Origin of the sequence: Pseudalkalibacillus sp. R45 (assembly GCF_052246725.1) — a bacterium.
Taxonomy (GTDB): domain Bacteria; phylum Bacillota; class Bacilli; order Bacillales; family Fictibacillaceae; genus Pseudalkalibacillus.
Window position 1 is genome coordinate 1 of the sequence record NZ_JBQQCL010000026.1, and the last position, 40,731, is coordinate 40,731.

45 protein-coding genes, 1 pseudogene and 1 riboswitch are annotated in these 40,731 nt (G+C 42.2%); of the genes and pseudogenes, 27 read left to right on the forward strand and 19 right to left on the reverse strand.

Annotated features, from left to right (window positions below):
- Positions 1-188 precede the first annotated feature (188 nt).
- Positions 189-392 carry a hypothetical protein gene (locus ACTWQL_RS22930; protein ID WP_443144691.1) on the reverse strand — a complete coding sequence of 68 codons (204 nt, stop codon included), beginning with the start codon at positions 390-392 and terminating at the stop codon, positions 189-191.
- 174 nt (positions 393-566) lie between these two features.
- Between ACTWQL_RS22930 and ACTWQL_RS22935 the strand changes: the two genes are divergently transcribed.
- The 3 genes from ACTWQL_RS22935 (at position 567) to ACTWQL_RS22945 (ending at position 4,313) form a co-directional block, all read left to right on the forward strand.
- The gene (locus ACTWQL_RS22935) at positions 567-1,937 is read left to right on the forward strand and encodes a sigma-54 interaction domain-containing protein (RefSeq protein ID WP_443144692.1); all 1,371 of its coding nucleotides are present in this window, start codon (positions 567-569) and stop codon (positions 1,935-1,937) included.
- 258 nt (positions 1,938-2,195) lie between these two features.
- Positions 2,196-3,515, forward strand: a complete 1,320-nt coding sequence (locus ACTWQL_RS22940; protein WP_443144693.1) for a GntP family permease — start codon at positions 2,196-2,198, stop codon at positions 3,513-3,515.
- Positions 3,516-3,536: 21 nt separating this feature from the next.
- Positions 3,537-4,313, forward strand: coding sequence for a 3-hydroxybutyrate dehydrogenase (locus tag ACTWQL_RS22945; protein ID WP_443144694.1), 777 nt, complete (start codon positions 3,537-3,539; stop codon positions 4,311-4,313).
- A gap of 174 nt (positions 4,314-4,487) precedes the next feature.
- Here ACTWQL_RS22945 and ACTWQL_RS22950 read toward each other — a convergent pair whose 3' ends face one another.
- Positions 4,488-4,751 (reverse strand): DUF2524 family protein, encoded by a 264-nt coding sequence (locus tag ACTWQL_RS22950; protein ID WP_443144695.1) that lies wholly within the window; start codon positions 4,749-4,751, stop codon positions 4,488-4,490.
- A 173-nt stretch (positions 4,752-4,924) separates the two neighbouring features.
- Between ACTWQL_RS22950 and ACTWQL_RS22955 the strand changes: the two are divergent.
- From ACTWQL_RS22955 to ACTWQL_RS22965, 3 genes and pseudogenes are all read left to right on the forward strand, one after another.
- A pseudogene (locus ACTWQL_RS22955) lies at positions 4,925-5,020 on the forward strand (YjcZ family sporulation protein); the annotation flags it as partial.
- Between the two features lie 258 nt (positions 5,021-5,278).
- A complete protein-coding gene (locus ACTWQL_RS22960; RefSeq protein WP_443144696.1) occupies positions 5,279-6,046 on the forward strand; it encodes an SIR2 family NAD-dependent protein deacylase in 768 nt (255 codons plus the stop codon).
- The gene (locus ACTWQL_RS22965) at positions 6,012-6,269 is read left to right on the forward strand and encodes a DUF2164 domain-containing protein (RefSeq protein WP_443144697.1); all 258 of its coding nucleotides are present in this window, start codon (positions 6,012-6,014) and stop codon (positions 6,267-6,269) included. Before ACTWQL_RS22960 ends, ACTWQL_RS22965 begins: the two co-directional genes overlap by 35 nt.
- A 174-nt stretch (positions 6,270-6,443) precedes the next feature.
- Here the strand turns inward: ACTWQL_RS22965 and ACTWQL_RS22970 are convergent, their stop codons facing one another.
- Both ACTWQL_RS22970 and ACTWQL_RS22975 read right to left on the reverse strand, forming a co-directional pair.
- Positions 6,444-6,812, reverse strand: a complete 369-nt coding sequence (locus tag ACTWQL_RS22970) for a hypothetical protein (RefSeq protein ID WP_443144698.1) — start codon at positions 6,810-6,812, stop codon at positions 6,444-6,446.
- 92 nt (positions 6,813-6,904) lie between these two features.
- Complete coding sequence (locus ACTWQL_RS22975) at positions 6,905-7,705, reverse strand: metal-dependent hydrolase (protein WP_443144699.1); 801 nt, start codon at positions 7,703-7,705, stop codon at positions 6,905-6,907.
- Positions 7,706-7,971: 266 nt separating this feature from the next.
- On the opposite strand from ACTWQL_RS22975, the gene ACTWQL_RS22980 reads away from it, so the two are divergent.
- Entirely contained in the window at positions 7,972-8,124 is a 153-nt protein-coding gene (locus ACTWQL_RS22980) for a hypothetical protein (RefSeq protein WP_443144700.1), read from the forward strand.
- Positions 8,125-8,134: 10 nt separating this feature from the next.
- Positions 8,135-8,524: a gamma-glutamylcyclotransferase family protein gene (locus ACTWQL_RS22985; protein ID WP_443144701.1), complete on the forward strand. Its 390-nt coding sequence runs from the start codon at positions 8,135-8,137 to the stop codon at positions 8,522-8,524.
- 133 nt (positions 8,525-8,657) lie between these two features.
- On the opposite strand, the gene ACTWQL_RS22990 is transcribed toward ACTWQL_RS22985, so the two are convergent.
- The gene (locus tag ACTWQL_RS22990; RefSeq protein WP_443144702.1) at positions 8,658-9,161 is read right to left on the reverse strand and encodes a GNAT family N-acetyltransferase; all 504 of its coding nucleotides are present in this window, start codon (positions 9,159-9,161) and stop codon (positions 8,658-8,660) included.
- A gap of 187 nt (positions 9,162-9,348) precedes the next feature.
- A complete protein-coding gene (locus tag ACTWQL_RS22995) occupies positions 9,349-9,774 on the reverse strand; it encodes a ferritin-like domain-containing protein (protein WP_443144703.1) in 426 nt (141 codons plus the stop codon).
- A gap of 151 nt (positions 9,775-9,925) precedes the next feature.
- Here ACTWQL_RS22995 and ACTWQL_RS23000 point away from each other — a divergent pair, with 151 nt between their 5' ends.
- The 7 genes from ACTWQL_RS23000 (at position 9,926) to ACTWQL_RS23030 (ending at position 13,981) form a co-directional block, all read left to right on the forward strand.
- Positions 9,926-10,180, forward strand: coding sequence for a hypothetical protein (locus tag ACTWQL_RS23000; RefSeq protein ID WP_443144704.1), 255 nt, complete (start codon positions 9,926-9,928; stop codon positions 10,178-10,180).
- 374 nt (positions 10,181-10,554) lie between these two features.
- A complete protein-coding gene (locus tag ACTWQL_RS23005) occupies positions 10,555-11,100 on the forward strand; it encodes a cysteine hydrolase family protein (protein WP_443144705.1) in 546 nt (181 codons plus the stop codon).
- Between the two features lie 78 nt (positions 11,101-11,178).
- Positions 11,179-12,114 carry an RNA polymerase sigma factor gene (locus ACTWQL_RS23010; RefSeq protein ID WP_443144706.1) on the forward strand — a complete coding sequence of 312 codons (936 nt, stop codon included), beginning with the start codon at positions 11,179-11,181 and terminating at the stop codon, positions 12,112-12,114.
- Between the two features lie 17 nt (positions 12,115-12,131).
- Positions 12,132-12,524 carry a VOC family protein gene (locus ACTWQL_RS23015; protein WP_443144707.1) on the forward strand — a complete coding sequence of 131 codons (393 nt, stop codon included), beginning with the start codon at positions 12,132-12,134 and terminating at the stop codon, positions 12,522-12,524.
- A complete protein-coding gene (locus ACTWQL_RS23020; protein ID WP_443144708.1) occupies positions 12,511-12,921 on the forward strand; it encodes a VOC family protein in 411 nt (136 codons plus the stop codon). Before ACTWQL_RS23015 ends, ACTWQL_RS23020 begins: the two co-directional genes overlap by 14 nt.
- Positions 12,922-12,977: 56 nt before the next feature.
- Positions 12,978-13,424, forward strand: a complete 447-nt coding sequence (locus ACTWQL_RS23025) for a hypothetical protein (RefSeq protein WP_443144709.1) — start codon at positions 12,978-12,980, stop codon at positions 13,422-13,424.
- Positions 13,425-13,441: 17 nt separating this feature from the next.
- Positions 13,442-13,981, forward strand: a complete 540-nt coding sequence (locus ACTWQL_RS23030) for a GNAT family N-acetyltransferase (RefSeq protein WP_443144710.1) — start codon at positions 13,442-13,444, stop codon at positions 13,979-13,981.
- 168 nt (positions 13,982-14,149) lie between these two features.
- On the opposite strand, the gene ACTWQL_RS23035 is transcribed toward ACTWQL_RS23030, so the two are convergent.
- From ACTWQL_RS23035 to ACTWQL_RS23045, 3 genes are all read right to left on the reverse strand, one after another.
- Positions 14,150-15,085 carry a TIGR03943 family putative permease subunit gene (locus ACTWQL_RS23035; protein WP_443144711.1) on the reverse strand — a complete coding sequence of 312 codons (936 nt, stop codon included), beginning with the start codon at positions 15,083-15,085 and terminating at the stop codon, positions 14,150-14,152.
- A gap of 12 nt (positions 15,086-15,097) precedes the next feature.
- Positions 15,098-16,024 carry a permease gene (locus ACTWQL_RS23040; protein WP_443144712.1) on the reverse strand — a complete coding sequence of 309 codons (927 nt, stop codon included), beginning with the start codon at positions 16,022-16,024 and terminating at the stop codon, positions 15,098-15,100.
- Positions 16,025-16,126: 102 nt separating this feature from the next.
- Positions 16,127-17,182, reverse strand: a complete 1,056-nt coding sequence (locus ACTWQL_RS23045; RefSeq protein WP_443144713.1) for a metal ABC transporter solute-binding protein, Zn/Mn family — start codon at positions 17,180-17,182, stop codon at positions 16,127-16,129.
- Positions 17,183-17,528: 346 nt separating this feature from the next.
- Here ACTWQL_RS23045 and ACTWQL_RS23050 point away from each other — a divergent pair, with 346 nt between their 5' ends.
- From ACTWQL_RS23050 to ACTWQL_RS23090, 9 genes are all read left to right on the forward strand, one after another.
- Complete coding sequence (locus tag ACTWQL_RS23050; RefSeq protein WP_443144714.1) at positions 17,529-18,014, forward strand: DinB family protein; 486 nt, start codon at positions 17,529-17,531, stop codon at positions 18,012-18,014.
- 100 nt (positions 18,015-18,114) lie between these two features.
- A riboswitch (guanidine-I (ykkC/yxkD leader) is annotated at positions 18,115-18,209 on the forward strand.
- Between the two features lie 198 nt (positions 18,210-18,407).
- Positions 18,408-18,725 carry a quaternary ammonium compound efflux SMR transporter SugE gene (gene sugE / locus ACTWQL_RS23055; protein WP_443144715.1) on the forward strand — a complete coding sequence of 106 codons (318 nt, stop codon included), beginning with the start codon at positions 18,408-18,410 and terminating at the stop codon, positions 18,723-18,725.
- A gap of 296 nt (positions 18,726-19,021) precedes the next feature.
- Complete coding sequence (locus tag ACTWQL_RS23060) at positions 19,022-19,780, forward strand: IclR family transcriptional regulator (RefSeq protein WP_443144716.1); 759 nt, start codon at positions 19,022-19,024, stop codon at positions 19,778-19,780.
- 18 nt (positions 19,781-19,798) lie between these two features.
- Entirely contained in the window at positions 19,799-20,518 is a 720-nt protein-coding gene (gene pxpB, locus ACTWQL_RS23065; protein ID WP_443144717.1) for a 5-oxoprolinase subunit PxpB, read from the forward strand.
- A complete protein-coding gene (locus ACTWQL_RS23070) occupies positions 20,515-21,525 on the forward strand; it encodes a biotin-dependent carboxyltransferase family protein (protein WP_443144718.1) in 1,011 nt (336 codons plus the stop codon). Before pxpB ends, ACTWQL_RS23070 begins: the two co-directional genes overlap by 4 nt.
- Entirely contained in the window at positions 21,522-22,292 is a 771-nt protein-coding gene (locus ACTWQL_RS23075; protein ID WP_443144719.1) for a LamB/YcsF family protein, read from the forward strand. Before ACTWQL_RS23070 ends, ACTWQL_RS23075 begins: the two co-directional genes overlap by 4 nt.
- 10 nt (positions 22,293-22,302) lie before the next feature.
- Positions 22,303-23,487, forward strand: coding sequence for an NRAMP family divalent metal transporter (locus tag ACTWQL_RS23080; RefSeq protein ID WP_443144720.1), 1,185 nt, complete (start codon positions 22,303-22,305; stop codon positions 23,485-23,487).
- Positions 23,488-23,510: 23 nt separating this feature from the next.
- On the forward strand, positions 23,511-24,302 hold the full coding sequence (locus ACTWQL_RS23085) for a putative hydro-lyase (RefSeq protein WP_443144721.1): 792 nt from the start codon (positions 23,511-23,513) through the stop codon (positions 24,300-24,302).
- Complete coding sequence (locus tag ACTWQL_RS23090; RefSeq protein WP_443144722.1) at positions 24,303-25,604, forward strand: purine/pyrimidine permease; 1,302 nt, start codon at positions 24,303-24,305, stop codon at positions 25,602-25,604.
- Positions 25,605-25,659: 55 nt separating this feature from the next.
- On the opposite strand, the gene modB is transcribed toward ACTWQL_RS23090, so the two are convergent.
- The 3 genes from modB to ACTWQL_RS23105 all read right to left on the reverse strand — a co-directional run bounded on the left by modB (position 25,660) and on the right by ACTWQL_RS23105 (position 28,920).
- Positions 25,660-26,328, reverse strand: coding sequence for a molybdate ABC transporter permease subunit (gene modB, locus ACTWQL_RS23095; protein WP_443144723.1), 669 nt, complete (start codon positions 26,326-26,328; stop codon positions 25,660-25,662).
- Between the two features lie 10 nt (positions 26,329-26,338).
- Positions 26,339-27,205, reverse strand: coding sequence for a molybdate ABC transporter substrate-binding protein (gene modA, locus ACTWQL_RS23100; protein ID WP_443144724.1), 867 nt, complete (start codon positions 27,203-27,205; stop codon positions 26,339-26,341).
- 182 nt (positions 27,206-27,387) lie between these two features.
- Positions 27,388-28,920 carry a carboxypeptidase M32 gene (locus ACTWQL_RS23105; protein ID WP_443144725.1) on the reverse strand — a complete coding sequence of 511 codons (1,533 nt, stop codon included), beginning with the start codon at positions 28,918-28,920 and terminating at the stop codon, positions 27,388-27,390.
- Between the two features lie 369 nt (positions 28,921-29,289).
- Between ACTWQL_RS23105 and ACTWQL_RS23110 the strand changes: the two genes are divergently transcribed.
- Positions 29,290-29,475: a hypothetical protein gene (locus ACTWQL_RS23110; RefSeq protein ID WP_443144726.1), complete on the forward strand. Its 186-nt coding sequence runs from the start codon at positions 29,290-29,292 to the stop codon at positions 29,473-29,475.
- A 66-nt stretch (positions 29,476-29,541) separates the two neighbouring features.
- On the opposite strand, the gene ACTWQL_RS23115 is transcribed toward ACTWQL_RS23110, so the two are convergent.
- From ACTWQL_RS23115 to ACTWQL_RS23125, 3 genes are all read right to left on the reverse strand, one after another.
- Positions 29,542-29,808, reverse strand: coding sequence for a small, acid-soluble spore protein, alpha/beta type (locus tag ACTWQL_RS23115; RefSeq protein WP_443144727.1), 267 nt, complete (start codon positions 29,806-29,808; stop codon positions 29,542-29,544).
- 264 nt (positions 29,809-30,072) lie between these two features.
- Positions 30,073-30,945, reverse strand: coding sequence for a phosphotransferase family protein (locus ACTWQL_RS23120; protein WP_443144728.1), 873 nt, complete (start codon positions 30,943-30,945; stop codon positions 30,073-30,075).
- 79 nt (positions 30,946-31,024) lie between these two features.
- Positions 31,025-32,542: a glycine betaine uptake BCCT transporter gene (locus tag ACTWQL_RS23125; RefSeq protein ID WP_443144735.1), complete on the reverse strand. Its 1,518-nt coding sequence runs from the start codon at positions 32,540-32,542 to the stop codon at positions 31,025-31,027.
- 386 nt (positions 32,543-32,928) lie between these two features.
- Between ACTWQL_RS23125 and ACTWQL_RS23130 the strand changes: the two genes are divergently transcribed.
- The gene (locus ACTWQL_RS23130) at positions 32,929-33,138 is read left to right on the forward strand and encodes a hypothetical protein (RefSeq protein ID WP_443144729.1); all 210 of its coding nucleotides are present in this window, start codon (positions 32,929-32,931) and stop codon (positions 33,136-33,138) included.
- Positions 33,139-33,784: 646 nt separating this feature from the next.
- Here ACTWQL_RS23130 and ACTWQL_RS23135 read toward each other — a convergent pair.
- Positions 33,785-35,404, reverse strand: a complete 1,620-nt coding sequence (locus ACTWQL_RS23135) for an MDR family MFS transporter (RefSeq protein ID WP_443144730.1) — start codon at positions 35,402-35,404, stop codon at positions 33,785-33,787.
- Between the two features lie 598 nt (positions 35,405-36,002).
- Positions 36,003-36,179, reverse strand: a complete 177-nt coding sequence (locus tag ACTWQL_RS23140) for a hypothetical protein (protein WP_443144731.1) — start codon at positions 36,177-36,179, stop codon at positions 36,003-36,005.
- Between the two features lie 414 nt (positions 36,180-36,593).
- Here ACTWQL_RS23140 and ACTWQL_RS23145 point away from each other — a divergent pair, with 414 nt between their 5' ends.
- The gene (locus tag ACTWQL_RS23145) at positions 36,594-37,517 is read left to right on the forward strand and encodes a DUF6454 family protein (RefSeq protein ID WP_443144732.1); all 924 of its coding nucleotides are present in this window, start codon (positions 36,594-36,596) and stop codon (positions 37,515-37,517) included.
- Here the strand turns inward: ACTWQL_RS23145 and ACTWQL_RS23150 are convergent.
- Positions 37,408-37,755, reverse strand: a complete 348-nt coding sequence (locus tag ACTWQL_RS23150; protein ID WP_443144733.1) for a hypothetical protein — start codon at positions 37,753-37,755, stop codon at positions 37,408-37,410. The genes ACTWQL_RS23145 and ACTWQL_RS23150 overlap by 110 nt on opposite strands.
- 273 nt (positions 37,756-38,028) lie before the next feature.
- Positions 38,029-40,221, reverse strand: a complete 2,193-nt coding sequence (locus ACTWQL_RS23155) for a PAS domain S-box protein (protein ID WP_443144734.1) — start codon at positions 40,219-40,221, stop codon at positions 38,029-38,031.
- Positions 40,222-40,731: the final 510 nt, after the last annotated feature.

Below are 40,731 nucleotides of genomic sequence, written 5' to 3' on the forward strand. Positions count from 1 at the left end.
AGCATCCTGGAGCGGAAATCAACGACTTTTAAAGAAAACTTGGCGAGACCAAGCCTTTTGTAGGTCGAGCCTTAGTTACCCTTATACTGAAGAAAGTATTTTATACTTTCTTTAAGTGCAAGAGCAACAATGTTTACGAAAACCAGCCTAAAATAAAAAAGAGCTGATGTCATCAGCCCTTGTGGTTGTTACCGAAATGGAACGAAAGGATATCCAATGTATTGGATGTTAAGTGTCCCATCTTCATAGCTTACAGGTCCAATAATGTTTCCAACAATCGTAATTGGATTCGAATTTGAATTTGAACGATGATCATTAAAGAGCGGGTTTTGAAGAATAATGATCAATAGAAGGTAAAGAAGCAATAAAATAAGTAAGATGCGATCCAACACAGCAATTCCCCCAGAATAGATACTCATATAGTATATGTCTAGTGAAAGCGACAGTTTCATAAAGAATCATGACAACATAGAATTCTAAGGTGTTAGGATCGTCTGAATACTCTTATAATTTTATTGCGGAATATGGTACAGTAAGGAGTAGAAAAAAGGAGAGGGCGGAAAACGTTGCTGCAGACAGATTTCAGTTTCAAAGATAAAAGCATTCTTGAAGCCATTATCGATAATGCGTTTGAATGGGTGGTCGTCGTCGATACGGAAGGTAAAGTACGGTTCATGAATAAAAACTATTGTGAATTCCTCGAGGTTGATCCGAAGAAAGTCATTGGCATGCACGTGACAGAAGTGATCGAAAACACGAGAATGCATATCGTCGCGCAGACTGGAAAGGCGGAAATCGCTGACCTCCAATACATCAAAGGGAACTACATGATCGCTAACCGGATTCCGATCTTTCATGAGAATGAAGTTGTAGCTGCTCTTGGTACGGTCATATTCCGAGATACTGAACAATGGAAGAAGATGAACAGCCATGTGAAAAGTCTGTTTTCAGAACTCGAATTTTACCGTAAAGAATGGAGTGCTAATAATGGTGCAAAGTATTCCCTGAATGATCTTGTTGGCGTTTCGGATTCGATTAAAGAGTTGAAAAATCAGGTAAAGAAGATTTCAAGCGGGGATATTTCCGTTTTGATCCGCGGAGAAAGTGGAACGGGCAAAGAATTGTTGGCTCATAGTATCCACCAATTGAGTGAAAGGAGTACGGCTCCCTTCGTAAAAGTGAATTGCGCGGCAATACCGGACAACCTCCTCGAATCCGAGCTTTTCGGATACGTGGAAGGGGCATTTACAGGGGCGAAAAAAGGCGGTAAAGTCGGAAAGTTCATCCTGGCAAATGAGGGCACGTTGTTTTTGGATGAAATCGGGGACATGCCATTACGGATGCAGGCAAAGTTATTACGCGTCTTACAGGAGAAAGAAATTGAGCCGATCGGTGCCAATGAAACTGAGAAGGTCAATGTCCGTGTCCTTGCAGCAACGAATCGTCCACTTGAAAAAATGGTCCAGGAAAAGCTGTTCCGGGAAGACCTATTCTATCGGATCAACGGTTTCCAGCTTCACATCCCTGCTTTACGTGAACGAAAGGATGATATTAAACCTTTGGTGGAACATTTTCTAGAAAAGGTAACGAGACGAACAGGAAAACGGATCCAAAGCATAGATGAAGAGGTCAACAAAATTTTGTTCTGCCATAATTGGCCCGGTAATATACGTGAGCTTGAAAATGTGATCGAAGCAGCTGTCCACTTGACGTATGATGAAACAATCGATAAAACCTCCCTCCCCGAATATCTAAATGAAAATGATAGTCTCAAAATCGGAAGTAAATCATTGAAGGAGCTGGTTGAAGAGACGGAGATCAGTGCAATTAAAAAAGCGCTATCCCAAAATGCCGGCAATAAGCTTGCAGCAGCTAAAACTCTCGGTATCGGAAAATCCAGTTTCTACGAAAAGCTAAAAAGATATGATATGATCTGAAACTCATTCCAGAATTCCGGAATCCTTCCGGTTTTCTGGAATTTTTAATGAGAGTGGGGTTATGGTTGTTTTACTTTCATTATTTTCCGACTTTTCGGAAAAATGAAACCGTAAATGTTTGTGAAACCTTGATATACCGATATTTCTTACTTGGCATGGAACTTGCATTTTTAGTGATTGGATTGGAAAGTGCTTTCACAATAAAAGATAAATTTGAAAGCGATTCCAATAAATCGAAGAGTTAAGGGAGGATATAGGATGTTAAGCATGATCGGTTTAATCGGTGGTCTTATTTTATTAATCGTCTTAACGATGAGGGGCATGAATTTGCTCGTCGTTGCACCACTTTGTGCATTGTTTACGGCAGTCTTAAGTGGTCTGCCGCTCTTTCCACAGCTTGCAGAGGAGGGGGGATCGAATCTCGTCGGGGACTATATGGCTGGATTCTCAAGCTTCGTTACTGCCTGGTTCCTTATGTTCTTACTAGGTGCAATCTTTGGGAAAGTCATGAAAGATAGTGGTGCTGCAGACAGTGTTTCGAAGTGGATTGTTGAAAAACTCGGAATGAAACAGGCAGTACTTGCAATTGTTCTAGCATGTGCCGTTTTGACATATGGCGGGGTAAGCTTATTCGTTGTGGCTTTCTCAGTTTATCCGATGGCACTCAGCTTATTTAAACAAGCGGATCTTCCGCGTCGCTTCATTCCAGCGGCACTTGCGTTCGGTTCAGTAACCTTTACGATGACATCTGCTGGTTCCCCAGAAATCCAAAACTGGATTCCAATTGAATATTTAGGAACATCACCGTATGCGGGTTGGGAAGTCAGTGCGCTTGTCGCAGTCTTCATGGCGGTGTTTGGTTACTGGTGGTTGAAGAGAATGCTTACAAAAGCAGTCGCGAATGGCGAACGTTTTGAAGCACGGGAAGACGATCCTGATGTGGTAGAAAAAGAGCTTCCTCATCCACTCACAGGTCTCATCCCGTTGGTTGTCGTATTGATCATCTCCTTCATTTTTCATGATTCCTTACAACAATCTGCGTTGATTGTGGCGTTATTAGGTGGCGTGATTTCAGCTTACTTTTTGAACAGAAAGTATTTCACAGATTTTTGGGAAGCTGTTTCAGCAGGTACATTAGGAGCCTTGATTGCAATTGGGAACACAGCCGCGGTGGTTGGATTCGGTGGGGTTGCAAAAGCTGTTCCTGCTTTTGATATGGCAGTCAGTGCGATGACGAACATTCCTGGAAGTCCATTGATCGGCGGAGCGATTGCTGTCAGTGTGATTGCAGGAATGACCGGGTCCGCTTCAGGTGGTCAAGCGATTGCATTACCGATTTTAGCTCCACATTATATGGACATGGGTGTCAACGCGGAAGCCTTGCACCGTACTGTAGCGATCTCCTCTGGTGCTCTTGATTCACTTCCGCATAACGGTTATGTCGTCACGACTGTGCGGGCGATTTGCGGAGAATCTCATAGTGCAGCATATGGAGCTGTAGGAGCATTGACGGTCATCGTGCCGTTAATAGGATTGGCACTAGCGGTTATCCTATTCTCACTAGGAGTCGGAATCTAATCTGAAAAAGGAGGAGCATTCGTGGTTAGTGACAAAGTTGTGTATATCACTGGAGCAGCGAGTGGAATCGGCTATGAACTTGCCCTCTCATTCGCCGAACAGGGCGCAAAAGTTGCCCTGGTCGACTTAAATGAAGATGGTGTAAAAGAAGCTGCCCAGAAACTGAACGATGAAGGACATCAAGCACTTGGGTTAAGATGTGATGTCACAATGGAAGATGAAGTGAAACAGTCGATTGATAAAACGGTCGCACATTTCGGCAGTATTGATATTTTAATCAATAATGCAGGATTGCAGCATGTCGCTTCTGTTGAAGAATTTCCGACAGAGAAATTCGAATTGCTGACACGCGTTATGCTTGTCGCGCCTTTTATAGCGACGAAACATGCCCTTCCAATTATGAAAAAACAGGGTTTCGGCAGGATTCTGAACATGTCCTCAATCAACGGACTTGTCGGATTCGCAGGTAAAGCTGCATACAATAGCGCAAAACATGGCGTAATCGGATTGACGAAAGTGACAGCTTTGGAAGCAGCGGAACATGGGGTTACGGTGAATGCGATCTGTCCAGGGTACATCGATACACCGCTCGTGCAGAATCAGCTCGAGGATCTTGCGGAAAATCGAGGGGTTTCAAAAGAGCAGGTGATGGAGGATGTCATTTATCCGCTAGTCCCACAGAAACGTTTGTTATCGGTAAAAGAAGTCGCCGATTACACCTTGTTCCTGGCAAGTGAAAAAGCAAAAGGCATCACAGGTCAAGCCGTTGTTATCGACGGAGGATATACAGCACAATAAGATTGAAGAGGAGGAAAAACTTCGAGAATTGCACGCAATTCTTTCTATATTTCACTTCGATTACGGAGTGTTCTTTTCCGGATATCAAAAAGAAACCTCTATCTGATGAGCATAAAAACATGTGAAGGGAATAAATAGGACTGTCCGTAGAATCAGCTGGACAGTCCCATTTTTTCAATCATTGATGATCATATCACTTTGCAAATCCAAAATCCGGGCCATGACACGTTGAATTTCTTCACGTTGTTGCGGTGTGGCACTATGTGATACCTTTTGCAAATCAAGATAAGCTTCTTCAAGCTGTTGTTGTGCGCCAGAGTAGATCGCAGCGTCAACCTGTGGTTCTTGGTGGTTATATAATTCATTCTGTTTTGAGGCATACTCGATCACTTGCTCTGCGCGTGTGAGAAATGTCCTTAAAGATTCATGTTCTGTCATTTTGGGCTTCCTCCTCTAGAAAGTTGTACATATAGTGTGTTATAGCATGCCGAATAATATGTGTACGTGTTCTAGACATTCGCATAATTTTACAGACCTCCATATTTGTCCCTATCATGTGTGTTTTTTTCAACATAATGTAGTAGTGACTAGATAAAAAGGAGGCTGAAAACATGAGCGATGGAAAAAGAAAAGGCGGTAAAGGTTTCACTTTAATCGTTGTTTTGTTCATCCTACTAATTATTGTAGGAGCTTCATATGGCGGCGGTGGCGGATATGGCTACGGCGGCTGTGGTTGTGACGGATATGGATATGGCGGCGGATACGGCTGGTAATTTGTCATTCAAAAGCAGTGGAGGGCTTTGTCCACCATTTTCATATTGACTAGGAAAAAGGGTCGGCCAATTATGGTCAACCCTTTTCGTGTATAAAAAGAGGCAAATCAGCCGAAGCTCAGCTTAATTCACCCCACGCCCATCATGGTGCTATAATAGAACCATCTCCAAGGCATATGGGAGGACCAAGACATGGATTTACATAAAATTACGCTTGTTGCTGATTGGTTGCAGGCATCGGAAAGTACGGTGATTCTCACAGGAGCCGGCATGTCAACGGAAAGCGGGATTCCAGATTTCCGTTCCAGAGAAGGCTGGTGGAAGAAAATCAATCCTATGACCGTCTCTACTGTTGATGCACTTGAAAATGAGTACGAGCTGTTCCATGGCTTTTATAGCTTAAGGTTGACAGACTTGAAAACCTATCATCCCCATAAAGGACATCATTTTTTAGCTGAATGGGAGAATCAAGGCTTTGTAAAAGGAATCGTCACCCAAAATGTCGATGGCTTTCATCAGGAAGCTGGCAACAAAAGCGTTCATGAACTTCATGGGTCGTTACGTTCGATTTTTTGTTCGGATTGCGGTCAAGCTTCTGATGAAGGGGCTTTTTTGAATCAGGATACTTGTTCAGAGTGTGGGGGGCATCATTTACGGCCAGATATCATCTTGTTTGGTGAAATACTTCCTCAAGAAGTGTGGGGGAAAGCGATCCGGCTCATTGAGGAATCAGACCTGTTGATCGTCATCGGTTCGAGTTTGCAGGTTTCACCAGCGAATGAATTGCCTTTTTTGACGAATGGCAAAAAAGTGATCATCAATAATGAAGCAACGCTGTTGAGTGAACAATTTGACTTGCAGCTCGAAGGAAAAGCGGGTGACATTCTCGAAGCTATTGATGAGAAACGGAAGGGTGGAGAGATTCATGATGACATTGAAAATACCAAAAGAAGAACGTGAACAGCTAGTCCGGAATATCCAGGGGTATTTCATCGATGAGCGAGGAGAAGAAATCGGGGATTTGGCAGCAGGTCTCATGCTGGATTTCTTTTTGAAAGAAGCGGGTCCCTATGTTTACAATCAAGGCGTACGTGATGCGAAAAAGCTTCTTCAAGACAAAATGATGAATATAGAAGAAGATATGGACGCCCTTCAGCGCCCAATCGAGTTGTTTAAGCGTTAATTGATGCTCTGTTAATCTTCATTGTTGATTTTAACGAAATTTGCGACACTCCTGCGGGAACAGTGAGCCAGGGGGAGACCGCGCAGCGAACGTGAAAGTGAGCGAGGAAGCTCCCGGTTCGCCCGGGGAAAGGGGATAAATTTGTAGAAAATCAACAGCATTATTTAACAAAGCCTAATCTAAAAAATCAATTGAATAGACCATGCCATTATCAAGCATATTTTCGTATGGAATCATGAAATTTAAAAAGCCGATCACTTTAATGGTGCGGTCTTTTTCATGTATGTAGGTTTCTGCTGTCATGAAGAAAAGACCTTCTGTATGTATGGCTGAGCCTGTTTTATCTACCTGGTTAATGTTTGATCGGATCGCCCCTACTGAATTTACTTCTGATGAAAACGAGATACATTTCTCAGTATCACATTTCAAGATGTTATTGTCTGAAAGCCACTCCTGATAGTCATCTGCCGTTGGACAGCTGATCAGTAAAAGAGCTGCTACACGGGCGAATGCGAATAACGACACTTTGAATTTCCTATTCATTTGTCCCCCCCCTGAAACCCCAATATCTTCCTTTTAGTATACGGTACAATCAGGCATTGGAAAAGCTGATCCTGCCTAGGACCAGCTTACCTTCATTTATGGGAAACTTTTTGCTCGGAAAATTCCCGTTCTTCCCCAAAATTCAGCAGAATGACTTCTGTCTTTTTGTAATCTCGTAATAGTTCGAATAATTCTTGATCCTTTTCCATCATGGTTTCGATCACCGGGAAGTTTTGTAACATGTTTTCGAGAACTTCTGGTCTAGGAGAGGTTTCTTTGGTTGGAAAGTGATGATTCGGGATGACATACTTTACGTTGAGGAGATTTTTTGTGACATAAGCAGCTTCTCTAGGTCCCATGACGAATTGTCCTGAAGATGAAAGGATAGCCAGATCAGGTTGGTAGACCTCCTGAATCAGTTTCATATCCATCGTCATGGTTGTGTCACCAGAATGGTAGAGTGTAACGTCATTCATGAAATCGTAAACATATCCCGCAGGCTGTCCAGCATATAGTGGAGTATTCTCCGTTTCCTTAAAGGAAGATGTGTGCAGTGCCTGGACCATGCTTACTTTCACATCATCAAACTCGACTGACCCGCCATAATTCAGGAGATGCACATTTTGATAACCACTTTGAAGTAGAATCAGCCCCATTTCATACTGACAAACAATCAGAACATCGGGATTGGCATCAACCAATTCTTTCAGGCCTGCCGTGTGATCAAAGTGTCCGTGTGTAAGGTACACCGTATCGATTGTTTTAAGAAATTCAGGTTTTGTGTACGCTTCCGGACACCCGGGGTTCCCACTAAAAAAAGGATCGATCAAATGTTTTTTGCCTGAATGACTAGTAAGCAAGTAAGAAGCGTGACCAAGACGCATCATTTTCATACACATTCCTCCTCAAAAATAGTTTTCAATATAAACTTTCTGCGTGTTCAAGGGTAATCCTTCCATAAATGTAATTAAAGTGTAAATGGTTAGGTGATTACCCGTTGACAGCACACTGCTCTCGTTCTATAATTGCAGAAAATTTCATATAAAACATGATAAAGAATGAGAGGACAAATCATCCTGGCATCGGTCAGACAGCAGGAATAGACAATAAGAAATGAAGGGTCATAGGTAGGTGGGGACAGCTTTAAGGAGGAATTTCGATGGTAAAAAGAAACTCTGAAACTCCAAGACATAGCCGTGACCAGGAAGTAATCCGTGCCATGACAGATAAGGAAATTGAAGCTTTTCACAGAAAAACGTATGAGAAATTTATGCGATATACGAGAGGTCGAAATCGAATCCGCAGAAAATAGAGGTAGACGTATGAATACAGAGAGAGGACATTTGGTGTTTGTTTATGGAACACTCCGGAAAAATGAATGTAATGCTTATGTGTTGGGAAATGCAAAGTGTTTATCGGAACATGCCTGGGTTCTGGGGACACTGTTTGACACGGGCTACGGTTATCCGGCAATGACTCTTGTGGACTCCGGTAACGTTTTCGGAGAGATATACGAAGTCGATGCAGACGGTCTCAAAAAACTGGATCACCTTGAAGGATATAAAGGTCCAGGCAATGAAAACCTTTATGAACGAAAAATTTACCCGGTCATGACGGAAAATGGACCAATAGACGTGGTCATTTACACGGTCGATCATAACCCTTCTCTCTGTAAAAAAGTGATCGAATGCGGCGATTGGCTTAAACGCTAGAATCAATCAACCATCCGGAAGCGGGTGGTTTTTTATTTGGACAAAATAGCAGAATTACTGGTCAAAACTCAGCATGATCCGGACAAACTCGATTTTCCAAAAACTCTCGCACCACACATAGTGATGGATTCGTTCAATATGAATTGATGGCGTACACATCAATGGAACGGTCCCATTTATGAATTTGGGTATCTTTCCGCATCCCGATTCTTTTCGCAACAGCGGCTGATGGTCTGTTTTCTGGAGCAATCAGCGAAACGAGTTTAGGGTATTTGCATTTTTCGAATCCATAGTCAAGACAAGCCTTAGCGGATTCCGTTGCATAACCGTTGCCCCAATGTTCCCTGATGAACAAATAACCGATTTCCATCAAGACTTCATCATTGATTTTCTGGGGGACGATACCGCATTGACCTACAAATTCCCCAGTTTCCAGCGATTCCACCGCCCATAAGCCAACATTATAGGCATTGTAGTTATTGTGAGTCCATTCGATCCACTCTTCAGCTTGCTGCTCCGTTTTCGTAGATGGATAGTGCTTCATCGCAATCGGATCTGAAAATATCTTCATCAAATTTGAAACATCGCTATTTTTTATAGGACGTAACCTCAAACGTTCAGTCCGCAATTCAAACACGATTTGACCCCCCTGTGAAACCTTAATTCATCTAGTCACTAGTTTATTATCACCACCAGTATACTATACGTGCTAGGCACCATTTGAAACCTCAACAGCCCCAAGACTTCCGTGAGCGTGCCAGGCACCATCTCAGAGTCCTTGGGGCTGTAGGGTTGAATTTTTGTACCTGGTACCGATCCATTGATCATCCTCTTAGCGTGAGGAAGGAGAGGAACCAGACGGCGTGGTTTTGCTCATCAGCTGAAGCACGTTTGAAAACGTGTCTGATGTATGGCGTGCGAGCTTTATCAGCGATGTCCAGGTAGAAATCTGTAGTCTCTTGCTCATCGACAAAGGAAGCACGGACACCTTTTCTGTAATCATCAGGGCATTCTTCCGTAATTTCAGGTTTGGGTTGCTGACCTGTCAAGCTGACATAAATTTGCGAGAACGTTTGGAAGTGGTTGATTTCATCTTGCCGGATTTCAAGGATTTGTTCTCTTTCAGCTTTAGTTGGCGCATTCTTAGCTAATTTCTCATAACATTGGATCGCACTATACTCTCCATTGATCGCCTTACGTAAATCTTCAATCAGACTTGTTGACTCCATTGGTTGTCGATACATCTGCATTTCAAGCATACACCTCCGAATTTTCTTCGGTATCATATGCCCAGAAAAAAACAATTGTGACAACCGACTATTCAAGTTAAAAAACACTCATGTTCCCTACACTTTTCCCATAAGTTAGATTATGCAAAAGTACTAGCTGGGAGGGAACGCATTGAAGAGTGAAGAAGCACGATTACGCGATATTCAAGCTATGGCCTTTCATGTGATGGACGATATTCATTTGAACAAAACACAAAGGAACGAAAAAGACCTGAAAAACGCTGTGGATCATTTGTCCAGGGCGGTTGGAATGTTTGCAGACCCCAGTAAATGTGTCTCACTGGATTATGTAGAAGAAAAAGTAGAGAAAGCCTATCAACTCATTGTAAAGAAAAAACGCGTCCAAAAGACGCTTAAAGTAAAATGAAACACTGCACGATTAAAAGAGAGCTCTGGTGACTGACCCAGAGCTCTTTCTCATTTGCCACTAATATGGAACTATCAAATACTCATTAGATTATACTTTTGCGGACAGGTGGCCGCTAATAATGGGACAGTTTTCTCGACTTTAAGATATTCGAAAAAAATATGGACCAGCTCAACGGGAGCCAGTCCATTTCAAAGGGGAGGTAGGATAATTTGTCAGGGGGAACCTGAAGCTTTTTTAAAGTTCAAAGGAACCTCCTACTTATATAGACGCATGACTTGAAAATAAGTTGCAGGAATTTTCAACTTAATTAGCGAAATATGTAAATGAATCAAAATACGAACAAAAGTTCTGTTGAATGAAGGAGGAAAAAAATGAACGAAGCGTTGCTTGTCATTGATGTCCAAAATGCTGTCATGGAGAATGCTTACCAAAAAGAAGAGGTGATCAACCGAATATCAAGTTTGATCCGGAATGCTCGGCCAATTGATGTACCCGTCATATACGTTCAACATGAATACCCTGCCGGACCGATGAAACGCGGGGAACCTGGCTGGGAGTTACATTCTTTATTGGAAAAGCCTTTAGAAACGGAAACCATCATAAATAAAACGCTGCCGAATTCGTTTGCAGATACGAACCTTAAAGGAGTCCTTGATAAGTTAGGAACTGAACACCTTTATATTTGTGGGGCACAAACGGATTATTGCGTAGATTCCTCTTGTCGGGGGGCTTTCGATGCACGTTACGATGTCACGTTGATAACGGATGCCCATACGACAATGGATAATGACCATTTGACAGCAAAACAAATCATCGATCATACCCACAATACGTTAGGGAACTTCTGGAGCCCTGATTCAACCATATCACTACAAAATAGTGAGGACGTTTTTTGGATGAAAGAGAAAATAAAATAAAAAATTACAAAAAGCACGTAAGGTTTTCTCGGTCTATTACGTTATATAAGTGAGGAGGGAAAAGGAGGTCATTTATATATGATAACGGATACGATGAAAAACATTGTGGAGGATACCAGATCCCTACATAGTCAATTTGAAAAAGAAATCGAACCTTTCAAGCAGGACTTATGGAATTATTGCCGCTATGTCACAGGTTCACCATGGGAAGGAGAAGATCTGTTCCAGGAAACGTTGTTAAAGGCTTTTGCAATGCTGCCACAAATCTGGCAGCCGCTCAATACAAAAGCGTACCTTTTTCGAATTGCAACCAATCGCTGGATTGATGAATGCAGAAAACGGAAACGAGCTGTTGAAGTTGACCCTGGTAAAAGTGAGCCGGACCTAGAAGCTTCGCAGGCTTTCAATATACGGGAGGCATTAGAGGTACTTGTCTATCATCTTACGCCGAAACAAGTGACAACGTTGCTGTTGATGGATGTATTCCAATTCAAGGCTGCAGAAATTGCGAATATGGTCCACTCGACAGAAGGGGCAGTCTACGGAATCGTACACCGAGCCAGGAAAAAGCTGCAAACGATCGGCGCATACGAAAAAGTGCACGATACACAAGATGAAACATCGCGACACTCGGAAGTCGTCGATGAGTATTTGGATGCATTCAATAGGCGGGATGTAGAGAAAATGCTCCATTTGACGAGTGACACCATCCATATGGAGGTTTCACCAGGTTTTCAAGAATTCTCGAAAGGCGATGTCGAAAAAGGATCCATGCAAGCAGGGATCATGGGGAAGAAGGCTTATCGGAAAAACTTGTGGGGAAAAGAAGTCCTCATTGTCCTTGCGGAAACAAAGCAGGGCCATCAATTGCATGATGTACAATTTCAAGATGTAGCGGATGGAAAAATCGTCCGCCACAAAAGTTATTTCTTCTGTCGTGAATTATTGACTACTATTGCAAATACACTCGAGATCCCACTTCAACGAAACAAGCCCCCAGTCAATTGGGAATGATTTTTAGGAGGGAAAAGATGAAAATTACAAAAAGCCCGATCAATCGTGTAGGAGCTACCTTTGTTCATGTGAAGGATTTGAAGAAAACTGCTGGATGGTATGCTGAATTACTCGGTAAAGAAACACCTCAAGTGGACCCGGATAGCCCTGTCCATTATGTCGATTTAGGGAACGGCGGCTTTTTACTCGATGATGATCGGAACAATGAACCTGGCACTGAAGCGAATCTCATGCTTCACACCGATGATATCGATGAAGCTTATGCCTTTGTAAAAGAAAAGGGAGGAAGCATCGTCCGGGAGATTGAGAGATTCCCTGATGTATCTTTTTTCAATTTCAAAGATCCAGATGGAAATGTCCTTATGATCTGTGAGGAGCATCAACAAGGGGTGAATAATGCATCAAATTGAAAGTGTACCTTGTACACATCTACCTGTGACTGATCTGGATAAAGCGGTCAATTTTTGGATCGAGCATTTCGGCTGTGTTTTTGGTGATGAATATCAGCGCGAAACGAAGACCGCCTCATTGAGAGTGGAAAATGGTCATTGGTTATTTCTGTATGAAACCGATGATATGCCTCGAAAGGCAACATGGAAGAATGGGGTGTTGCGAAATTCGGATGATGCTCAGATTTTCGCAGCTACATTGAAAGTGAATGACCCTCAACTCCTGTATAAAAGTCTGAAGGAACATGGCGTACAGGTTGGTGAATTCCGGGAAGTGTGGACCGGGCATGCATTTGATTGCTTTGACCCTGATGGAAATAAATTCAACATTTGGGGCGGGGAATGGAAAGAGGATTAATCTTAAGGGAATTGTCACAACGGCAATTCCCTTTTTCTCTTAAAATGTGGTAGTATTTGATAAGAAAATACATAGAAAGCAGGGATGATGAAATTAATAAGAAATTAATCCTCATTTTTTCCAGTGCGTTTGTCTCCGGCATCATTCTTATTTTACTAATCTCGTATTTGATTGTTACACCAGAAGAAACGGCCAAAAATTTTATAGATGATCTAGAAGCAGGCAATGTAAACGATGAATCCATACTGGATAAAAAATCCGAATTGGAAGAATTCATGCAATTCGGGGAGAAAAAGGATCTCGATAACACAAGGATGGTCATTAAATCCGCTGAAAATGTGGACCAGGCCTATGAGGTTGAAGCACAATTCCAAGCCTATGAATATAAAGACGAAGGTACTGAAGTCATAGAATCGTATGATGGAAGCTTAGTGATCCGTATGAAGAAGGTCGGTTTCCGTGAATGGGATATCCTTGATGTCACAATCAATCCGTTCGAGTAAAGACTAGGGGGCAGCAGATGTTTATTTTTCCAATTGATGAAGATCTATCTCTAAAACTATTAGAAAAAAGGGACATACCTGAATTATTCACCCTTGTTGATCAATCACGGGACTATTTGAGAGAATGGCTGCCATGGGTGGACGGCATGGAAAAGGAAGAAGACTATGAGCCTGTCATCGAGATGTGGCTGAAACAATTTGCTGCAGAGGATGGTTTCCAGGTTGGCATCGTTTATAAGGAGAACCTGGTGGGAATGATCGGTTATCATCAAATTGACCGCAGAAACCTGAAAACATCCATTGGGTACTGGCTGGCTGAAGGACATCAAGGGATAGGCATCATGACAAAAGCGACGAAAGCCCTTGTTGATCATGCCTTCAACACACTCCATCTGAACCGCGTCGAGATTCAATGCGGATTGAAGAATACAAAGAGTCAAGCGATCCCCGAGCGGTTAGGTTTTGTAAAAGAAGGCGTATTGAGAGATGCAGAATATCTTTATGATCATTTTCATGACTGTGTGTTATACAGCATGCTGAAACGGGATTATAAATAAACAAGGCTGTTTTCTAAAAGTTTGTTGATTCTTTCGATTGATGGAAGCCTGTAAGTGGTTGAAATATACGTGACTCCAGCGGGATCAGCTGCCAAGCAGGACCCAGTCATAAAGAAAGAGCGTTATCACTCTGTAGTTGAGAGAATGATAGCGCTCTTTTCATATTCATCAGTTAAAAATTCCAATGTCTTGATAAACATAAGGAGTTTCAGGTCTTTCAATCCGTTCAACATCAGTCACTTGTATCAAAGGAATGGTAGACTCGTTGTAGTTCCTTTTTGAAATTGATCCTGTCACTCTAACCCATTGATCATCTTCAATCGTATGCAGTTCAGTACCTTTTGCCATTGTGCCGATTACAGATGTATCTGCTGAACAACAAGTCATCATAAACCGGGCCACTACGAGCTCATCCTTGTTCATATCACTCTCTCGATAAACAAAGCCTTCGATTTCGATTGTTTTACCCTGGAACTCATTTATAAATATGCTGAGAGTATCCACCAGGGTTGCATAGTTATCATCAGTTACGATGATTTTATCTTTATTTTTATATTCATCCGCAATATCAGCATAATACTCATCGTACTCATATATTCCATCATCGTTCGTAGGAGTGGATGACGTTTCGGAAACTTCATCCTCCAACTCTTCCATGTATCCTTCTGGATCCTCAAGGAATTTGTCCGCATTAGGGGTGGAACTTTCAGTGTTTGCCTGTGGGGCTTGTTGGTCTTTAGGCTTTACACTGCCATTTAGGGAAACCCCTTTTTTCTGGGCCATCGAACTATCCAAAACTTTTTCAGGGAATACGAATCCAGTCATGAGTGGTAAGATGAATAACGAATAGGCGATGAAACGCATGAATGGATGCTTTGTTTCTTGATGATCATGACCACAGAGGCAATGCTCTTCGGAATCCTCTGAACGGAACAATTGGATGATCCCTAGCACGAAAAACGTCACTGTTGCAAAATACATGAACTTCATCATTTGTGGAGCGATATAATACTGAATTTGACCGGTATAGATAAGTGCGCTCATCAAAAATGCAAAGCCAAATAGAATGATAGACCGCAGATTGACATAAAATTGTTTGTTCACGGTATCCACCCCCTACAAGAATAATAGTTGAAACAAAAGAATTGAAATAAACACGGTTACGGTAATGACCGCCATAAGAGTGAGGACGAATTTCTTCTTGAAATAAGCGAGAAGCATCAACGTGTTTTTAATGTCAAGCATCGGACCATAAACCAGGAATGCGACAATGGAAGCTGTGCTGAAAGTTGATTGGAATGAAACAGCAACAAATGAGTCTGCCTCTGAACAGAGCGATACAAGGTACGCAAATGCCATCATGATCAAACTTGAGGACCAGGCTTCTGTTCCAATCGATGCGATGAACTCACGACTGACGAAGGCTTGGAACGCACTAGCGAGCAAAGCACCAAATAATAAAAATTTACCAGTATCAAAAAATTCATCAGACATATGGTACATCGTGAGCTTCCATTTGGAGACATTCTCATGAACATGGGAATGCGTATGAGCATGAGTTTCAGCCTTTTTAAGCATATCTTTATTCTTGAAAATCGTATAAACGATTCCCCCGATGATGATTGCTAAAATAAATCCTAGTCCCATACGTGCATAAACGACAGTCATATCTGATCGGAAGGCATAAAAGGTTGATAAGAAGACGACGGGATTCAAAATTGGAGCGGCAACAAGGAAGACGACACCGATATGTAAAGGCATCCCTTTCTTGATCAGCCTTCTGACAACAGGGATGATGGCACATTCACACACAGGAAAAAGTGCAGCCATCACAGTTGCCGGTACCAACGCAATATATCCTTTTTTTGGAGTGAAACGCTTGATCGTTTCCTCAGACACGAACGATTGGATAAGTGCAGAAACGAAGACACCTAAAAGCAGGAACGGGAAAGCTTCAAGAACGATGCTTAAAAAGATCGTATTTAAGTCTATCAGATTACCAGGGATCTCCAAAAGTACGGCCGAGTTCTTGATTTCCTCCATAAAAAAGAAGCCGAAAAGGAAAAGAAAGAATAATAGAAAGATCAATATGTTGTCGCGGGTAGATTGTTGAAACATGAATCAGTCACATCACTTTATTGAATTTTAGTTCTTCAGGGCTTTTTCCAACGTCTTGATATTCCGTTCCATCAAAGAGAAATAATCTTCATTGGTTTCAATGTCTTCTTCAGTTAATACGGAAAGGTTGTGAAGATAAAGAATGTCTAAGTCCAGCTGGTTTTTTATTGCATATGCAGGCTTCGTATTTACGTTCTGCTCAAACAGGATGTATCGGATATCATGCGCTTTGGATTCTTCCAATAATTTTTTGGTTTGCTTTTGAGTTGGTTCGTTCGTCGGTGATAACCCTGATACACTCAGCTGCTCGATTCCATATCTGCTTTCCCAGTAACCGTAAGCTGAATGGGAAACGAGGATTTCTTTCTTATCAGCAGCTTCAATGGTCTTCTGAAATGATTGATCCAATTCAATCAGATCTGCCTGCAATTCATCAAAATTTTTCTCAAATTCTTCTCTTTCCTCTGGTTTCAACTCGATAAGCTGGTTCTTGATGTTTTCCGCAAGCTTGATGGCTAATATTGGATCGAGCCAGACATGGTGATCGATATCCCCATGCTCATGATCATCCTCTTTATTTTCTTCCCCTTCTGGGTGTTCTCTTTCTGATTCACTATGTTCATGCTCTGAATTTTCATTGCTTTCATGACTTGCGCGATCGGCTTCTTTTTGGTGATCCTCGTTATGTTCATTTTCATGGTCGTGATCTTCATGGCTGAAAGCTTGGAGATCCATGCCGTTGGTTGCTTCAAGGATTTTTACGTCATCATTTTTCAACGTTTTCACTGCCGAATCAGCAAATCCTTCTAAGCCAGCGCCATTATAAATAAAGAGATCACTTTCAGCTAGCGTAATCATCGTTTTCGGGGTAGGTTCAAATGTATGGGCATCAACACCTGGAGGCAATACACTTTCGACTTGTACATGCTTCCCACCGATCCTTTCAGTAAAATCTTTTAATGGAAATAATGTGGTCATTACTTGTAATTTTTCTTCCCCTGCTCCATCTTGTGATGTCTGTGCATTTTGACCACAGGCAGTCAATATAAGAAAAGTGAATAATACTGGGATGATTTTCTTCATTTCATTTACCTCCTGATAAATATACAAAAACCATTATATCGTAATGGTTACGATTTGCAAACCGTAATTATTACGATTTATTAAAAAAATATTAGCTCTGTTAAATAACCTGGTGGTTTTTGACTAAGCAAAATTTGCGACACTCCTGCGGGAAAAGCGAGCCAGGCGAGAGCCCGTAACGAGGAACGCGTGAGGAGGCTCACGGATCGCCCGCGGAAAGGGAGTGAATTTCGCCAAGATCAACAAAGAACTAAAAGAGCCAAAAATTATTAAAATATAAATTCGACTATTAAAACATATGATTTTAGGGAATAGGTTATATAACAACAAATGATGGAGGAGAATTATGACTAAAACAGAGATTATCCAGAGGTATGTACGATTCAATCAGTGGGTACAAAGTCTTGATTCTCTGAGTGATGATGAATGGTTGAGCCCGATCAAGTCTGGGAAATGGTCGATTGCAGAAATTATTGCTCATCTTACTTATTGGGACAGATACTTCTTAAAAGAAAGATACCCAAAAATAAAAGCAGGGGCAAGATTGCCGAGGTCCATGGATGTCGACGTCATGAATCAAAGAGCTTCCCTGTATGCAAAGAATGGTGTATCCAAAAAGGAAATCATCAAAGAATTTCTGGAAACAAGGGACTTGATGATCAAAGCGATCAATGCACGGACAGAGGAAGAACTCGATGCTACCTTCTATGATCGGGGATACCCGGAAACCTTGAGAAAATGCCTGATCAGTTTCTGTGAGCATGATCGCCACCACAAGCATCAAATTGAAGATTCCCTGCAAAAAACACCCGAAGTAGAAGAGATGAATTGAGAGGAACTCCGGCTGACTGTAGCTGGGGTTTTTTGCATTTCGAATGATCCAGTTTGACAGAGTTTCTTGGTTTTGCCATAATGGAATGAATTTCAAAGCAAACATTGGTTTCTAGGGTTCCGCATCACAATGGTCTGGTCCGAGAGAAACCGCACAAGCGATTTGTGTACACGGAGGGAGAAAAGCCCGGGAGGATATCATTTGGATATTTTCTCGGTTTTTTTATTGGGTTTGATCTTCAGTTTCACTGCCGAAAAAGCGAGAAAGGCAAGAACAAGCAGCCAAGTTTTGGATAAATAAGGTCTCCTGTGTCCGTTAACGGATAAGTGCAACTGTGAGATTCGTAGAAATAACTAATAAAACGTAATAAATCTTTAATAGGAGGAATATGAGATGGCATGGATTTATCTGCTTATTGCAGGGGTCTTTGAGGTGGTCTGGGCAATCGGGTTGAAGTATACAGAAGGTTTCAGCCGTTTGGCACCCTCTATCATAACAGTCATCGGTATGGTCATAAGCTTTTATTTTCTATCGATTGCGATCAAAGCACTGCCGATCGGTACCGCCTATGCCGTTTGGACAGGAATCGGGGCGCTCGGAACAGTTTTACTGGGGATCCTGCTTTTTAACGAGCCGAAAGATTTCATGAGAATTCTCTTTTTAGGGATGATTTTGGTTGGTATCATCGGCTTGAAATTCACATCTTCATAAGACAAGACACTTTTTAATGGTAATGATGATTTGTTTTTTATAATTTTTTTAGCAAATTAACGACTCGCGAAGTGAAATTCGCAGCAAGCAATATAAGAAGGAATCTTTGATTTTATATTTCGAGCGGACTGAGGGAAATAATCACCTTTCAGGTCGCTCTTTTTAGTTTCTAAGGGCAAACTATGGGAAATATATACATTGATGATTTCGACAATTCAGACTATAATGAGTGAAAACGTTATTTTCGGAACGGATATTCCGAATAACGGAACGTCAGGTGTTTTTTGGGGTGTAGAATGAAAGAAAAGAATACAACAGTCATCAAAGCGATGGAATTATTAAGCCTTTTTAAAGCCAACAAATCACTCTCTCTTGCACAATTGAGCAAACTTACCTCGATTCCGAAAACGACCGTCTATCGTATGGTTCTATCATTAGAGGAAACGGGATTCCTCAAAAAAAATCGATATGGTGAATATGAATTAGGTCTAGGTTTTCTCCAATATGGACAGCTAGTCAAAGAGCGCTTGGATATTCGCAAAGCTGCAATCCCGATCATGAGGCAGCTGAAGGACGAGCTTGGGGAAGCTGTCAATTTGATTGTCCGAGAACATCATGAAGCCATCTATATTGAAAAAATTGAGACTGATAAACCAGTGAGGGTTTTCACCGGAATCGGACGCAGTGCCCCGTTATATGCAGGTGCATGCCCGCGGGTTCTATTAGCTTTTTTGCCTGAAGAGGAAAGAGATCATTATATCGAGACGATAAAATTACAGTCTATTGCCTCAGGTACGATTACAGACAAAGAGGCGTTGAGGCAAGTGTTAGCCGAGACGAGGTCCAAAGGTTATACAGTGAGCCACTCTGAATTGCATGATGATTCCTCAGCGATTGCGGCACCGATTTACGGTCATGATGATCAGATTTTTGCTGGCTTAAGTATAGTGGGACCTGAAAATCGTTTTCGAAATCCTGACAAGATTACACATTTGACAGTGCGAGTGAAGCAAGCAGCATATGAAATCTCAAAATCGATCGGATGGAATGGCTGATCAGATGGAGGTGCTAATTTGAAGTATGAACTACATCCTCTAGGGGATTCGGCGGTCATTATAAATCTTGATGATAAAATTACTGAAGAAACCCATATACTTGTTCGGAATATCTCGATTTTCCTAGAGGAACAACCACTGCCTGGAATGGTTGAATTCGTTCCGGCTTTTACAAGTGTCACGGTCTTTTATGATCCACTCAATGTACTCCACGAAAGTAAAGAGCAAAAAACGAAATCTCCATATGAATTGATATGTCATGCAATTGAACAAGCATTGACTCGGATTGGCGCAGAAAACGAAGGCGAAACCAGGACTGTAGAAATACCAGTTTGTTATGGTCAAGAACTCGGTCCAGATTTGGAATTTGTCGCAAAACATAACAACCTCACCAAAGAGGAAGTCATAGACATCCACACGGAAGCAGATTATTTGGTGTATATGATAGGTTTCGCGCCAGGGTTCCCATATTTAGGAGGTATGTCTGAAAAAATTGCAGCACCTCGGAAGGAGTCACCTCGTTTAAAAATACCTGAGGGATCTGTCGGTATTGCAGGTTCTCAAACGGGAATCTATCCTATCGAAACTCCTGGTGGCTGGCAGTTGATCGGGCAAACACCGCTGAAACTGTTTGATATTAAACAAGACCCGCCGACATTATTACGGGCTGGGGATAAAATACGTTTTCATCCAATCTCATCAGAGGAATTCGAGAAATTGAAGGGGGAACAGGGATGAAGATTGTAAAACCGGGATTGCAGACGACCGTTCAGGATGCTGGACGCTATGGGTATCAACGTTACGGCGTGATTGTAAGCGGTGCGATGGACCAGCTGGCCTATCGAATCGGGAATCTTTTAGTAGGAAACAGTAACAACGAAGCCGCTATCGAAATGACAATGAAAGGACCTGAAATCGAGTTTCAGGAAGATACAGTGATCACAATGACGGGTGGAGACTTCTCCCCAAAGATAAATGGAGAGCCAGTGAAGATGTGGCGTCCGATCTATGTCAAAGCAGGTACTGTGTTAAAATTTGGAGCCTGCGCTGCAGGATGTCGCTCATACCTGGCAGTCGCTGGCGGAATTGATGTGCCAGTGATCATGAACAGCCGTTCCACATATATCCGCGCTGAGATCGGAGGTTTTGAAGGCAGGGCATTGGACGCTGGAGACTGTTTGAAAATAGGAGAAAGAAGTGAGAAGGCGAATCATATTTTCCAACAGCTTTCAGATCCTGACCTGACTTACGTAGAATCAGATTGGTTTTCAGCTGCAGAATGGAGTACGGAAGTCGAGAAGCACGACATCCTCCGTGTCATTCCTGGCCGGGAATGGGACAGTTTTACGAAAGAAAGTCAGGCCAAACTGACAAGTACTGAGTTTGAGTTGACACCTCAATCGGATCGGATGGGCTTCCGGTTCAAGGGTGAGCAGTTAGAGCTTTCAGATCAGGTAGAAATGATTTCGGAAGCGGTTACGTTCGGAACGATCCAGGTACCTTCAGAAGGGAATTTGATCGCACTGTTAGCGGATCGCCAGACAACAGGAGGTTATCCGAAAATTGCCCAGATCGCTTCAGTTAATTTTTCAAAGGTCGCACAGCTGAAACCAGGGGAGAAAGTCAGATTCAAGCTCATCACCCATCGCGAGGCTGAAACGTTGTATCTAGAACAGAAACGGCATCTGCAACAGCTTGAACAAGGAATTTCTTTAAAGTTGAGAGAAGGAGGGCACAACCAATGAATACAGTAGATTTGAATTGTGATTTGGGAGAAAGCTTCGGAACCTATGAAAAGGGATCTGATGAAGCAATCCTTGATTACGTGACTTCAGCGAATATCGCATGTGGATTTCATGCTGGTGATCCTTCTGTCATGCGGAAGACCGTCAAAATGGCAATGGAGAAAAATGTCGCGATTGGAGCGCATCCTGGACTTCAGGACCTTGTGGGTTTCGGTAGACGTGAGATGCAGATTACACCAGAAGAAGCCTATGACCTCGTCACCTATCAGATCGGTGCTCTTTATGGGTTTGTTCGATCTGAAGGCGGTGAAATGCAACATGTTAAACCGCATGGGGCACTCTATAATATGGCCGCAAAAGGACCAGAGCTTGCTGAGGCAATTGCTGAAGCGGTTTATGACGTCGGTCCAGAATTGATTCTCTTCGGATTATCTGGAAGTGCATTGATCAAAGCTGGTGAAAAGACAGGGATCCGGACAGCCAGCGAGGTTTTTTCAGATCGGACTTACCAAGAGGACGGCTCGCTGACTTCCCGTAAACTTGTCAATGCATTGATTGAAGAGGAGGAGAAATCCCTTCAGCAAGTAGTCAGGATGGTGAAGGAAGGGAAGGTGACGTGCCTGCAGGGAATCGATATCCCAATCGAAGCAGACACTATTTGTATCCATGGAGATGGGGCAAGCGCCCTCACATTTGCCCGAAACATCAGGGCTGGATTGAAAGAAGCAGGTATAACCATCGAAAAGGTTGGAATGACCAACAAATAGGAGGCATGTGATGAAGCAGTCAAACAGGAGTATCTTGTTGGGTGCGGCGTTTCTGATGGCAACGTCGGCAATCGGACCAGGATTTCTTACACAAACAACCTACTTTACAGAAGCATTGTTAGCAAGTTTCGGATTTGTCATTTTAGTATCGATTATCATTGATATCGGAGCACAACTGAATATCTGGCGGATCATTGCCGTTTCAGAGAGAAGGACACAAGACATTGCGAACATGGTTTTACCAGGACTCGGTTATTTCGTAGCGTTGTTGATCGTTATTGGAGGACTGGCTTTCAATATCGGAAACATCGCAGGGGCCGGTTTAGGTTCCAACGTATTGCTCGGGGTTTCACCTGAAATAGGTGCATTATTCAGTGGACTCATCGCTGTCGGGATTTTTCTTTTACGTGAAGCGAATAAGGTCATGGACCGTTTCACACAGGTTTTGGGCTTCATCATGATCGCCCTTACCGTTTATGTCATGTTCTCTGCGTCTCCGCCTGTAGGAGAAGCGGCCGTTAAGACATTTGTTCCTGATAAAATCGATTTAATCGCGATTGTAACACTAGTCGGAGGTACAGTTGGAGGCTATATCACATTTTCAGGCGGACATCGATTGTTGGATGCAGGTGTAAAAGGCGTTGACAATCTATCGGAAGTGACGAAGAGTTCTGTCTCTGCAATCGGGATCGCATCCATTATGCGGATTTTCCTATTCTTAGCTACATTAGGTGTGGTTTCGCAAGGTTTATCCCTGGATCCATCAAACCCGCCTGCCTCAGTATTCCAATTGGCTGCAGGTGACATTGGATATAAAATCTTCGGTGTTATCATGTGGGCGGCTGCCATCACCTCGGTCATCGGTGCTGCTTATACGTCGGTGTCGTTTATCCGAACCTTCAACCCGAAGCTGGAAAAATACCATAAGTGGTTGATTGTTGGCTTCATTTCCGTATCCACACTTGTTTTCGCATCGATTGGTAAACCAGTAAGTGTATTGATTCTTGCTGGGGCTTTGAATGGATTGATTTTACCGATTTCACTTGGAGTAATGCTGATTGCAGCATATAACAGGAAAATTGTCGGAGACTACAAACATCCGTTATGGTTGACTGTTTTTGGAGGGTTAATTGTAATTGCCATGGCTTACATGGGTGTTATCACGATGATTGATCAGCTACCGCAATTGTTCTAGTAATCTCAGGGAGGGGTTAAGAGATGAGGGGATATCGTAATATAAGTCCAGCCGAGGCGAGACGGTTATGTCGCTCAAATGAGTGGATCAAGCCGACATCCGGCATGGCACAAGGCTATACGCAGGCAAACCTTGTTGTTTTACCAAGAGACCTTGCTTTTGATTTCTTGTTGTTTTGCCAACGGAATCCAAAGCCGTGTCCGGTTCTGGATGTGACAGATCTTGGTTCTCACGTTCCAAAGATGGCTGCTCCAGATGCAGACTTACGGGTGGATTTGCCGAAGTATAATGTGTATGAAAATGGGGTTCTTACCCAAGAAGTGACGGATATCGCTTCGTTATGGGATGAAGAGATGGTCGGTTTTCTTTTAGGATGCAGTTTTACATTTGAAAATGCATTGTTGGAAAAAGGCATTCCTGTGCGGCATATTGAAGAAGGATGCAATGTACCGATGTACAAGACCAATTTGAATTGTGTCGGAGCAGGATCCTTCAAAGGGAACATGGTCGTCAGTATGAGACCGATCCCGGCTCGTCATGTAGCCGATGCGGTCCGGATCACCTCGAGATTTCCCTCTGTCCACGGGGCACCTGTCCATATCGGACATCCGGACCAAATTGGAATCCATGATTTGGCTCAACCAGACTTCGGAGAACCGGTAACGGTACAAAAAGGGGAAATACCAGTCTTCTGGGCATGTGGGGTAACGCCTCAAAACATCGCAATGAACATAAAACCTGAGTTGATGATTACGCACTCGCCAGGGCATATGTTCATTACAGACTGGACCGATGAAAAGTTTGAGGTCCTATAAGTGAAAGGTATATTAGCTTCGCTTCAGTGGTTTGTTTTCATACTCGCCGGTAGTGTTGTTGCACCGTTAACGATCGGTGCTGCATTTGGTATGTCAGTATTGGAAATTTCAACTTTCGTTCAGCGAACCTTTTTCGTTATTGGAATCGTGTCACTTCTGCAAGCCTTTTTCGGTCATAAAAAACCGATTGTCGAAGGCCCTGCGGTTTTATGGTGGGGGGTCTTCCTTTTGTTCGCCGGGCTTGGTTCAACGATTTCCGCTGATGTCTCTGAAGTTTTACAGAGTATTGAAATGGGCATGCTCGTCAGTGGGGTCTTGTTCATTTTATTGAGTGTGTTCCGGGTGATTGAACAGGTGAAACGAATTTTCACACCGATCGTCACGGGAACGTATTTTATCCTTTTGGTCACCCAAATAAGCGGACCATTCATCAAAGGAATCTTAGGAGTCGGTTATTTTACAGATGAAGTTCACGGGACTGTAGCGGTCCTCGGGATCGTGACAGCGCTTGTGACAATTCTGTTTGCAACAAGTCGAAGGTTTTATTTGAAGAGTTATTCTGTGTTGTTCGGGATTGCTGTGGGGTGGCTATTATTCATCTTATTCGATATCGAGAAGAGAATCCCGTTCAATGGACAAAGCCTGGTCTCGTTCCCTGAGGTCTTCGTTTGGGGAACGCCAGTGTTTGATATAGGTATTGTGGTAACATCGGCTGTCGTCACCCTTTTGTTGTTGATCAATTTTGTCGCTAGTATCGATGTGGTCGGGGAAGTTTTGGAGGATACTTCTGATTCACGTTACAACCAGGCTGGAATTGTAATGGGGATCAGTCAAATCCTTTCCGGCGTGTTTTCTGCGATTGGAATGGTTCCGCTCTCGTATACAGCAGGGTTCATTTTATCCACACGGATGAAAGAGAGGCTTCCATTCGTTATGGGAAGCTTGCTGTTGTTGATATTGAGCTTTTTTCCGGCTATTACGATGTTCTTCGCTTCAATCCCGGTTCCAGTCGGATACGCGAGTATGCTTCTCTCCTTTTCGAATATGCTGGTCATCGGATTGCAAGCTTATATGAAAGCGGAGAGAGATCAGCACAGCCTATTTATCATCAGCCTCTCCCTTATGATCGGAATAGGCGTGATGTTTTTGACGCCGGCCTCACTAGCCGGTATCCATCCAGCATTCGCTTCAGTCTTGAACAATGGGATGATCGTGGGTGTGCTCATCTGCATTATATTAGAGCAAGCAATCATAAGAAAGAACAAAACGAAAGATCAAAGAGGAAAAACAATCGGTGCCTAACTCGGTGCCAGGCACCATTTCAGAGTCCTTGCGGGACAAGGGGTTTGATTAGGTGTCAGGCACGCGGTCTTTTGGGGAGGCGGTAGATGGTGAAGAGCATGATATAAGATAGAACGATGATAGAGGCGACCCACATCCAGGCCATCTCCATGTTCCCGGAGTCCATGGCAAGATAAATCGCAGTCGGAACAGTTTGGGTTTTTCCTGGAATGTTTCCAGCGAACATCAATGTAGCACCAAATTCGCCGAGCGCACGCGTGAAGCTTAACACGCCGCCTGTTATGAGAGCTTGTAACGCAAGAGGTATCGTCACTTTTAGAAATACCTGGACCTTACCAGCGCCGTCGATCTTTGCTGCATCCTCAATCTCGTAATCCACTGATTCAAACCCAGTTTTCGCAGATTGATACATAAGTGGAAACGAAACGACAACCGCCGCAATGACTGCAGCCCACCATGTAAAGATTAACGAGTGTCCAAATAATTGGCTGATGATTTGACCGACTGGACTATTGATTCCAAAAATGACGATAAGTAAAAAACCGACTACAGTCGGTGGTAAAACAAGAGGCAGCATGAGGAATGTTTCAATCATTGTTTTACCAGTGAACGATTTCCTCGCCATCAAACGGCCACACAGAATACCAAGAATGGCTACGATAATACCTGCCGTAACTGCGATGGTAATTGATAAATATATTGGAGACCAAAAGGATTGGACCATGATTAAAACCTCAATCTATAGGCTTGAAGCCGAAATCTATAAAAGTTTCCATAGTTTGTTTATGGTTTAGATACTCATAAAACTGTTTTGCTTCTTCAGGATGTTGGGTGTTCTTCAGTACACCTGCTGGATACATGATCGGGGAATGTAAATCACTCGCGATTATAGATTGGATTTTTACTTTGGACGATGTTTTGGCATCGGACCGATATACAAATCCGGCGTCAACATTTCCAGTTTCGATATAAGAAAGAACCTGTTGAACGTCTTTAGCATAGACGATTTTGTTTTCAACCTGCTTCCAAAGTTTCAGTTTTTCCAACGTTTCTTTTGCGTATTTCCCTGCGGGGACTGATTCAGGTGCACCAATTGAGATTCGATTAATTTCGCCATTTGTAAGATTATCGGGTTTTTGGATATTAGTATTAAGTGCTTTATTCGTTACGAAAGCCAATTCATTGGATAAAATAGTTTTCGTATGGTCAGGGTTGATTAGATCTTTCTGGTGTAATCGGTCAAATTCCAACTCAGATGCGGAAATGAAAACGTCTGCTGGGGCACCTTGTTCAATCTGACGCTGCAACGTGCCAGAAGATGCGAAACTCGTGATCACTTCGATTTCTGGATGGGCATCCTCAAATTCTTTTTCAACTTGTTTCATAGCATTGTTCAGACTTGCAGCAGCTAAAACGTACACTTCCACTTTTCGATTCTTTTCATTCGACTGCCCCTGACAACCAACAAGCAATATCAATAAAGCAGACAACAGAATTATATACTTCCTCACACCCGTCACATCCAATATCACAATATACTCTCCGTCTACTATATCAAAAATGAGACCTAACTGCCCTAAATACAAATGCAGTAGGTACATTTTACTGAGTTGCACGATTACGGAACAAAGTTGCACCCGACCAAATAAAAACGACGAGATTGGGGATCCCCTTTCGCGTCGTTTAATGCTTCTTATACTTGAAGAAAGTATAAAATACTTTCTAAAGTACCAGCATAACTAAGGCTCAGCCTGCGCTAAGGCTTGGCTTTACCAAGTTTTCGTTATAGATCGTATAGTTTGGTGAATTTCTGTTCGAGGTAGTCGGTGAGGTACTTGGCATCAAGGTCTTCTCCAGTCACCTTTTTGATCAGTTCGGCTGGGGTATAGAGCTTTCCGTATTGGTGGACATTTTCTCGAAGCCATTCACGGATCTTCATGAACTCCCCGTTTTGAATCAATTCGTAGAAATCCGGTAATTCCTGTAACACTTTATTTAAAATCTGCGCACCATATAAGTTTCCGAGTGAATAAGAAGGGAAGTAGCCGACCCCGCCGTGGGACCAGTGCACATCCTGAAGTACACCTAATCGATTGGAAGGCGGGATCACCCCTAAATAATCCATCATCTTATCATTCCAAACCTTCGGCAGATCCTTTACTTCGATATCTCCAGCGATCAAACCTTTCTCAATTTCATAACGCAGCATGATATGTAGATTATACGTCAGTTCATCCGCTTCAACCCGGATAAGCGATGGCTCGACACAGTTCACAGCACGATAAAATTCTTCTAGGGACACGCCGCTTAATTGGTGAGGAAAATGCGCTTTGATATCATCGTAGAAGTATGTCCAGAACTCTTTCGTACGTCCGACGAAGTTTTCCAAGAATCGGGATTGAGACTCATGGATTCCAAATGATGACCCCCGTCTGATCACACGGCCTTCATACTCAGAGTTCACGCCTTGCTCATAAAGGGCATGACCTGTTTCATGGATTGTACCGAACACGGCCATTCGAGGATTTTCTGGCTCATAACGCGTGGTAATACGAACATCCCCCGTATTGATCCCCATCGCAAAAGGGTGAGTCGTTTCATCAAGACGACCTGCATCAAGATCGTAACCAAGCTTACCGATGATGAATTGTGCGAATTCCTTTTGCTTTTCCACATCATAGTTTTGATTGAAAATATCATTACGAGGCTTTCTGGGTGACTGTTGAATACGGTTCAACAACTCGATACTCTTTTTCCGCAAATCACAAAAAAGCGGGTCGAGCTTTTCCACAGTCAAACCTGGTTCGAATTCATCCAATAAGGCATCGTAAGGATGTTTTTCATAACCGAAATACTCCGCAAATCGGCGTTTCATATCGATCATTTTTTCTAAATAGGGCTGAAAGTGGGAAAAGTCATCTTTCGCACGTGCCTCTTCCCATGCATCATTTGCATTGGAAGCTAGTATTACATATTCGTTATATACATCAGAAGGGATTTGCTTTGACTTGTCATATTCCTTCTTTCGTTCCCTTACACATGCCCTGGTTTCCGAGTCTAGTTGTTCAAAAACGTCCGGCTGTGAAAGCGTATCTAAACATTCACCCATTTCCTTTGAAACGGATAGTTTAAAGGTCTCTGTTGAGAGTGTCCCTTTTGCTTTTGCAAAGATCGGTTTTCCTTTCTTAGGGGCATAAGTCCGAGCATCCCATCCGAGCAGCCCCAATATATTAGTGAAGTGACAGATCTTCTCATCCATTTCCGTGAACTGCTTAATTGCCTGTTTTACTGTTTCGTCTAATACTTGTTGAGCCATCCAAAAACCCTCCCACGAGTTAAATATTTTTCCTACTAATGGTATTCTTTCTCTAGGGGTTGAAATCCTTCGAGTAACGAAACAGATTTTTTAAAAAGGCTGTTTTCCGAAACTTTGTTGCTCTTGCACTTAAAGAAAGTATAAAATACTTTCTTCAGTATAAGGGCAACTAAGGCTCGACCTACAAAAGGCTTGGTCTCGCCAAGTTTTCTTTAAAAGTCGTTGATTTCCGCTCCAGGATGCTCGCTTTCCGCGGGGCGTGCGGTGAGCCCACTCGTCGCTTTGCGACCTCAGGAGTCTCCTTTTCAAGGAAGCATTTGTGCTCCTGCGTCTACAAGAAAGTCCTGTCGAAGCGAACTTCCTCGTCGCATGCCTTGCGAGGAGATTATTCAGGTAGTAGGCACGCTGATCCCGCAGGACAAGGAAAGCTTCGGCAGCGTTACATCGCACGAAGAAAATGCAATTTTCATTTTCGAGGAGTCTCGCACCTTGCTCTCCAATCAACTTGCACAAGGTGAGTTTTTTAAAATGACTCCAAAAGCAACAATCTTTTAGAAACGAGCCTTTAAACAACATCCAACATAAAAAAAGAGCCTGACATACAGGTCAGTCTCTTGCTATTCACTGTTTATTCAATTGATCTTTTGCGCGTTGTATCAGCTCATGAACCATGCTTCCCCCGATTTGGCCGCCTATTCGACCGGCATCATGAGAACTCAGGTCTTGATTGCCTTTTTCTTTTAAAGGTATACCAAGACCTTTCGCGACCTCAAACTTGGTCTGGTCCGGGTCCTCGATCTGATACCCTTTCTTTTTCATGACTTCGACTTTAAGCTGGTCAAGTTCTTCCCTAGCTTCAGGAACCAGGGGTCTGCGCCTTCTCGCCATTAGATTCGCCTCCTTTTCACTTGAGAAAGGAAAAAATAGTTCCTTTCTCACATTTCATGAAAATGAATGGACATGCAACAAAGGCATTTTCCAGTCCAATTCCGTTACACTTAGTATGTGCACGAATGGGCAGAATTAATGACAAAGTGACCTTTATACATGGCTGTTTTCAAAAGTTTGATGCCAGTGGTGAACGTCGAAGTTAACACATCCTGTACAAGTAAGCTGAAAATGCTTGCAGATTGCCCGCTGCAAGCTTCAGCTTTAAACGTATTCTTTCAAACCATTTTCAAGGGATTCTTGATTTTTGTACTGATAGCCATACAAGGCTTCTTGGAGACCAAATGTTCCGGCATAAAATCTTGCTCTAGGAAGTAAGGCTTCAAGGTTTGGATAGAATTCAGACAACGTATCGACGAATTGTAAGCCATACTGTTTCAACAAACCTGCAATATCAATTGCAGGATCTCCTACATGGCTGCTTCCGAAGTCCACAATACCGCTTATGCGCTTTTCTTCATCGTCAAAAAGGATATTGGAAATGCCAAAGTCACCATGAATAATCGACGGGGTAAATTCGAAGTTCAATCGCTCGTTCAAAAATGTTTCAAAATGGCGCGAAATTTGCTGTTGCTTATCAAGCCTGATATATGAAAACAAAGATTGTTTGACCTTCTCATACAAATTAACCCAATAATCATAAGCTGTTTCATTGGTTACTGTCCTGCCAGGAGCTCCTTTTGTTGGAATCGCATGCAGTTCACACAAGAATTGAGCTAAATTTTGCGCAATACGTTCTTGAATTGGTAAAGGTGATCCATCCAAGGTTTCTGCGTAAAGCGGCTCACCAGGGATCAACGGGTATCCGAAAAATGCCTGACCCAAAATGTTCGTATCTGTATTTACGAAAACGGGTTCAGGAGTCGGAAGGGTGATGTATGGCCGTACATAAGTCAGCTGCTCACACTCAGTCTGCAGAGATTTCAATGCTTTATCATGCTTAGGAAACCGGAACACCCACTGGTTATTCAGAAAAAGAATATCGTTGTTTTCTCCAAAATGATTCCAATGAATCGTATGGATTTCAAGCGAAGGATAAAAAGACGTAATACATTTCAGATATGGTTCCAAATACATAAAAAATCCCTCCCTGAATCATTGATTCGACTAGGAGGGATCACATTCCTTTTATTTAGAGATTAAGAATTGGTAACATTTACTGGATGTTACGTTTTTTATGTCTTAGATTCGGTTCTTTCCTAACCACCTTGATGATGGACAGACACATGATGATCAGTATGACTGTAAATGGCAATGCCGCAATTAAGGATGCTGTCTGTAATCCTTGTAGTCCACTACTGATGATCAGGACCACTGCAATTGCCGCCATTAGGACACCCCAGATGAACTTAACGAATCTTCCAGGGTTCAAGTCGCCATCCGTTGTCATGATGCCTAGTACGAAGGTTGCAGAGTCTGCAGAAGTGATTAAGAATGTAAAGATCAACAGGATTGAAAGCAACGAGAACAAGAATGAAAATGGCAGTTGTTCATACGTGACGAATAATGCTGTCGTTACATCCTTATTAACCAGTCCCGCAATATCAGTACCCTGTAATAGATCAAGATGTAGTGCCGTTCCGCCAAAGATAGCGATCCAAACAATCGCAAGAAACGGTGGGACGATCAATACGCCAAAAACAAATTCTCTAATTGTTCGGCCGCGAGATACACGTGCTACGAATGAACCGACAAATGGAGACCAGGCGATGACCCAGGCCCAATAAAAGACCGTCCAATCCCTGACCCACGTTCCGCCAGTGTATGGAGTCAACCGGAAACTCATTTCAAAAAACTTGGATATATAATCGCCAATCCCTAAAGTCATACTGTTCAATATGAATACAGTAGGTCCCATGATCAACATCGCTACCATCAAGAATAAGGCCAGTCCTAAATTCAGGTTACTGAGCCATTTGATTCCCTTGTCTATTCCCGTCATCGCTGATGTTAGGTACAAAACAAGTAATATTGCAGTGATGATCAGTTGCATGACTGCGTTATTCGGCAAGTCGAATACGGTTTTAAGTCCACCATTGATTTGTAAGATGCCAAACCCAAGTGAGGTTGCTACACCTGTAATTGTAGCAATTACTGCGAGGATATCCACAATTCTTCTTAGAGTTGTTTTACCAGTCTTACCGATGAGTGGATTGAACGTTGTGCTGATCAATCCTTTTTCTTGTCTACGATATTGGAAGAACCCTAAAGCTAAACCAACTACAGTGAAAACTGACCATTGATGGATCCCCCAGTGGAAAAAGGAATAGCGCATTGAAACTCTTGCAGCTTGTTCCGATTGGCCGTCAATGCCCATAGGCGGCTCAAAAAAGTGACTCATTGGTTCTGCTACACCCCAGAACACCAATCCAACTCCGAAACCAGCACTGAAAAGCATACCGATCCAGGTGAAGAAAGGATATTCAGGTCTGGATTCATCCCCTCCTAAACGTATTTTACCGTAACGGCTGATCGCTAAAATCAAACAAAACATCGTAAAGAAAAAGACGGCAATCAAGTAAAACCAGCCAAATGCATATGTAGTGAAATCAAACACTGACCCTGCATTGTCACCCATACTTTTAGGTGAAATGGCCCCCCATAAAACAAACAAGAAAACGATAATGGATGATACCCAGAACACCACATTCTTGTGAGGAGCTTTACCTCTCAACTTCTCCAATTTGTTTTCCTCCTTTTTAGACGATTGCTGTGACTAAAAGTGCGTATACTATTAGCTATACCCATTAAAGAAAATTATTAACTTAAATTTAAAATTTAATGTATAAAATGATCGGCATTATCTTAGAATTATAAAATGGGGCATTCATAAAGCGGAAGAGATCGGACAAAACAGTAAAATTGAAATTGATTGTAGTCTTTATGTTAAAAAAAGCGTACAATGGATTTAAAATATTATACATTTCTGAAAAATTTTTTATTATGAAACATTTTCAAGATTGTCTCGTACAATATATTAAGATACCTCCTGTATAGGAAAAAGAGAGAATACATAATTGGGCAAAAAAACATGATAATTATGGTGAAAGGGTGATTCGATTGGAATTAACCGCAAAGATCACGATTGACTTCATGGTAGAAGGAAGTAAAGAATTTTATGTGGAATTACTGGATATCCCAGAAGAGGTATCCGCAGGGGAATTACAGGAGTTAGTGGATAAGCGTGCTCGAAAAGTGAAAGAAATTAAATCTGCAGAAATTCTCGGTTCATCAATTAAAATTGATAGGACGAATTCCATAAAACAATAGCTTATGACGTGTAAAGGCTTCAATGGACCAATGCCAATGAAGTCTTTTTTTCATTTGAAGGAAGCATAGACGATTTTCAATTTAAGGGCAACTAAGGCTCAGCCTACGCTAAAGATTGGCATTACCAAGTTTTCTTCAGGGTGAGAGATGGCAGAGAAGGGTTATTTTTTCTTTTTTAATTTTCGATTGAGTCCGAAGGTAATGAGGGTGCTGATGAAAACGATTGAGGCCCAGGTTACAGCCCCGAACTGTTTGATGAATTTAAACATTGTATGACCTCCATTAGAAATGAAAGTATGGCTTTCCAAATTATAGACCGAAACAATCTGTTTGTAAATAATTCCAAAAACAAAAGAAGGGTGAATCACCAATCATTCACCCTTCAAAAGATTGTGCACTAGCCTAGAGGAGAGGGAAGAGAACATTTTAGCATCGGTCGGTTGTTCCAAATGTTCCAACAATATTTAGGGGAGGTCCTCTCCATCTGAGGTTAGCCATGCAGCTTTTATTTTTACTTTTATCGAGTGGTTCGTCCACTCACCATACTATTCTAAAATGAACTTTCATTCGTGGGGGCTCATTTTTTGTCGAATTTGTGAAGTTAGCGCTTTGCTGTGTTAAATCAAGTTTGTCACTACAACCTTCTCTAAACAGACCTTTCCTTAAGCTCGGCTGTTTCCTCAATCTCATCCGTGGATTCATTATTATTGGCCCGCAATGGAATTTCCTTTAAGAAAAAGGTCAAGATGGCGGCTGTAGCGATCACGATGCAGCCCGTCAAGAAGACAAGACTTAATGAGTGACTCAATGCAGTTCTTAAAATCCCAAGGACTTGGTCGAAAATACCTAAGAAATTCTCAGGTAAAGTGGTCCGTACTTGTTCTAATGCCTCAGGGTCCATGAGAGCCTGGGGGTCTTGAAGCATTTCAAATTTTTCCGCAGCTTCTGGATTCTGGGCAAACGCTTGACTAGTATTTCCACCTGCAGCTTTTTCCATTTCAGTTTTCATAGAAATCGACATGACCGTTCCCATGATCGAGACACCAATCGTTCCACCGATTTGCCTGAATAACTGGGCTGAAGAGGTGGCGACACCAAGGAATTTATGGCTGACAGCGTTCTGAATCGTCAATGTAAACACCGGGAAACTCAATCCCAGACCTAGACCGACGATAATCATATTGGTTACAGCGATCCAGTTAAAAGTACTTTCATCCATCTGAGATAATGAAAACATACCGGCACTCATGATGAGCAGCCCAATAATTGCGATCTTTTTATATTTACCTGTTTTGGTTATGATTTGTCCGCCAATGGCAGATGCCGTTACCATCGCTAATGTCATCGGCATCATGATGAATCCCGATTTCGTAGCTGAGGCTCCCATAACACCTTGAATAAAGAAAGGCGTATACATGATGGCTCCGAACATCCCCATTCCTAAAATGAATCCGATTATATTCGATAATGAAAAGATGCTATTTTTAAACAAACTCAACGGCAAAACGGGACTCTTCGCTTTTCGTTCGATTTGAATGAAGAAAATCAACGAAACCACAGTTGCAACGAATAAACCAATGATTTGGGGTGATTCCCAAGCATACGTCTCTCCAGCCCATGAAAACGCCAATAGCATCGGGAGGATAGTCAGAGTCAGAAAAATGGACCCGAGATAATCCACCTTCTCAGATGGGTTTCTTTCAGTTGCAGGGAATAACTTCCATATAAGCACGAATGCGAGAATTCCAACCGGTAGAAAGACCCAAAAGATCCAGTGCCAATCGAAATTATCCACAATATAACCGCCAAGTGTCGGTCCGAAAACACTTGCAAGTCCAAAAACACCACCCATGATCCCTTGCCAACGACCACGTTCACGAGGGGAGAACAGATCTCCAACTGCTGTGAAAGACGTGGACATGATCATTCCAGCACCTAATCCTTGTATACCACGGTAAACAATAAGGTGGATAATTGTATCTGAAAGCCCGCATAAGAAAGTCCCGAGCATGAAGACGCCAATACCAATCAAAATAAATGGTTTTCTGCCATAGATGTCTGATAGTTTACCGACTAGAATGGCTGTTACGCTTGAAGCAAGCATGAAGACGGTGAAAACCCAGCTGAAATATTGCATTCCTCCAAGGTCAGCGATGATTCTTGGCAGGGCTGTACCGACAATCGTCTGGTTCAATGCAGCAAATAACATTGCTGCCATGATGGCGATCATAATTGTAATTTTGGATTTCTGATCTAAATGTTCCATGTTTACACTCCTATTCTTTCGCTAGTAGAAATATTCATGAAGTTAATTATAGTGCAATAAAAAAACTTCAACCTAATTTTGTAAATAAGCTCATCATCTGTTGGATTTCTTCATCTTTCAAATCTTTGAATCGTTGCTTGTAATAAGCACTACGCTTTATCTCAACTCTTTCTAGAATTTCTGAACCTTCATACGTGATCTGCAGCTCGACAATCCTTCTGTCACTCCTGTTCCTAAGCCTGGTAGAATTTTTTCGAGTCGAGTTTATCTGTAACATTTGTCACGTGCTTACATTCACTCTGAATTCATCAGCTAAGTCAGACACTCTAGAGGGGCCAAATTCATTTAAAAATTGAAGGAACATGAACTCACTGGCTGTAACCTTTTTCCCTAGTATGTCAGCCATCTGTTTGCGGTGTGACCGAAACAATTTCCGAAAGGATTTCTCCATTGAGTCAATCAGCTCTTCTCGGCTTTGCATTTACTTCACTATGCATATATTTAACTTAGTTAACTATTAACCCAATTCATTATACGCTGATTTTCATAAAAGTCAATCCTTATTTTTTGTGTTAGGCTCTTTTCTTAAAGATTGTTGCTATTGGGTCATTTTTTTTTGTAAAGAACCACCTTGTGCAAGTTGATTGGAGAGCAAGGTGCGAGACTCCTCGAAAATGAAAATCGCATTTTCTTCGTGCGATGTAACGCTGCCGAAGCTTTCCTTGTCCTGCGGGATCAGCGTGCCTACTACCTGAATAATCTCCTGGCAAGGCATGCGACGAGAAAGCTTGCTTTCGACAGGACTTTCTTGTAGACGCAGGAGCACAAATGCTTCCTTGAAAAGGAGACTCCTGAGGTCGCAAGGCGACGAGTGGGCTCACCGCACGCCCCGCGGAAAGCGAGCATCCTGGAGCGGAAATCAACGACTTTTAAAGAAAACTTGGCGAGACCAAGCCTTTTGTAGGTCGAGCCTTAGTTGCCCTTATACTGAAGAAAGTTTTTATACTTTCTTTAAGTGCAAGAGCAACAAAGTTTGCGAAAACACTCTTGTGTTAAATCTATATTGATCCTCTAAAGCTTTGGTTAAGTTTTTAAAGATAAGCAAAACAGTCTTCCTCTCCACCTATTGTTCGGATAGGCTGGTTACGACGAGCTCGGTCAATGAAATATAAAATCAGGAGGTAAGCATATGCGTATATTTGCCGTATCTATTACTGCAATAATCCTATTCACCATGGTCTCGACTGTTTTAGCAACACCGGACGAAAGCAAATTATCCGATGGATTGTCTGAACAATTCCGTAATCTGTCCAGAGATACTGAATGGAAAAAGGTTGAAGAACTGGATTTGGACTTTAACATCCATCATCCTCAGGGAATGACAAAAGTCGGTGACCGCTATTACATTTCATCCGTCGAAATCATTGAAAAACCCGAAAAATACGAGGAACCGAAGGGTGGATATGATCGTTCAGCGGGTAAAGGCGTCGGGCATCTTTTTATTGTAGATGAAAAAGGTAACTTGATTGAAGATTTGGAGTTGGGAGAAGGCGATATGTACCATCCTGGAGGCATCGCTTTTGATGGAAAATCGATTTGGGTCCCTGTCGCAGAATATAGACCTGACAGCCAATCTATTATTTATAAAATAAATCCGGAATCGAAAAAAATCGAAAAAGCCTTTGAGGTGGACGATCATATTGGTGGAATTGTAAGTGACGAAACGAACAAAAAACGATATGGAGTCAACTGGGGCTCTCGAGAATTTTATGAATGGAATGAAAAAGGGGAACAAAAAGCTATCAAAGAAAATCCCAGTCATTTCATAGATTATCAGGACTGTGAAGGTGTGGATGAGAATAATTTGTTATGCAGCGGTATAGCTGAATTGCCAAGCGGCGATGATGTTTATGAATTAGGTGGATTGGCTTTGCTGGATCGAAAATCGAAGGCAATTAAACATGAGATTCCGATTACACAACGATCACCACAAAATCATACAATCACACGAAATCCAGTATTTGTCGAAAAAACAAAAGACGGCTTGAAACTATACGCAGTACCAGATGATGATCACACTTCATTATTGGTATATGAAGCAAAATTGAAATGAGTAAAAACAGGGCTGCCAGCAATGGCGCCCTGTTTTTTACAATTAGCTCTTTTCTAAAAGATTGTTGCTTTTGAGTTATTTTTAAAAACTCACCCTGTGCAAGTTGATTGGAGAGCAAGGTGCGAGACTCCTCGAAAATGAAAATCGCATTTTCTTCGTTCGATGTAACACTGCCGAAGCTTTCCTTGTCCTGCGGGATCAGCGTGCCTACTACCTGAATAATCTCCTCGCAAGGCATGCGACGAGGAAGCTCGCTTCGACAGGACTTTCTTGTAGACGCAGGAGCACAAATGCTTTCTTGATAAGGAGACTCCTGAGGTCGCAAGGCGACGAGTGGGCTGACCGCACGCCCCGCGGAAAGCGAGGATCCTGGAACGGAAATCAACGACTTTCAAGAGCAACAAAGGTTGCGCAAAAAGCCTTACATTTAAAGAAAGTATAAATACTTTCTTCAACATAAGGGCAACTAAGGCTCAGCCTACGCTAAGGCTTGGCAAAGCCCAAGTTTTCTTTAAGTGGTTATTTTTTTTACAGGCGATTTAGCAGAAAGAAGGGGCAGGATAATTCGTATCGTCGTTCCTTGTTTATACTCAGATTCGATGGAAAGTCTCCCTCCATGCTCACGTACAATCTTACGGCTCATCATCAGACCAAGCCCGATTCCTTTTTCTTTCGTTGAATAAAAAGGTTCCCCGATATATTTCAAACGTTCTTTTTCAATCCCTTTACCCGAATCGATGAAGAGAAGCTCTACATATGGATCCCGCGCGTGAATTTTGATATTCAATTCCCCGCCTTTTTCCATCGCTTCCATTGCATTTTTCATGATATTGATAAAGACACGTTTAAGGGCATTCTTTTGACAGTTCAGAAGTATTTCCTGTTCATTTATATATTCAACATCCATGTTGATCCCTTGTAAAAATGCAGTTCCTTCGAATAATCGTACACAACTGTCCACGATTTCATGTAATTCAGTTTCTTCAAGGCTGATGACATGGGGTTTAGCTAGGTCCATGAATTCATCTGCGATTCGTTCGATGCTATTAAGTTCACCGCCAATGATTTCGAGATAACTTGTCAGAAGGGAATCGTCTATTTCGTCCTTAATCATGCGGATGAACCCTTTCACACTTGTCAGCGGATTCCGCAGTTCATGCGCAATACCGGCAGCAAGCTGACCGACAGTCGACATCTTCTCTAGTTGCATTGAAATATGCTCATCTTCAAGACGTTTCGTGATATCTCTAGCGATTAGCAGAATCATATCTTCGGAATACTTCGTGTACTCATTGGAAATCAACGGAGTAAGGACTGCGTCAAAAGTATATGTCGTTCCATCTTTTTCGATTGAAAAAGCGATCTGGTCAGCATCTTTGGTTTTGAAAACGTGATGGATGATGTCATACAGTAAACCGCGTTCATCTTTCATAACATAATCGTCCATGAACCGATACATATTTGAAAGATCAGGGTTTTTCAGCCAACTTTGCAAGGAAGGAGAAACAAAATGAACTTCTCCATGCTGGTTGAAGGTAACCACAAAATCTGATGTCTTTTCAAGAATCAATCGGTACTTCATTTCACTTTCGCGTAAGGCTTCCTCTGAATGTTTCCGTTCTGTAATATCACGTCCGACGATTACAAATTTTTCATATGGCGCCTGGTTCTCATATAAAGGAGAAGCAATCAATTCAATCCATATGTAGCCTTTACTGGCGTGTTTATATCGAATTTGAGCTTTTGCAGATCGACCTGCTTCAATCAATTGTTGGATCTGCTTAAAGACATGTCTTCTGTCATGAGGATGAATATGTCTGAAAACATTCATGTTCAAATAAGATTCAGAAGAAAAACCTGTTATATCGAGATGAGAAGGTGAAGTATAGACAAACTTTCCTGATAAATCAACGATAGCCACAAGATCCTTCATATTTTCAGTGATCAGCTGATAGGAATTCTGTTGCTCAAGATATTTTTCATGGAAGAGGATCTGTTTAGAAATATCGATATACAACCGTGCAACCGCAATCCTTTCCCTACGGTAATTGTATATGTTCATATAACAGATCGACACATCTTTTATGGTCCCGTTTTTGTGTACACGCTTGGTATTTGGCACTAAGTATGTATCATTCTTACGTAGCTGCCGAACAATTTCTTCATACTCATTTTCATATCCAGATGGAAAAAGGGAAACCGAATTTCCAATCAACTCATAATCCTTCCATCCGAACATCTCGGTGAAAGCAGGATTAATGTTGTATATTTCACCATCTACATTTTGGATCAAGATCGCATTTGGTGTAGAGAGAAAAATAGATTGCATCATGCGATCATCGGTCATCATTTTCGTCGCTTTATAGGGAGTATCTAAAATCACACCACAATAGTTCACACCACTTTTTGGGCTTAATGGTGCTATTTTCACCGCTTCGAACATCAGATCTTGTTGCGAAATCGAAAAGTGTTCGAGAATAACGAGATGACCGTGTTCTATTGCTTCGTTGCATGCCTCTATTAATTTTTTTGCATTGAGGAAGACATTTTCAAGAGAATGTCCGATACAGCTTTTATCCAATTGTAGGGCGTCTCTTGCTGCCTCGTTGAGATAATTGATGTGCCCAGGCTGGTCATCAGGAAAGACTAGAAGTATATAGGGCTCCGGATAACTATCCAATATTGAATGTTCAAATGGTTTCAATTAACTACACCCCCTGACCGGACCCTCGACAAAAGTCATCATAATAAAGCATTCTTCTAATGTAAGACACATTCCTTCTTAATCTTACATTTAATAACTATATCGTCATAAAGAGGAACCGCTTTCACCCGTTCGTTTTAATTTTGGGAAAAAGTACTGGAACTAAAGAAACTTGGCAACGTCAAGCCTTAGCGAAGGCTGAGCCTAAGTTGCCCTTATATTGAAGAAAGGATTTATACTTTCTTTAAATGTAAAGGCTCTTTTCTAATAGATTGTTGCTTTTGAGTTATTTTTAAAAAACACCTTGTGCAAGTTGATTGGAGAGCAAGGTGCGAGACTCCTCGAAAATGAAAATCGCATTTTCTTCGTGAGATGTAACGCTTCCGAAGCTTTCCTTGTCCTACGGGATCAGCGTGCCTACTACCTGAATAATCTCCTCGCAAGGCATGCGACGAGGAAGCTCGCTTCGACAGGACTTTCTTGTAGACGCAGGAGCACAAATGCTTCCTT

Bases quoted from the DNA above. Each gene is read 5' to 3' on its own strand.
- ACTWQL_RS23140 (WP_443144731.1), bottom strand. From the start codon at position 36,179: ATGCCTTGCCAGGAGATTATTCAGGTAGTAGGCACGCTGATCCCGCAG.
- ACTWQL_RS22970 (WP_443144698.1), bottom strand. From the start codon at position 6,812: ATGAATAGGAAATTCAAAGTGTCGTTATTCGCATTCGCCCGTGTAGCA.
- ACTWQL_RS22995 (WP_443144703.1), bottom strand. From the start codon at position 9,774: ATGCAGATGTATCGACAACCAATGGAGTCAACAAGTCTGATTGAAGAT.
- ACTWQL_RS23020 (WP_443144708.1), top strand. From the start codon at position 12,511: ATGCATCAAATTGAAAGTGTACCTTGTACACATCTACCTGTGACTGAT.
- ACTWQL_RS22950 (WP_443144695.1), bottom strand. From the start codon at position 4,751: ATGACAGAACATGAATCTTTAAGGACATTTCTCACACGCGCAGAGCAA.
- ACTWQL_RS23045 (WP_443144713.1), bottom strand. From the start codon at position 17,182: ATGAAGAAAATCATCCCAGTATTATTCACTTTTCTTATATTGACTGCC.
- ACTWQL_RS23060 (WP_443144716.1), top strand. From the start codon at position 19,022: ATGAAAGAAAAGAATACAACAGTCATCAAAGCGATGGAATTATTAAGC.
- ACTWQL_RS23120 (WP_443144728.1), bottom strand. From the start codon at position 30,945: ATGTATTTGGAACCATATCTGAAATGTATTACGTCTTTTTATCCTTCG.
- modB (WP_443144723.1), bottom strand. From the start codon at position 26,328: ATGGTCCAATCCTTTTGGTCTCCAATATATTTATCAATTACCATCGCA.
- ACTWQL_RS22985 (WP_443144701.1), top strand. From the start codon at position 8,135: ATGAATACAGAGAGAGGACATTTGGTGTTTGTTTATGGAACACTCCGG.
- ACTWQL_RS22980 (WP_443144700.1), top strand. From the start codon at position 7,972: ATGGTAAAAAGAAACTCTGAAACTCCAAGACATAGCCGTGACCAGGAA.
- ACTWQL_RS23085 (WP_443144721.1), top strand. From the start codon at position 23,511: ATGAGGGGATATCGTAATATAAGTCCAGCCGAGGCGAGACGGTTATGT.
- ACTWQL_RS23150 (WP_443144733.1), bottom strand. From the start codon at position 37,755: ATGCCTTGCGAGGAGATTATTCAGGTAGTAGGCACGCTGATCCCGCAG.
- ACTWQL_RS23040 (WP_443144712.1), bottom strand. From the start codon at position 16,024: ATGGAGGAAATCAAGAACTCGGCCGTACTTTTGGAGATCCCTGGTAAT.
- ACTWQL_RS23135 (WP_443144730.1), bottom strand. From the start codon at position 35,404: ATGGAACATTTAGATCAGAAATCCAAAATTACAATTATGATCGCCATC.
- ACTWQL_RS22960 (WP_443144696.1), top strand. From the start codon at position 5,279: ATGGATTTACATAAAATTACGCTTGTTGCTGATTGGTTGCAGGCATCG.
- ACTWQL_RS23075 (WP_443144719.1), top strand. From the start codon at position 21,522: ATGAATACAGTAGATTTGAATTGTGATTTGGGAGAAAGCTTCGGAACC.
- ACTWQL_RS23010 (WP_443144706.1), top strand. From the start codon at position 11,179: ATGATAACGGATACGATGAAAAACATTGTGGAGGATACCAGATCCCTA.
- ACTWQL_RS23005 (WP_443144705.1), top strand. From the start codon at position 10,555: ATGAACGAAGCGTTGCTTGTCATTGATGTCCAAAATGCTGTCATGGAG.
- ACTWQL_RS22940 (WP_443144693.1), top strand. From the start codon at position 2,196: ATGTTAAGCATGATCGGTTTAATCGGTGGTCTTATTTTATTAATCGTC.
- ACTWQL_RS22965 (WP_443144697.1), top strand. From the start codon at position 6,012: ATGATGACATTGAAAATACCAAAAGAAGAACGTGAACAGCTAGTCCGG.
- ACTWQL_RS23015 (WP_443144707.1), top strand. From the start codon at position 12,132: ATGAAAATTACAAAAAGCCCGATCAATCGTGTAGGAGCTACCTTTGTT.
- ACTWQL_RS23080 (WP_443144720.1), top strand. From the start codon at position 22,303: ATGAAGCAGTCAAACAGGAGTATCTTGTTGGGTGCGGCGTTTCTGATG.
- ACTWQL_RS23115 (WP_443144727.1), bottom strand. From the start codon at position 29,808: ATGGCGAGAAGGCGCAGACCCCTGGTTCCTGAAGCTAGGGAAGAACTT.
- ACTWQL_RS23050 (WP_443144714.1), top strand. From the start codon at position 17,529: ATGACTAAAACAGAGATTATCCAGAGGTATGTACGATTCAATCAGTGG.
- ACTWQL_RS23070 (WP_443144718.1), top strand. From the start codon at position 20,515: ATGAAGATTGTAAAACCGGGATTGCAGACGACCGTTCAGGATGCTGGA.
- ACTWQL_RS23030 (WP_443144710.1), top strand. From the start codon at position 13,442: ATGTTTATTTTTCCAATTGATGAAGATCTATCTCTAAAACTATTAGAA.
- ACTWQL_RS23145 (WP_443144732.1), top strand. From the start codon at position 36,594: ATGCGTATATTTGCCGTATCTATTACTGCAATAATCCTATTCACCATG.
- ACTWQL_RS23105 (WP_443144725.1), bottom strand. From the start codon at position 28,920: ATGGCTCAACAAGTATTAGACGAAACAGTAAAACAGGCAATTAAGCAG.
- sugE (WP_443144715.1), top strand. From the start codon at position 18,408: ATGGCATGGATTTATCTGCTTATTGCAGGGGTCTTTGAGGTGGTCTGG.
- ACTWQL_RS23110 (WP_443144726.1), top strand. From the start codon at position 29,290: ATGCCTTGCGAGGAGATTATTCAGGTAGTAGGCACGCTGATCCCGCAG.
- ACTWQL_RS22975 (WP_443144699.1), bottom strand. From the start codon at position 7,705: ATGAAAATGATGCGTCTTGGTCACGCTTCTTACTTGCTTACTAGTCAT.
- modA (WP_443144724.1), bottom strand. From the start codon at position 27,205: ATGTACCTACTGCATTTGTATTTAGGGCAGTTAGGTCTCATTTTTGAT.